The sequence below is a fragment of the Pseudomonas sp. GNP013 genome, assembly GCF_054343995.1.
The window spans coordinates 285807-341186 of sequence record NZ_JBTGUT010000001.1 but is presented as its reverse complement, the minus strand read 5'-3'; the positions used below and the strand labels follow the sequence as shown (position 1 = coordinate 341186).

General features: G+C 62.7%; 57 protein-coding genes (2 of these 57 running past the window's edge). 25 read left to right on the top strand and 32 right to left on the bottom strand.

Annotation, left to right across the window (positions count from 1 at the left end; all coding sequences use genetic code 11):
• From rhlE1 to ACXX81_RS01605, 4 genes are all read right to left on the bottom strand, one after another.
• Positions 1–764, bottom strand: partial view of an RNA helicase RhlE1 gene (gene rhlE1, locus ACXX81_RS01620; protein WP_209985088.1) — the 5' portion only. It extends 574 nt beyond the left edge of the window; the window shows 764 of its 1338 coding nt (coding positions 1–764); its start codon is at positions 762–764; its stop codon lies off the left edge, out of view.
• Positions 765–812: 48 nt separating this feature from the next.
• Positions 813–1709, bottom strand: a complete 897-nt coding sequence (gene yedA, locus ACXX81_RS01615) for a drug/metabolite exporter YedA (protein WP_209985091.1) — start codon at positions 1707–1709, stop codon at positions 813–815.
• A 114-nt stretch (positions 1710–1823) separates the two neighbouring features.
• Positions 1824–2087, bottom strand: a complete 264-nt coding sequence (locus ACXX81_RS01610; RefSeq protein ID WP_209985093.1) for an acyl carrier protein — start codon at positions 2085–2087, stop codon at positions 1824–1826.
• On the bottom strand, positions 2077–2643 hold the full coding sequence (locus tag ACXX81_RS01605; protein WP_209985096.1) for a hypothetical protein: 567 nt from the start codon (positions 2641–2643) through the stop codon (positions 2077–2079). Before ACXX81_RS01605 ends, ACXX81_RS01610 begins: the two co-directional genes overlap by 11 nt.
• A gap of 492 nt (positions 2644–3135) precedes the next feature.
• Here ACXX81_RS01605 and ACXX81_RS01600 point away from each other — a divergent pair, with 492 nt between their 5' ends.
• Entirely contained in the window at positions 3136–3432 is a 297-nt protein-coding gene (locus ACXX81_RS01600; RefSeq protein WP_209985100.1) for a DUF6124 family protein, read from the top strand.
• A 139-nt stretch (positions 3433–3571) separates the two neighbouring features.
• On the opposite strand, the gene ACXX81_RS01595 is transcribed toward ACXX81_RS01600, so the two are convergent.
• The 3 genes from ACXX81_RS01595 to ACXX81_RS01585 all read right to left on the bottom strand — a co-directional run bounded on the left by ACXX81_RS01595 (position 3572) and on the right by ACXX81_RS01585 (position 5531).
• The gene (locus tag ACXX81_RS01595) at positions 3572–4183 is read right to left on the bottom strand and encodes a 3'-5' exonuclease (RefSeq protein WP_231422584.1); all 612 of its coding nucleotides are present in this window, start codon (positions 4181–4183) and stop codon (positions 3572–3574) included.
• A gap of 25 nt (positions 4184–4208) precedes the next feature.
• Complete coding sequence (locus tag ACXX81_RS01590; protein ID WP_003236960.1) at positions 4209–4685, bottom strand: LabA-like NYN domain-containing protein; 477 nt, start codon at positions 4683–4685, stop codon at positions 4209–4211.
• 117 nt (positions 4686–4802) lie between these two features.
• The gene (locus tag ACXX81_RS01585; RefSeq protein WP_458571110.1) at positions 4803–5531 is read right to left on the bottom strand and encodes a DUF2076 domain-containing protein; all 729 of its coding nucleotides are present in this window, start codon (positions 5529–5531) and stop codon (positions 4803–4805) included.
• Positions 5532–5710: 179 nt separating this feature from the next.
• On the opposite strand from ACXX81_RS01585, the gene ACXX81_RS01580 reads away from it, so the two are divergent.
• Both ACXX81_RS01580 and ACXX81_RS01575 read left to right on the top strand, forming a co-directional pair.
• Positions 5711–6370: a DUF7847 domain-containing protein gene (locus tag ACXX81_RS01580; RefSeq protein ID WP_209985110.1), complete on the top strand. Its 660-nt coding sequence runs from the start codon at positions 5711–5713 to the stop codon at positions 6368–6370.
• A 40-nt stretch (positions 6371–6410) separates the two neighbouring features.
• Positions 6411–7499 (top strand): endonuclease/exonuclease/phosphatase family protein, encoded by a 1089-nt coding sequence (locus ACXX81_RS01575; RefSeq protein WP_209985114.1) that lies wholly within the window; start codon positions 6411–6413, stop codon positions 7497–7499.
• Positions 7500–7620: 121 nt separating this feature from the next.
• Here the strand turns inward: ACXX81_RS01575 and hrpB are convergent, their stop codons facing one another.
• Positions 7621–10131: an ATP-dependent helicase HrpB gene (gene hrpB / locus ACXX81_RS01570; protein ID WP_458571109.1), complete on the bottom strand. Its 2511-nt coding sequence runs from the start codon at positions 10129–10131 to the stop codon at positions 7621–7623.
• Between the two features lie 152 nt (positions 10132–10283).
• Here hrpB and pmcY point away from each other — a divergent pair, with 152 nt between their 5' ends.
• Positions 10284–10703: a periplasmic Zn2+ metallochaperone PmcY gene (gene pmcY, locus ACXX81_RS01565; protein WP_057008634.1), complete on the top strand. Its 420-nt coding sequence runs from the start codon at positions 10284–10286 to the stop codon at positions 10701–10703.
• 9 nt (positions 10704–10712) lie between these two features.
• Entirely contained in the window at positions 10713–11606 is an 894-nt protein-coding gene (locus ACXX81_RS01560) for a cation diffusion facilitator family transporter (RefSeq protein WP_231422582.1), read from the top strand.
• Here ACXX81_RS01560 and ACXX81_RS01555 read toward each other — a convergent pair.
• Complete coding sequence (locus tag ACXX81_RS01555) at positions 11603–12616, bottom strand: DUF6515 family protein (RefSeq protein ID WP_458571108.1); 1014 nt, start codon at positions 12614–12616, stop codon at positions 11603–11605. The genes ACXX81_RS01560 and ACXX81_RS01555 overlap by 4 nt on opposite strands.
• Before the next feature lie 426 nt (positions 12617–13042).
• Here ACXX81_RS01555 and ACXX81_RS01550 point away from each other — a divergent pair, with 426 nt between their 5' ends.
• Complete coding sequence (locus ACXX81_RS01550) at positions 13043–13522, top strand: Lrp/AsnC family transcriptional regulator (protein ID WP_003176264.1); 480 nt, start codon at positions 13043–13045, stop codon at positions 13520–13522.
• Between the two features lie 396 nt (positions 13523–13918).
• A complete protein-coding gene (locus ACXX81_RS01545; RefSeq protein ID WP_458571107.1) occupies positions 13919–14137 on the top strand; it encodes a DUF2788 domain-containing protein in 219 nt (72 codons plus the stop codon).
• Here the strand turns inward: ACXX81_RS01545 and ACXX81_RS01540 are convergent.
• From ACXX81_RS01540 to ACXX81_RS01525, 4 genes are all read right to left on the bottom strand, one after another.
• Entirely contained in the window at positions 14132–14767 is a 636-nt protein-coding gene (locus ACXX81_RS01540; RefSeq protein WP_245229025.1) for a pseudouridine synthase, read from the bottom strand. The two genes, ACXX81_RS01545 and ACXX81_RS01540, sit on opposite strands and share 6 nt — an antisense overlap.
• A gap of 71 nt (positions 14768–14838) precedes the next feature.
• On the bottom strand, positions 14839–16311 hold the full coding sequence (gene amn / locus ACXX81_RS01535) for an AMP nucleosidase (protein ID WP_209985129.1): 1473 nt from the start codon (positions 16309–16311) through the stop codon (positions 14839–14841).
• A 181-nt stretch (positions 16312–16492) separates the two neighbouring features.
• Positions 16493–18145, bottom strand: a complete 1653-nt coding sequence (locus tag ACXX81_RS01530; protein ID WP_231422578.1) for an acyl-CoA dehydrogenase family protein — start codon at positions 18143–18145, stop codon at positions 16493–16495.
• A gap of 104 nt (positions 18146–18249) precedes the next feature.
• Positions 18250–20643 (bottom strand): hybrid sensor histidine kinase/response regulator, encoded by a 2394-nt coding sequence (locus ACXX81_RS01525; RefSeq protein ID WP_458571106.1) that lies wholly within the window; start codon positions 20641–20643, stop codon positions 18250–18252.
• 274 nt (positions 20644–20917) lie between these two features.
• On the opposite strand from ACXX81_RS01525, the gene ACXX81_RS01520 reads away from it, so the two are divergent.
• The 4 genes from ACXX81_RS01520 to ACXX81_RS01505 all read left to right on the top strand — a co-directional run bounded on the left by ACXX81_RS01520 (position 20918) and on the right by ACXX81_RS01505 (position 24465).
• A complete protein-coding gene (locus tag ACXX81_RS01520) occupies positions 20918–21715 on the top strand; it encodes a hydroxymethylpyrimidine/phosphomethylpyrimidine kinase (protein ID WP_209985139.1) in 798 nt (265 codons plus the stop codon).
• A 45-nt stretch (positions 21716–21760) separates the two neighbouring features.
• Positions 21761–22384, top strand: coding sequence for a thiamine phosphate synthase (gene thiE / locus ACXX81_RS01515; RefSeq protein WP_458571105.1), 624 nt, complete (start codon positions 21761–21763; stop codon positions 22382–22384).
• A gap of 17 nt (positions 22385–22401) precedes the next feature.
• Positions 22402–23685, top strand: coding sequence for a glutamate-1-semialdehyde 2,1-aminomutase (hemL, locus tag ACXX81_RS01510; protein ID WP_209985144.1), 1284 nt, complete (start codon positions 22402–22404; stop codon positions 23683–23685).
• A 225-nt stretch (positions 23686–23910) separates the two neighbouring features.
• Positions 23911–24465 carry a tetratricopeptide repeat protein gene (locus tag ACXX81_RS01505; RefSeq protein ID WP_209985147.1) on the top strand — a complete coding sequence of 185 codons (555 nt, stop codon included), beginning with the start codon at positions 23911–23913 and terminating at the stop codon, positions 24463–24465.
• A gap of 128 nt (positions 24466–24593) precedes the next feature.
• On the opposite strand, the gene ACXX81_RS01500 is transcribed toward ACXX81_RS01505, so the two are convergent.
• Positions 24594–24920 (bottom strand): DUF1820 family protein, encoded by a 327-nt coding sequence (locus ACXX81_RS01500; protein WP_003194436.1) that lies wholly within the window; start codon positions 24918–24920, stop codon positions 24594–24596.
• A 131-nt stretch (positions 24921–25051) separates the two neighbouring features.
• On the opposite strand from ACXX81_RS01500, the gene miaB reads away from it, so the two are divergent.
• From miaB to lnt, 5 genes are all read left to right on the top strand, one after another.
• Positions 25052–26380, top strand: coding sequence for a tRNA (N6-isopentenyl adenosine(37)-C2)-methylthiotransferase MiaB (gene miaB, locus ACXX81_RS01495; protein ID WP_458571104.1), 1329 nt, complete (start codon positions 25052–25054; stop codon positions 26378–26380).
• 217 nt (positions 26381–26597) lie between these two features.
• The gene (locus ACXX81_RS01490) at positions 26598–27602 is read left to right on the top strand and encodes a PhoH family protein (protein WP_458571103.1); all 1005 of its coding nucleotides are present in this window, start codon (positions 26598–26600) and stop codon (positions 27600–27602) included.
• Positions 27595–28053 (top strand): rRNA maturation RNase YbeY, encoded by a 459-nt coding sequence (gene ybeY, locus ACXX81_RS01485; RefSeq protein WP_209985154.1) that lies wholly within the window; start codon positions 27595–27597, stop codon positions 28051–28053. Before ACXX81_RS01490 ends, ybeY begins: the two co-directional genes overlap by 8 nt.
• 45 nt (positions 28054–28098) lie before the next feature.
• The gene (locus ACXX81_RS01480; RefSeq protein ID WP_015373027.1) at positions 28099–28938 is read left to right on the top strand and encodes a CorC family transporter; all 840 of its coding nucleotides are present in this window, start codon (positions 28099–28101) and stop codon (positions 28936–28938) included.
• A gap of 8 nt (positions 28939–28946) precedes the next feature.
• Positions 28947–30470: an apolipoprotein N-acyltransferase gene (lnt, locus tag ACXX81_RS01475; protein WP_458571102.1), complete on the top strand. Its 1524-nt coding sequence runs from the start codon at positions 28947–28949 to the stop codon at positions 30468–30470.
• Between the two features lie 61 nt (positions 30471–30531).
• Here lnt and ACXX81_RS01470 read toward each other — a convergent pair whose 3' ends face one another.
• Both ACXX81_RS01470 and ACXX81_RS01465 read right to left on the bottom strand, forming a co-directional pair.
• Complete coding sequence (locus tag ACXX81_RS01470) at positions 30532–31293, bottom strand: YdcF family protein (protein ID WP_209985159.1); 762 nt, start codon at positions 31291–31293, stop codon at positions 30532–30534.
• A 72-nt stretch (positions 31294–31365) separates the two neighbouring features.
• The gene (locus ACXX81_RS01465; protein WP_209985163.1) at positions 31366–31683 is read right to left on the bottom strand and encodes a hypothetical protein; all 318 of its coding nucleotides are present in this window, start codon (positions 31681–31683) and stop codon (positions 31366–31368) included.
• Positions 31684–31945: 262 nt separating this feature from the next.
• Between ACXX81_RS01465 and leuS the strand changes: the two genes are divergently transcribed.
• The 5 genes from leuS (at position 31946) to ACXX81_RS01440 (ending at position 37980) form a co-directional block, all read left to right on the top strand.
• The gene (gene leuS / locus ACXX81_RS01460) at positions 31946–34552 is read left to right on the top strand and encodes a leucine--tRNA ligase (protein ID WP_458571101.1); all 2607 of its coding nucleotides are present in this window, start codon (positions 31946–31948) and stop codon (positions 34550–34552) included.
• 90 nt (positions 34553–34642) lie between these two features.
• Positions 34643–35248, top strand: coding sequence for an LPS-assembly lipoprotein LptE (locus tag ACXX81_RS01455; RefSeq protein WP_209985169.1), 606 nt, complete (start codon positions 34643–34645; stop codon positions 35246–35248).
• 39 nt (positions 35249–35287) lie between these two features.
• A complete protein-coding gene (gene holA, locus ACXX81_RS01450) occupies positions 35288–36325 on the top strand; it encodes a DNA polymerase III subunit delta (protein ID WP_003237014.1) in 1038 nt (345 codons plus the stop codon).
• A gap of 103 nt (positions 36326–36428) precedes the next feature.
• Positions 36429–36593: an alternative ribosome rescue factor ArfA gene (gene arfA, locus ACXX81_RS01445; RefSeq protein ID WP_458571100.1), complete on the top strand. Its 165-nt coding sequence runs from the start codon at positions 36429–36431 to the stop codon at positions 36591–36593.
• 61 nt (positions 36594–36654) lie between these two features.
• A complete protein-coding gene (locus tag ACXX81_RS01440; RefSeq protein WP_209985178.1) occupies positions 36655–37980 on the top strand; it encodes a lytic murein transglycosylase in 1326 nt (441 codons plus the stop codon).
• Between the two features lie 114 nt (positions 37981–38094).
• On the opposite strand, the gene ACXX81_RS01435 is transcribed toward ACXX81_RS01440, so the two are convergent.
• The 13 genes from ACXX81_RS01435 to ACXX81_RS01375 form a co-directional block, all read right to left on the bottom strand.
• Positions 38095–39012 carry a S66 peptidase family protein gene (locus ACXX81_RS01435; RefSeq protein WP_322212008.1) on the bottom strand — a complete coding sequence of 306 codons (918 nt, stop codon included), beginning with the start codon at positions 39010–39012 and terminating at the stop codon, positions 38095–38097.
• Between the two features lie 140 nt (positions 39013–39152).
• Positions 39153–40169: a lipoyl synthase gene (lipA, locus tag ACXX81_RS01430; RefSeq protein WP_458572559.1), complete on the bottom strand. Its 1017-nt coding sequence runs from the start codon at positions 40167–40169 to the stop codon at positions 39153–39155.
• Positions 40170–40195: 26 nt separating this feature from the next.
• Positions 40196–40843, bottom strand: coding sequence for a lipoyl(octanoyl) transferase LipB (lipB, locus tag ACXX81_RS01425; protein WP_209985184.1), 648 nt, complete (start codon positions 40841–40843; stop codon positions 40196–40198).
• Positions 40843–41118, bottom strand: coding sequence for a DUF493 domain-containing protein (locus tag ACXX81_RS01420; protein WP_003237028.1), 276 nt, complete (start codon positions 41116–41118; stop codon positions 40843–40845). Before ACXX81_RS01420 ends, lipB begins: the two co-directional genes overlap by 1 nt.
• An 85-nt stretch (positions 41119–41203) precedes the next feature.
• Positions 41204–42361, bottom strand: a complete 1158-nt coding sequence (locus ACXX81_RS01415; protein ID WP_065952059.1) for a D-alanyl-D-alanine carboxypeptidase family protein — start codon at positions 42359–42361, stop codon at positions 41204–41206.
• Positions 42362–42539: 178 nt separating this feature from the next.
• The gene (locus ACXX81_RS01410; protein WP_458571099.1) at positions 42540–43550 is read right to left on the bottom strand and encodes a septal ring lytic transglycosylase RlpA family protein; all 1011 of its coding nucleotides are present in this window, start codon (positions 43548–43550) and stop codon (positions 42540–42542) included.
• Complete coding sequence (gene mltB / locus ACXX81_RS01405) at positions 43550–44560, bottom strand: lytic murein transglycosylase B (RefSeq protein ID WP_209985187.1); 1011 nt, start codon at positions 44558–44560, stop codon at positions 43550–43552. The genes ACXX81_RS01410 and mltB overlap by 1 nt, the downstream gene beginning before the upstream one ends.
• 17 nt (positions 44561–44577) lie before the next feature.
• Positions 44578–45681: a rod shape-determining protein RodA gene (gene rodA / locus ACXX81_RS01400; protein ID WP_057010160.1), complete on the bottom strand. Its 1104-nt coding sequence runs from the start codon at positions 45679–45681 to the stop codon at positions 44578–44580.
• 31 nt (positions 45682–45712) lie between these two features.
• On the bottom strand, positions 45713–47611 hold the full coding sequence (gene mrdA / locus ACXX81_RS01395) for a penicillin-binding protein 2 (RefSeq protein ID WP_209985190.1): 1899 nt from the start codon (positions 47609–47611) through the stop codon (positions 45713–45715).
• 15 nt (positions 47612–47626) lie between these two features.
• Positions 47627–48094, bottom strand: a complete 468-nt coding sequence (gene rlmH / locus ACXX81_RS01390; protein WP_003176297.1) for a 23S rRNA (pseudouridine(1915)-N(3))-methyltransferase RlmH — start codon at positions 48092–48094, stop codon at positions 47627–47629.
• Between the two features lie 9 nt (positions 48095–48103).
• Positions 48104–48598, bottom strand: a complete 495-nt coding sequence (rsfS, locus tag ACXX81_RS01385) for a ribosome silencing factor (RefSeq protein ID WP_003237041.1) — start codon at positions 48596–48598, stop codon at positions 48104–48106.
• A gap of 69 nt (positions 48599–48667) precedes the next feature.
• Complete coding sequence (nadD, locus tag ACXX81_RS01380) at positions 48668–49312, bottom strand: nicotinate-nucleotide adenylyltransferase (RefSeq protein ID WP_003237043.1); 645 nt, start codon at positions 49310–49312, stop codon at positions 48668–48670.
• Positions 49312–50577: a glutamate-5-semialdehyde dehydrogenase gene (locus ACXX81_RS01375; RefSeq protein ID WP_209985192.1), complete on the bottom strand. Its 1266-nt coding sequence runs from the start codon at positions 50575–50577 to the stop codon at positions 49312–49314. Before ACXX81_RS01375 ends, nadD begins: the two co-directional genes overlap by 1 nt.
• Before the next feature lie 175 nt (positions 50578–50752).
• Here ACXX81_RS01375 and ACXX81_RS01370 point away from each other — a divergent pair, with 175 nt between their 5' ends.
• Together ACXX81_RS01370 and ACXX81_RS01365 are read left to right on the top strand one after the other, a co-directional pair.
• Complete coding sequence (locus ACXX81_RS01370; RefSeq protein WP_209985195.1) at positions 50753–51451, top strand: DNA-3-methyladenine glycosylase; 699 nt, start codon at positions 50753–50755, stop codon at positions 51449–51451.
• A 162-nt stretch (positions 51452–51613) separates the two neighbouring features.
• Positions 51614–52930, top strand: a complete 1317-nt coding sequence (locus ACXX81_RS01365; RefSeq protein WP_458571098.1) for a bifunctional DedA family/phosphatase PAP2 family protein — start codon at positions 51614–51616, stop codon at positions 52928–52930.
• Here ACXX81_RS01365 and ACXX81_RS01360 read toward each other — a convergent pair.
• Genes ACXX81_RS01360 through ACXX81_RS01350 form a run of 3 tightly spaced genes read right to left on the bottom strand, consistent with a single transcriptional unit; the run spans position 52924 to position 54607 of the window.
• Positions 52924–53517, bottom strand: a complete 594-nt coding sequence (locus tag ACXX81_RS01360) for an LON peptidase substrate-binding domain-containing protein (protein WP_458571097.1) — start codon at positions 53515–53517, stop codon at positions 52924–52926. The two genes, ACXX81_RS01365 and ACXX81_RS01360, sit on opposite strands and share 7 nt — an antisense overlap.
• Before the next feature lie 23 nt (positions 53518–53540).
• Complete coding sequence (locus ACXX81_RS01355) at positions 53541–54257, bottom strand: LrgB family protein (protein WP_209985213.1); 717 nt, start codon at positions 54255–54257, stop codon at positions 53541–53543.
• Positions 54254–54607 (bottom strand): CidA/LrgA family protein, encoded by a 354-nt coding sequence (locus ACXX81_RS01350; protein ID WP_209985215.1) that lies wholly within the window; start codon positions 54605–54607, stop codon positions 54254–54256. Before ACXX81_RS01350 ends, ACXX81_RS01355 begins: the two co-directional genes overlap by 4 nt.
• A 186-nt stretch (positions 54608–54793) precedes the next feature.
• Between ACXX81_RS01350 and ACXX81_RS01345 the strand changes: the two genes are divergently transcribed.
• A complete protein-coding gene (locus ACXX81_RS01345; RefSeq protein ID WP_209985218.1) occupies positions 54794–55249 on the top strand; it encodes a MaoC family dehydratase in 456 nt (151 codons plus the stop codon).
• 105 nt (positions 55250–55354) lie between these two features.
• A protein-coding gene (locus ACXX81_RS01340) for a C13 family peptidase (protein ID WP_209985221.1) crosses the window boundary here: on the top strand, positions 55355–55380 show its start. It continues 1693 nt past the right edge of the window; only the first 26 of its 1719 coding nucleotides appear in the window; its start codon is at positions 55355–55357; its stop codon lies off the right edge, out of view.

Below are 55380 nucleotides of genomic sequence, written 5' to 3'. Positions count from 1 at the left end.
TTGCGGGTCTTGGCGAACACCAGCACCTGCTTCCAGCGGCCCTTGCGCATCAGGTGCACAAACAGCTCGGCCTTGCGCTTCTTGTCCACCGGCACCACCCACTGCTTCACGGTGTTGGCGGCGACGTTGCGCGGGCTGACTTCAATGCTCAGCGGGTCGTTGAGCATCTGCCCGGCCAGCGTGCGAATCTCATCGGAGAAGGTCGCGGAGAACAGCAGGGTCTGACGCTTTTTCGGCAGCATGCGGTAGATGTTCGCCAGCTCTTCGGAGAAGCCCAGGTCGAGCATGCGGTCGGCTTCATCCAGCACCAGGGTTTGCAACTGGTTGAGTTTCAGCGCGTTCTGGCGGAACAGATCGATCAGGCGGCCGGGCGTGGCGACCAGAATATCGACACCCTTGCGCAGCTTCATCATCTGCGGGTTGATGCTCACGCCGCCATACACCGCGTAGGTGGTGAGCGGCAGGTTCTGCGCGTACTCGGCAACGCTGGCGTGAACCTGCTCGGCCAACTCGCGGGTCGGGCACAGGATCAGCGCGCGCGCCGAGTTGGCGGCGACTTTCGGCCCCTCCATCGTCAGCAATTGCAGCAGAGGCAAGGCGAAACCGGCAGTCTTGCCGGTGCCGGTCTGGGCCGCTGCCATCAGGTCGCGACCGGCCAGCACCGCCGGAATGGCTTGCGCCTGCACTGGCGTCGGGGTCTGGTAGCCAAGCGTCTCAAGGGCGCGCAGCAAGGGTTCGATCAGGCCAAGGGTGGCGAAAGTCATGTGTTTACCGTAGGAAAAATTCAGCGCAAAAGCGTAATGCGCGGCAGTTTACCTTATTTCCGGTTTGGGCTTGCGCCATTGGGGCAGGCTGATCAGCAACACGGCGCTGATGATCACCAGCATCGCGAAGGCCTCCTCCAGGCCGATGGTTTCACCCACGAAGACGATCCCCAGCAAGACGGCGACGGCCGGGTTCACATAGGCATAGCTGGTGGCCGCCGCCGGGCGTACGTTTTTGAGCAGGTACATATAAGCGTTGAACGCGATGATCGAGCCGAATACGGTCAGGTAGGCCAGGGCCAGCCAGCCTTCCAGCGGCGGCAGGGCTTTGAGGTGCTCGCCGGACAGCGCACTGACCAGCAACAGCGCCACACCCGCCACGAGCATTTCCGCCGCACTGGCCATGGCGCCCTGGGGCAGCGACAGTTGCCGGCTCCACACCGAGCCAAACGCCCAGGAGGCCGCTGCTATCAACAGCAGCACTGCGCCCATCGGGCTCGATTGCAGTGTGCTGCCCATGTTGAGCATGGCGATGCCGATAATCCCCAGAATCACCCCCGCCCACTCCAGCCGCGTATTGCGCGCGCCCCAGAAATAGCCGCACAGCAAGGTAAACAGTGGCACCGTCGCCACGGCCAGCGCAGCCACACCGGACGACACACCCATATGCTCGGCCACACTGACGCCGCCATTGCCCACCGTGAGCAGCAAAATACCGATCATGCCGGCGGCCTTCCACTGCGGCCAGGTCGGCGCCGGCACGCCACGCCATCTGAGAAAGCCATACATCAACGCGCCCGCCGTGCAGAACCGAATCCCCGCCAGCAACAACGGCGGCCAGTATTCCACGCCAATGCGAATCACCAGGTAAGTGGAGCCCCAGATGACGTACAGCGCGAAAAAGGCAGCGATCAAGGGCAAGGGAAAGCGACGGGGGCCAGGCATGGGGCGGCTCTATGGCAGGAGAAGAGGGGCTTATTTTAGGAAAGCGGACTGTTAAACATAAGTTACAAAACCTGTTTAAACGGGCCGTACACTTTTCGGAAGGGGGTGGCTGGTCTACTGAATAGACGAGCGCTGAGCGATTAAATCGATAACCTGCCCGATCGTAGTGATGTGATCCCAGTCATCCTGAGTCGCGCGCAGTTTGAACTGCCATTTGATCTGCATGACGAAGCAAGTCAGGTCATCATCAATAATCTTGAAGTCATGGACGAAGTCGGTTTGCTCCGTCACCTGAGTTCGGTCGATGAAGCCAATGATATCGACGAATAACTGAATGACTTTTTCGCTGATATCGGCTCTGGTCAGATCACCTTCCATTTCTTGCCTCATAGGCACACTTGCCAATACTGACTAAATCAAAGATCGCCAGCCCCGCTGCAACGAAGGGAATACCTCGCCCGATAATCCCGAATACCCGAACGGTGCCAAACGTTGCTTTTGCCATTCTGGCCACCGTTGGTTGCCTGATCAATGTACGAGGAAAAAAACGCATTCCAATCAAGCTCGCCAGATTCGTCGTTTTGCTGGAACCGACGTGGACCCAGGCGCCCACGGCAATTTTGCTGATGGGTATACCTGCTGCGCCAGTGATAAGCGTTGCTGCAGTCAAGCCGTAGTGCTGCTGCGTACATTTCCATAGCTCATCAAACGTAGTGCCAGGCGCCGAAGAGTCCGAATGAATGGGCCGCACTAACTGGTAGCTGGCTCCATGGTTCCAGCCCGTTGAATCAGGCAACACCATGACTGCCGGGCAGCTTGTCATCGTGTTCCCCAAATGAAACGCCATGTTTGAGGCTGAGCCGAAATCAATGCCTTTTGATTTGAGTTCAAACATGCCCCGCATGATCGCCGTATGAAGATCGCTTTCCTGCATGACGTAGTCCTTTTACGTAAATGACAGGCGCAATGTTAGGTCGAGGCAAAGGGCGATAAATGGGCGAAGAAAAAAACAGAAAGATCTGACGGTGCGTTAGCTGATCGGCCTACTGACCATTCAGAAAAAGCGGAAAGGGCTCCACAAACAGCTGATAGTTTAGTGGCCAGCAAGACCGATCCCTATCATTTGCGGGACGTTTCCGAGAGAATCCCACAGCCTTGTTTCCGTCGGATCAGGTAGCTAGTCTCGCTCGGTCATTGAGTTTTCGGTGACCGGACGTGCAAGTCCGGCGGCAATAAGAATTACAAATCAACGCAGCTTAGCGCTCAGCTTTTGCTTGGTGCTTGCCAGTTATGGCAGCTGTGCGTGGGAGACCCTCGGGTCTGCTGGGTTTTACTTCTTGCCCCGGTCTTGCACACCTACGCACAGTTGCCACCCTCTTCGCGTGCAAGCGGACGGTGCCAACTTCTTCCAGCAAGGAGTTTCACCATGGTCAAAGTCACCCCCGATCCACCCCGCTTCCCCAGCGAAGACGCCCTGCTCCATCGCCGCGCCACCGACCACTATCTCAAAGCGTCCGCCCCGGATGCGCCCACCTTCATCCTGAATGACAACCTGAGCTTCGAAGACGCCCTGGCCCATGCGGCGGATTTGCTGCAGTGCGCAGTGGAGACAGCGCATTCGTCCAGGGACGCCATGAATGCGCAACAGCGGGCAGTGATGCATTTGGTGGAAATGGCGAGAGGGGTGGTGGATCGGGCGTTGGAGTGTGTGCAACCTGGATGATCACCGCATAACCCATGTGGGAGGGGGCTTGCTCCCGATGGCGGTGGTTCAGTTGCACATCAGTTGCCTGACACACCGCCATCGGGAGCAAGCCCCCTCCCACATTTGGATTTTCAGTATTCTTGAGAGGGTGGCAGGCTCAAAACCCGCGATGTTTCTTCAGGTGCTCATTGATCTTCGCCGCCGGCACTTTCTGCAAGGTGCACAGCAGGTCGTGGGACAGTTCGCGCAAGCCGTGGGTGCGCCGTAACTCCTGGGCCAGATGCGCCGTGAGGTTGGCCGCCATCTCCGCATCCGCCAGCGCCCGGTGGGCCTTGCCGGTATGGGGCAGTTGCGCGTAGCTGTTGAGAGTGCCGAGTTTGTGGTTCGGCGCAGCCGGCATCAGGCGGCGGGCAAGCAGCAGGGAGCAGGCGAATTTTTGCAGGCGGGTGCGGCGGATCAGGCCCAGCTCGAAGTCCCAGAACTTCTGGTCGAACGCGGCGTTATGCGCCAACAGCGGCGTGGTGCCGACGAATTCGTTGACTTCATTCATCACGCGCTCGGCCGGCGGTGCGCTGCGCAACATCGCGTTGCTGATCCCGGTGAGCTGTTCGATAAAGCCGGGCACGCGTACGCCGGCGTTCATCAGGCTCTGATAACGGTCGACGATTTGCCCACGCTCAAGAATGACCACGCCAATTTCCGTCGCGCGGCAGTGGCTGCTCGGCGTGATGCCGGTGGTCTCAAAGTCGATGACCGCTATACGTTCCAAACCTGTTTGCACTCCGTCCAACTATTTATTTGAGCAGCAACGCGCCTTCAATCGGCACGTAGCGGCTGGCGGCGCGTATCAGCGAATTGGCGGTCAGGCCCGGTACGCCGTAGGCCACAGCCTCAACGCCATGTTTATTGATGACGCGGTCGAGCAGCATGTCGAAGTCGCCGTCACCGGAGGCCAGCACGATTTCGTCGACGTGGTCGGCGGCGTCCATGATATCGAGGGTGATGCCCACGTCCCAATCGCCCTTGGCCGAGCCGTCGCTGCGCTGGATGTACGGCTTGAGTTTTACCGTAAAACCCAGGTTGCGCAGGATCTGCTGGAATTGCTGCTGCTTGCTGTCGCCACGGTCGATGGCATACGCATACGCCTCGACGATCTGCCCGCGCGCGCTGATGTCAGCCCACAGCGCGGCATAGTTGAAGTGGCAACCATAGGCCTGGCGCACGGTGTAGTAGAGGTTTTGTACATCGGCGAACACTGCAATTTTCTTCACCGCACTTCCTCATGACAGCCAGGCGCCAGGGCCAGGAAAGGGTGCCAGTATGCCAGCCACAGGAACGTTTCCGGGAAAAATCAGACCGGGACGACAGCGCGCCCCGGTCCCGGTGTGTCAGACGAAGGTATCGTCGTCGCCGAAGGAAGAGGAGTCGTCGACATAATCGTTGTCGGCGAAGCTGTCGGTGTTGTTGCCGCCCCAGCTGTCATTGCCGGCAAATTTCTGGTCGTCGTTGCCCCAGTTGCCTTGATCGCTGGCCGGCGCCGGTTGTTCGATGATTTCCTCCACCACCTGCGGCTGCTGGTTGTGGTGGAACAGGCTGCTGATGCCTTCGGCCAGCAACACACCACCGGCCACGCCAGCGGCAGTTTTCATCGCGCCGCCCAGGAAACCGCTGCCCATGGGTGCTGCAGCCGCCGCCTGGGGTGGTTGCTGGTAGTTCTGCTGCGGCGCAGGCTGGCCGAACGCAGGCCGCGCGGGTTCACGCCAGCCACCGCTGGCATTGGACGGCGCAGGCTGGGTATCGCGCGAGCTGCCGCCAAAGATGCTCGACAGAAAACCACCGCCGCTCGCCGGCGCCGGTTGCGCGGATTTGGCCCGCTGCAACTCGTCCTGCAGTTGCTGGATCTGCTGCGCCTGCTGCTTGTTCTGCGCGTCCAGGCTTTTCAGCGCCTGCTCCTGCACCAGGATCGACTGGGTCATGTAGTACCCGGCGGCCGGTTGGCGAGTCATGTGCTCCTTGATCCGCGCTTCGGCCTGGGCGTCGCGGGGGGCTGAGTCCGTTTCGGCTTGTTGCAACCGTGAAAACAGTCCATCGATCAGGGTTTGCTCTTCGCTGTTCATGGCGACCTCGTTAGATTGCCGGTAGAAATCAGGGTCCTGCCTGTGATCAGGCCAGGTGCATGCTAGTTATGGGGGTGTTACGAGTTGTTTCAATGGTCTTTACGCAAGGTTTACGTTTGCGTCGCTGCGAGTCTGATCGGTTAAAGTGTTCCTTTATTTACAGGCCTGCGATAACCCTGATGAATCCGTTAGACGTACTGCGCGACTCTTTCCGCTTTACCCGGCACAACCTCGGCGCCATCGTGCAATTGTGTTTGCCGCTGGTGATCCTCGAAGCCTTGCTGCAACAGATACTGGACCACACGCTGGGCGCGGACGCGTTTGCCGGTTACAGCGTGGTGGTAGGTTTACTGGTGTACCCGCTGTACACCGGTGCGCTGATCCTGTTTCTCGACGCCCGCACCCGTGGCGAGTCGCCACGCACCCGCGATGTGTGGGCCATGGCCCTGGCCCTGTGGCCACGCTTCGCCCTGCTGACCGCCATGAGCACGCTGCTGATATTGGCGGGGCTGTCGCTGTATTTCCTGCCGGGGCTGTGGCTGATGGTGGTGCTGGCATTCGCCGAATACCTGCTGGTGTTGCGCGGCATGTCGGCCCTGGAGGCGATGAAGGAAAGTCTGCGCCTGACCCGTGGGCATTTCTGGCGAATCCTGGTGTGCCTGCTGTGCGTGATGACGCCGCTGTGGCTGCTCAAGGGCGCGAGCGTGGCGGCCTACCCTGAGCCGGCGCCGCTGCTGGGCCTGGTGATGGACAGCGCGCACAGCTTTCTGCAGCTGTTTACCAGTGTGGTGCTGTTCCGTTTATTCATGTTGATCGGTGGCGATGCCGACGCGCGGTGATATGCTCACGGCCACTTCTGAAACGCCATAAGCCGAGCCGATGACCCGTTTATTGCGCATCACCCTGCTGGGCCTGCTGATCGTTGCCGGCCTGCTTACTGCCCTGATCTACCACCTGACCTGGCGCCCGGCCGCCAGGCAGACCTTGCCCGTCAGTTGCGTCGCGCCCCGTGCGCCGACCCTGCTGCCTGGGCAGGCGCTCAAGGTGATGACCTGGAACGTGCAATACCTGGCCGGCAAGAACTACGTGTTCTGGTACGACCGCAGCGACGGCGGCGGCCCGGACGAACGTCCCACCGTCGAAGACATGGCCTTCAGCCTCGACGAAGTGGCCCGGGTGATCCGCGACGAACAACCCGACCTGCTGCTGTTGCAGGAAATCGACGAAAACGCCAAGCCCTCCCACTACCAGGACCAACTGGCCCTGCTGCAGGAACGCCTGGTCGACCTCTACCCCTGCAGCGCCCAGGCCTTCGACTGGAAGGCCGACTTCGTCCCCAGCCTGCACATCTTCGGCAGCGTCGGCCGCAAGCTCGCAACCCTCAGCCGCTACCAGATCGAACACGCCGAACGCCTGCAACTGCCCACCTCGGACGCCAACTTCATCAGCCGCCAGTTCCAGCCCAGGCCGGCCTTGCTGCTGACCTACCTGCCACTGAGCGACGGCGGCCAACTGGCGGTGCTCAACACCCGCCTGGACGGCGATACCCCTGGGCGCAGTGCGGTGCAGGAGCAGGTCAAGGCCACCGTGAAGCTGCTGGATAAATTCGAAGGCCGGGGCACACCCTGGTTGATCGGCGGGGATTTCAACCTGTTGCCGCTGGGCCAATACCTGCGCCTGGACGCCGACAAACGCGGGCAGTACTCGCCGGACAGCGAGCTGCACCTGCTGTGGGACAAATACCCGATGATCCCGAGCAACAGCGAGTCCAGCGGCATCGACCGTGAAAAATGGCTGACGCATTTCCCCAACGACCCCGGCATCGACGGCCCGGATCGCACACTCGATTACCTGTTCTACAGCCCACGGATCAAGCGAGTGGAGGCAAAGGTGCGACAGGAAGATACGTTGCGTATTTCCAATCATTTGCCGGTGATTGCCCGCTTTCTCCTGCCCGCCGCGCAATAACTGTCAAAAATATCAATGTGGGAGGGGGCTTGCTCCCGATGGCAGTGTGTCAGCTACCCATACACTGACTGAACCACCGCCATCAGGAGCAAGCCCCCTCCCACATTTTTGATCTTCAACATTAAGGCTTGCGAGGCTTGATCCTCGCCGTCGGCTCCGCCACCAACGGGTCATCCGGCCAATAATGCTTGGGATACCGCCCCTTCAAATCCTTCTTCACCTCGGCGTACGTACTGCGCCAGAAGTTCGCCAGGTCCTGGGTCACCTGCACCGGCCGCCGTGCGGGGGACAGCAGGTGCAGCTTGACCGCCTGGCGCCCGCCGGCAATGCGCGGCGTGTCCGCCAGCCCGAACAGTTCCTGCAAACGCACCGCCAGAATCGGCGGCTGTTCGCTGTAGTCCAGGCGCACCGACGACCCCGAGGGCACCTTGATATGCTGCGGCGCCAGTTCGTCCAGGCGTTGCGGCAGCGGCCAGGGCAGCAGGTTGTGCAGGTAGCTGGAAATGTCCAGGTGGGCGAAATGGCTCAGGCGCGAGACTTTGCCCAGGTAGGGCATCAGCCAGTGTTCCAGGCTGGCGAGCAAGGCCTTGTCGCTGATGTCCGGCCATTCGCTGGGCGCGCCCCTATCCAGCTCGCGCAGCAGCATGACGCGGGCCTGCCACTGGCGCAGCTCCGGGGTAAAGGGCAGCAACTCCAGGCCTTTGCGTCGCACCAGGTTGACCAGCGCCTGGCTGCGCGCGCTTTCATCCAGGCCGCTGAGCGGCTCGCGACTGAGCACCAGTTCGCCGACCTTGCGTTGGCGTTCGGCGCGCAGCATGCCTTCGCGTTCGTCCCAGTCCAGTTGATCGACCGTGCGCACCTGCTCGGCAAGCACCGTGTCGAACAGCGCCGGATCGAAATCTGCCGCCAGGTAGATGCGTTCCTCGCGCTGGCCCTGGCGGCTGCCGAGGTCGGCGATCACCAGCCAGGGCTGTTTCATCAGGCTGTCGGCCTCGGCGAACAGCGCGGCACGGCCATTGGCCAGGCGGTATTCGGCGCCACCGGCACGGCGTTGCTGGGCGACGCGGTCCGGGTAGGCCAGCGCCAGCAAGGCGCCGAGCCAGCGCGGGTGGTCGGGGTCGGCCACGGCCTGCGTCGCCTTGCCTCTCAAATAGCCACGATACTGCCGCGCCAGTTGCCGGGCCCGTTGCACACCGCCCTGGGTACCACGGGCGCGCTCTTCGCCGGACAGCAGCGCCAGGCGGCTGTGCAGGTCCGCACCGGCACCCCGCAGGATATCGCGCTCGCCCAACAGCGCTGCGACATGGCAGGCGGTGTCCGCCAGCCCCAGGTCTTGCCCGCGCAACAGCAGATGGGCGATGCGCGGATGGGCCGGCAACTCGGCCATTTTCTGCCCGTGGGCGGTCAATTTATCCTCATTCAATGCACCCAGACGCACCAGCAGGTCCTGGGCCTGGGCGTACGCGGCGCTCGGCGGCACGTCCAGCCACACCAACTGCGCGGGCGTCACGCCCCAGCGCGCCAGTTGCAAGGCCAGGCCGGCGAGGTCGGCGGCGAGGATTTCCGCACTGCCATAGGCCGCGAGGCCTTCATGCTGGTCTTCGGACCACAGTCGGTAACACACGCCAGGCTCGAGGCGCCCTGCCCGGCCGGCACGTTGGGTGGCACTGGCGCGGGAGATACGCTGGGTGTCGAGGCGGGTCATGCCGCTGCCGGGGTCGAAACGCGGCACCCGCGCCAGCCCGGCATCAATCACCACACGCACACCGTTGATGGTCAGGCTGGTCTCGGCGATGTTGGTGGCGAGCACCACTTTGCGCTTGCCGGCAGGTGCCGGGTCGATGGCGGCGCGCTGGGCGTTGAGGTCCAGCTCGCCGTGCAGCGGGCACAGCAGCACCTCGGCGCGATCGCCCAGGGCGTCGGCCAGTTGCTGATGGACCCGGCGAATCTCCGCCTGCCCCGGCAAAAACACCAACACGCTGCCGGTCTCGTCGTGCAGGGCATCGAGCACGGTCTGCACCACTCTCGGCTCGATGAACTCACCAGACTGATACGGCCGCCCCCAGCGCATCTGCACTGGGAACATACGCCCCAGGCTGCGCAAAATCGGTGCGTCGTCCAGCAGGCTGGCCAATCGCTCGCCTTCGAGGGTGGCGGACATCAGCAGGATTTTCAGCGGCTGCTCATCGCGAAACAGCTCGCGCCCGTTGAGGCTCAGGGCCAGAGCCAGGTCGGCATCGAGGCTGCGTTCGTGGAATTCGTCGAAGATCAGCAGCCCCACACCGTCCAGCGCCGGGTCGTCCTGCAAGCGCCTGGTGAGGATGCCTTCGGTGACCACTTCAATACGCGTGTTGGGCCCGACCTTGCTGTCGAGACGGATGCGGTAGCCGACGGTTTCGCCGACTTTTTCACCCAACTCGCTGGCCAGACGTTCGGCCGCCGCACGGGCGGCGAGGCGCCGGGGTTCGAGCATCAGGATGGTTTGCCCGGCCAGCCAGGGCTCGTTCAACAGGGCCAGCGGCACGCGGGTGGTTTTACCGGCGCCGGGCGGCGCTTCCAGCACGGCTTCATGGCGAATCGCCAAGGCGTCACGCAAGGCGGGTAAAACATCATCGATGGGCAACGAATTCATACTGGCTCCAAAGCAGAGCGGCGAGTATAACGGCGAACGGCCCAATGCCGACGCTGGTCTGAGAAACGCCACGGGCCTGCTCCCACCTTTGGGTCGGCGTCGTTCAACAGAATGGGCTTATAGTCACTTTCAACTGTGTTGAGGAGATTTCCATGCGTATTGCTTCCCGTGTCATCGGCGGTGTTTTGGCCGTCACCCTGCTGAGCCAACTCACCGCCTGCGGCTCGATCATGTACCCGGATCGCCGTGGCCAGCTCGACGGCAAGATCGACCCGACCATCGCCGTGCTCGATGCCATCGGCCTGTTGTTCTACGTGATCCCCGGGCTGATCGCCTTTGGTGTCGACTTCGCCACCGGCGCGATCTACTTCGAACCGGGCAAGACCGCCCAGGTCGATCCGCAGAAACTCCACGAAGCCGTTGGCGCCGATGGCAAGGTCGACAACCTCAAGCTGCAATCGATCATTGAGAAGGAAACCGGCCGCAACCTGCCGCTGGATGACCCGCGCCTGATCCAGTTCAAGGGCAGCGTGCAACAACTGGCTTCCCTCGGCCTGCAGCCCGCCGCTTAAGGATCACCCATGACCAGCAGTCCCGAACACGCCAGGCTCCTGCGCCTGGCAACCCGCGCCTCGGTGGCGGTGGCCAGTGCGCTGATCGTCACCAAGGCCATTGCCTGGTGGTTCAGTGGTTCGGTGAGCATGCTCGCAGGGTTGACCGACTCACTGCTTGACGGCGTGACGTCGCTGCTCAATCTGCTCGCGGTGCATTACGCCCTGCGCCCGGCCGATGACGATCACCGTTACGGCCACGGCAAGGCGGAATCGCTGTCGGGCATGGCCCAGGCGCTGTTTATCGCGGGCAGTGCGGTGTTGATTGCCTTCCAGGCCTACCACCGCCTGCACCACCCGGAACCGGTCGGTGCGCCCTGGCTGAGCATCGGCGTGATCGTGTTTTCCCTGGTGCTGACCGTGGCGTTGCTGATGCTGCAACACCGGGTGATCCGCGAAACCGGCTCCAACGCGGTGCGCGCCGATTCACTGCATTACCGCTCCGACTTGATGCTCAACGGCAGCATTCTGGTGGCGCTGGTGTTGGCAGGCATCGGCTTTCATCAGGTGGATGCGTGGTTCGGCCTGGGCATCTCGGCTTATATCCTGTGGAGCGCCATCCAGATCGCCCGGGAAAGCTTTGCGGTGCTGATGGATGAAGAGCTGCCCACCGACGTCAGCCAGCACATGCTCGAGCTGGCTCGCAGCGTGCCGGGTGTGCTGGGTGCCCATGACTTGCGCACGCGGGTGTCGGGTAATCACTGGTTTGTGCAACTGCACCTGGAGTTGCCGGGGGAACTGACCTTGTCGGTGGCCCATGGCATCAGCGACCAGGCCGCCGATGCCATTCACCAGGCCTACCCGCGCGCCGAAGTGCTGGTGCACGCCGACCCGCAGGAAGTGGTCACCGGCGCCAAGGCCTAGTACTGCACCTGATAACCGCGACTGCTCAGGCAGTTGCCCTGGGCCTGACGGTAGGCTTGTACCACCGCAGGGTCCGGGGCGTAGGTGACGGTGCGCGGGTCAAAGCCGCTCTGCTGCACCGCCCAGCGATAGCAGTCGTAACCGTCCTGCTGCACCTGGGCCGGTGACTGGCCGTTGGCGGGGTAGGCCACCACGTCATAGCCCTCGCCCTGCGATGGAGGCGGCGGCGGGGGCGCCTCTGCCGGCGGTTGCACGACCACGTATTGCCGGGTGCTTTCCTCATAGGCGTAATAGGCGCCAGCAGCAAGGAACAACAGCGAACCGCCCACCCGCACTTCGCGCGCGTAGTCCGGCAAATACTGCACACGGATGCCGTACGGCGGCGTCACCACCACGTAATGCGGGCCCTGGGGGCGATACCAGTAGCCGCCAGAGAAGAAATAATCCTGGCCCCGGTACGGCACACGGTAATTGCGGTCGGGGAAGCGGTCGATGACGTAACCCGGACGATGTTGCGGGCCGGGACCCCAACCGTTGCCATGCCGGTCGGGGCGGCCTGGCCAGCGGTTGTCGTCGGGACGGCCGTTGAAGCCGGGACGTGAACCGGGGCCGCCGGCCTCCCAATGCCGGTTGTCGTCATTGCGCCGGGGGATGTCGCGGTAGTAACCCTGACGCGGCTCCTCGGTCTGACGCACGGTATCCGGGCGCCCCTGGATCGGCAGCTTATTGGACGGCGGCGGCGCAGGCCGGCCCGGCTCGTTGCCGGGTGGACGTCCCTGCCCTTGGCTGCCCGCGTTCGGGGCACCACGTTCAACGCGCTGATTTTCCGGGCGCGGCTGATTGTTTTCCGCCCGCCCACCGCCTTCCGGCCCGCGTTCATGCTGCCCGCCGCCCTGAGGCCTCGGCCCGGGACCGGGCCCCGGCGCGCCATCGCGCTCATCGGCCAATGCCTGCGCGCCGACGCTTGCCACCAGCAAACCAACACCTGCCATACGCCAGATGCGCTTCATGCTATTCCTCACTGCGGATTAGGGCTTGAACATGAGACTGGGAAAGCTTCGCCCGGTTCTGGCACAGGTTATCAGTCACAAGAAGTTTCATCGCAGGTAAAACCGGGGCAAAAGAAAAGGGGCGACCCGTCGGCCCCCCCTTGAGAATTTCGTCCTGGCGCAACGCTTTTGACGTTGGCTCACCTCACGCCGTCGTGTCGACAGTGTGCAGCCTGGAGGCCGGCTCAACCCTGCTGGGGTGGCGGCCGCAACGCACCTGATTGGGCGAGCTGCTGTGGACTGTTGTCCAGGCGGTGATTCTGTTGACAACGATACCCGCCCACGCCCGACGGATGATTGCGAAGATTGCGTCAATAAACAGTGCTTGCGCAATTTTTAACCCTTCATGGATAATTCATCGCAATAGTTACGACAAAGGCTAACCCGATGAGCAAGCTTGACCGATACGACTTGAGTATTCTGGCGGAATTGCAGCGCGACGCGAGGATCTCCAACCAGGAGCTGGCCGAGCGTATTGGCCTGTCGCCGTCGCCCTGCTCGCGCCGGGTCAAGCAACTGGAAGACGACGGCTATATCTCCCGCCAGGTCGCCCTGCTCGATCGCAAGATGCTCGGTTTGAGCCTGACCGCCTATGTGCTGATCGGCATGGACCGGCACACCCCCGAGCGCTTCGAGAATTTTGAAGCCGCCATCCGCACCCTGCCCCAGGTGCTGGAATGCAGTCTGGTGACCGGGATGGACGCGGACTATCAGCTCAAAGTGGTGGTGCCGGACATGGATCACTATCAAAAACTGCTGCTGGGCCATCTGACCCGCATCGAAGGCGTGACCAGCGTGCGCTCCAGCTTCGTGCTCAACCAGGTGCTCAACAGCACCGAACTGCCGCTGACGCACTTGCGTACCTGACCTGAAGCACACTGAAGTTCCCCTGTGGGAGTAATGCCGTTCAGTTAAGCCAGCGTGATGCTCGAAGCAATGAGCGATGCGACTTTTCGGTGTACCTATCGGTTTCTGCGGTAACGGCGACTTAGGGGGCCGCCGCGTTGGGGTGCGCAGCGCCCCTAATCAAGGAAAACGCGGTGTACCTGATACTGCTCAGCGCCTGGTTTTGGGGCTGCTACGCAGCCCAACGCAGGACGAGCCTGCTCGCCACAGGGAATCTGCGCTTAACTGAACGGCATTACCCTGTGGGAGGGGGCTTGCTCCCGATAGCGGCGTGTCAGTTTATGAATAAGCTGACGGACACCCGGCTATCGGGAGCAAGCCTCCTGCCACACTTGAATTGGCGCAAGGAAGGCTCCCATGAACACCCTCGACCCCGCTCGGTTCGAAGAATGGATGATGACCGGTCTGGTGACCCTGCTGATCCTCTTCATGGGCTTTATCGTGTGGGACCTGGCGAAAAAATCCAACGCCGGACGCTTTGGCTCGCTCATCCTGTTCCTGGTGCTGGGCCTGGGCATCGCCGCGTTCATCATCAAGAGCGTGGTGATCGGCCTGATCGAGTCCCGCGCCTTATAAACGCGCCGGCACCGCCTTCCACTGGCCCTGATCCAGCCCTTCGATAGACCAATCGCCAATACGCACGCGCACCAGGCGCAAGGTCGGCAAGCCCACCGCCGCGGTCATGCGCCGTACCTGACGGTTACGCCCTTCGCGAATCACCAGTTCCAGCCAGTGTGTGGGCACACTTTTGCGAAAGCGCACCGGCGGGTTACGCGGCCACAGCTCAGGCTCGTCCAACAGCCGGGCTTGGGCGGGCAAGGTCATGCCGTCGTTGAGTTCCACACCGTCGCGCAGGCGTTGCAGTTGCGCGTCAGTCGGCTCGCCTTCCACCTGCACCCAATAGGTTTTCGCCAGCTTGTGCCGTGGGTCGGCGATGCGCGCCTGCAACTGGCCGTCGTTGGTCAGCAGCAGCAGGCCTTCGCTGTCACGGTCCAGGCGGCCCGCCGGGTAGATGCCGGGGATGTCGATAAAATCCTTGAGGGTCGCGCGCCCGCCTTCGTCGCTGAACTGAGTCAGCACATCGAAGGGTTTGTTGAACAGGATCAGCTTCGGCTCGGCCGGCGGCGCCTTGGCGACACGACGGGGGGCAGCCTGCGAAGGTTTCACGCCAGGGCGGCGCGAATCGGGACGGGTGGGACGGGACATGGCAAAGGAACATCTAACGGTCAGGACCGACAATGCTAGTGGCCTGACCGCCAAATGACCATCCCAACCGCTTAGCGGAACGGCGGCTCGTCGAAGCTGCGCAGTTTGCGCGAGTGCAGCGAGTTGAGTTCGGTGCGCAGCAGGTCGACTGCCTCGATGCCGATCTTCAAGTGCTGGCTGACCGCGCGCTCATAGAATGCGTTGGCCGAACCGGGCAATTTGATTTCACTGTGCAACGGCTTGTCCGACACGCACAGCAGGGTGCCGTAGGGCACGCGCAGCCGGTAGCCTTGCGCTGCGATGGTGCCGCTTTCCATGTCCACGGCCACGGCGCGGGACAGGTTGATCAGCGGCCGCTCCTGCGCCCAGCGCAGCTCCCAGTTACGGTCGTCGTAGGTCAGCACGGTGCCGGTGCGCAGGCGTTTTTTCAGCTCTTCGCCTTTTTCGCCGGTGACGCTGGCAGCCGCCTGCTGCAAGGCCATCTGCACTTCGGCCAGCGCCGGAATCGGGATATTCGGCGGTACCACCCGGTCGAGGATCCCGTCGCGGCGCATATAGGCGTGGGCCAGTACATAGTCGCCGATGGTCTGGGATTGGCGCAGGCCGCCGCAGTGGCCGATCATCAGCCAGCAGTGCGGGCGCAGTACCGCCAGGTGGTCGGTGATGTTCTTGGCATTGGACGGGCCGACGCCGATGTTCACCAGGGTCACGCCGTGGCCGTCGGTGGCCTGCAGGTGATAGGCCGGCATCTGGTAGCGGTGCCACACCACGCCTGCGGCAATCGCCGAGGCTTCGCCGTGGTCCATGTTTTTGTCGATGATCACGTTGCCCGGCAGCACCATGCGCACAAAACGCGGGTCGCTGCGCAGTTGTTCCAGGCCATGCAGGATGAACTGGTCGACGTAGCGGTGGTAGTTGGTCAGCAGGATCCACGGCTGCACATGGCGCCAGTCGCTGCCGGTGTAATGCACCAGGCGGCGCAGGGAAAAGTCCACGCGGGCCGCATCGAACAGCGCCAGCGGCAGCGGGTCGGTGTTTTCCCAGTCGTAGAGGCCGTCGGCGATGCCATCGGTGGCGGCCGACAGGTCGGTGCTGGGGAACACGCGCGCCAGGGTCGCGGCGGTCACACCGGAGCCGGCCAGTTCATCGCCCTGCTCCACCACGTACGGGTACGGAATGTTCTGCTGGCTGACGCCCACTTCCACCGTCACGGTGAAGTCGTGCATCAGCGGCACCAGCTGTTCGAGCAGGTATTTACGGAAGGCTGCCGGGTGGGTGACGGTCACGCTGTAGGTGCCGGGCAGCTGCACCTTGGCGTAGGCCCGGGTGGTCTGTGGGACTTCGCCATGGCAGTGGTAGGTCAGGCGCAGTTCCGGGTAGCGAAACAGCGCGCGCTGGTCGGCATCGGGTTCGACGCGGTCCTTGAGGTATTGCTTGAGGGCCTGGTTGAGCGCGCCGGTCGCACGCTCGTGCAGAGCGGCCAGCCGGTCCACGGCTTCTTCGGCGGTTTGAACGACAACAAAAGCTTCGGTCACGGTAAGCATCCTGTGTGCTGACTTGCAGGCCTTTATCTTGCCTGTATCGCGGCTGCACTGAAACACCGGAATTGGAATGCCGTAAATGTGGGAGGGGGCTTGCTCCCGATTGCAGTGTGTCAATCAGCCTGGCTGTAGCTGATGCACCGCTATCGGGAGCAAGTCCCCTCCACATTCTGACCGCTTGCAGTCAGACCGATTGGGGGGTTGAGCGCGCAACAATCGCTTCTACCTCCACCCCACGCGGCAATGTGCCGTAAACGCGCGCGGACGACTCACCCAACCGGCTGGCAATAAACCCCTCACTCACCGCCGCATTCCCCGCCTCCAACAGCAACTTGGCCTGCAATGCCACGGCGATGTCTTCGGTCAATTGCCGCGCGCGGTATTGAATGTCCTGAGTGTCCATAAACGCGGTCTTCAACTGTTGGATATGCCGCGCCAACTGCCTGTCGCCATGCCCATCGCCGAGTTCGACAAACAGCGTCTCCAGCACACCCGGCTCCTTGGACAGCGCGCGCAGCACGTCCAGGCATTGCACGTTGCCGGAACCTTCCCACGTCGAATTCACCGGTGCCTCACGGTACAGGCGCGGCAGGATGCTGTCCTCCACATAGCCTGCACCGCCCATGCACTCAGCCGCTTCGTTGATCATTGCCGGCGCGCGCTTGCAGATCCAATACTTGCCCACCGCCGTTACCAGCCGGGCGAACCGCGCTTCGTGTTCATCGCCCAGGTGATCCAGGGCGCGGCCCATGCGCAGGCTCAACGCTAGGGCCGCCTCGCTTTCCAGGGCCAGGTCGGCCAGCACGTTCTGCATCAAGGGTTGCTCGCTGAGCACGCGACCGCCCACGCGGCGATGGGCGCAATGATGGCTGGCCTGGGTCAGCGCCTGGCGCATCAGGGCGCTGGAGCCGACCATGCAGTCGAAGCGGGTCATGGCAACCATCTCGATAATGGTCGGCACGCCACGCCCCTCTTCGCCGACCATCCACGCCAGCGCGCCGCGAAACTCCACTTCGCTGGAGGCGTTGGAGCAATTGCCCAGTTTGTTTTTCAGGCGCTGGATATAGAACTCATTGCGCGTGTCGTCCGGCCGGTGGCGTGGCAGCAGGAAACAGCTGAGGCCCTTGTCGGTCTGGGCCAGGGTGAGGAAGGCATCGCACATCGGCGCCGAGCAGAACCACTTGTGGCCCACCAGCTCATAGGCTTGCCCGGGCCCGCCGGCGCCCACCGGATAGGCGTGGGTGGTGTTGGCGCGCACGTCGGTGCCGCCCTGCTTTTCGGTCATGGCCATGCCGAGGGTGACGCCGGCCTTGTGGGCCATGCCGACGTTGCGCCCGTCGTAGTCGGTGCTGAGGATTTTCGGCAACCAGGCCTGCGCCAGCTCCGGCTGCAGGCGCAGGGCCGGAACGCTGGCGAAGGTCATGGTCAGCGGGCAACCGGTGCCGGCTTCCGCCTGGGTGTGCAGGTAGGTCATCGCGGCGCGGGCCACGTGAGCGCCGTCTTGCGGGTGAGCCCACGGCAGCGACGGCAGGCCGTGTTCAACGGCGGTGCGCATCAATTGGTGATAGGCCGGATGAAACTCCACCAGGTCGATACGATGGCCATAACGATCATGGCTGCTGAACACCGGCTTGTTCTGGTTCGCCAGGAACCCGGCCTCCATCAACGGACCACCGGCCAGCGCGCCATAGGCATCGATGCGCGGCTGCGCCCAGCCGGCACCAAAGCGGCGTGACCAGTCCTGCAAAGGCAGGTCGATGCGGTACAGGTTGATGCCATCCAGGGACGGCGGCTGATTGGTGACGTCGTGGGTTTCGGCAAACTGATGCAGGTTCATCAAGGCCTCCTGGAAAAAAGGCCCATGTCGATCGCCGCCCTCCGGCAGTTCAAGAGGCAGCTCGATGAGGCCCAATGCTTTTCAGTTAAGCATCGTCACTGTGCTTAAAAAAGTGGCATACCCGCCGATTGCACGGCGCCTTCGCCCTCCTGTGCGCGTAACACGCGGCGTTCCAGTACCGTCTGCAGAACGTCGAAACGCACCGGTTTGACCAGTCGTTCAGTGATACCGACGCCATGACAATGTTCGCGTTCCGGTGCGCTGGATGACCCACCCAGGGCAATCACCGGCAGCTCGCCGCAGCCAGGCAGTGCGCGGATCTGACAGCACAACGAGAAACCGCCTTCAGGCACGTCCAGCAATACCGCGTCAAAACGCTCGGCCTGCAGGGCCGCCAGCGCCATCGGCCCGCTGTCCACGGTTTTCACCCGGTAACCGAGCTTGAGCAACATGCCGCGCACGGCCAATTGGCCAACGCTGTTGTCGTCCACCAGCAGCACCGCGCACTCATTGGCGGAGCGCTCCTTGCCCGAGCGCACGGCGTCGGGGTCTGGCCTCACGCTGTCCAGTTCCACGTCCAGCTGGAAGCGGCTGCCTTTGCGCGGCTCGGAATGATGGGTCAGGCGCCCGCCCTGCAACTCGATCAGTTGCCGGCAGATCGCCAGGCCGATACCCAGGCCGCCGTATTCACGGGTCATCGAGCCGTCGAGCTGGAAGAAGCGTTGGTACAGGGTGGCCTCTTCGAGAAAGGCGAAACCGATGCCGGTGTCGGTGACGATAAAGCTCAGGCGCAGGCGGCCGTCGCCGTGGGGCACGCCCACCACGCGCAGGCGCACGGAGCCGTGATGAGTGAACTTGAACGCGTTGTCCAGCAGGCAATCGAGGCACTGCACCAGTTTGTCGGGGTCGCCGATCAGCCGGTCCGGCAGGTCGTCGGTTACGTCCACGGTAAACGCCAGGCCCCGGCTCTGCGCACTGACGCTGAATTGCTGGCGCAAGGTCTCGAGCGTGCCACGCAGGCTGAATGCGCGGGGCTGCGGGCTGAGGCGCCCGGCCTGCAGTTCGGTGAGGGTGAGGATGCCGTTGACCATGCGCATCATGTCCCGTGCCGATCCGGCGGCAGTCTGATGGTAATGCGCCAGTTCCTCCGTCAGCGGTTGGGTGTGCATCAGCTCCAGTGAGCCGATCACGCCGTTCATCGGGGTGCGCAGTTCGTGGGTCAGGGTGGCGAGGAATTCGTCCTTGAGCAGGTTGCTGCGGGCCAGTTGCTGGTTGAGCCCTTCGAGTGTCTGGCTGGCGTCGAGCAGAATCTGCGCCTGCTGCTCGCGCATGGCGTTGATGCGGTCGGCCAGGGCCAGCGACAGCAATGACACTTCAATGGCCGAACCGATCTGGCTGGCGTACATGGTGAGGAACACATTGGGCAGGTAGCCCAGCACCATCAGCGTATTGACCACCCCGCCCAGCAGGAAGGCCGACCAGGCGATGATGAAATAGCGCGCCACGCGCTGGCCGCAGTACCACGCCTTGATGGCCGCGACAAAGATGGTCACGGTGAACACCAGCGCCAGGCCGGTGGCCAGGCGCAACGCGAGGGCGTAGCTGGTCATCAGCGACAGCAGCATAACCACCGCGCCGCAGCCTACCAGTGTCAGCAGCAGGCGATTGATCCAGCGGCTGTGCTCGGCGGTGCTGAGGAAACTGCGCGTGAACAGGCTGCCGAACAATGCCGCGCAGCCGATCAGAAACGGCGTCGCCGCATTGGCCCACCACGGGCTGTTCGGCCAGAAATATTCGACCGCCGCGCCGTTCACCGACAGTTGGTACATGCCGAACGCGGCGATATAGAGAATGTAATAGAGGTAGCTGGTGTCGCGCACGCTCAGGTAGATGAACAGGTTGTACACCAGCATGCCCAGCAGCACGCCGTAGATCAGGCCCAACACGTACAGGCGCAGTGGCTGTTGTTCGAGGTACGCGGTGCTGGACCACAGCGTCAGCGGCGCCTGGATCGAGCCTTCGCTTTGCAGGCGCAGGTAGACGGTCTTCCGTTCGCCGGGGGCGAAGTCGAGTTTGAACAGGTAGTTGTTCTGGCGAATCTCGCGGTTCGAAAAAGGCAACGCGTCACCGGTGCGGCCGGCCAGGCGATAGTGACCGGTGTGGTCAGGCAGGTAGAGGTCGAGGTGGTCCAGGGGCGGGTAGGCCAGCTCCAGCAGCCAGGTGCGCTGGGCATCGACGAGCCATGGCACATACTGCAAGTCGACCTTGAGCCAGAACACCGAACGCGAATAGCCGGCGTTGAGGGTGTCTTTGTCATGGGGCTTGAACCGCGCGGCCGCGGATGGCGCGATGACATCGGCGATGGTCAGTACGTCGGTGGGGTCTTCGAGCACTTGCATCGCCCTGCCCAGCGGCAGGCTGCGCGTGTCCTGAGTGAACTCGATGGCGCTGGCGAGCATCGGCAGCCCGCATAACAATACAATCAGCAAATAGCGCATAGAGCCCCAGCGTGGCCTGTCCGGTCAGGTCAATAAGCCCCCCATCCTTTTGAGTAGACGCATACCGGCGATACATTAAGTTGTTTGAATCCACTCTAGCATAGCCGCTAAAGGCCATTGGACACTATTGGCACGTTATTCTGAAAGGCTCTGGGACAGGCTTCTCAGCCATTTTTTGGACGCCTTCAAGCGCCAAAAAAACGACGCACTTGCGCAAAATTCAGCCATCGCCCGACGGCCACGCAAAAAGCGTTTGGTGGTAAGCTCGCGCACCATGAATATCTACAGCTCTCGCCCTGTTGTTCTCTGTCTCTCCGGCCATGATCCCAGTGGTGGCGCCGGCCTGCAGGCAGATATCGAAGCCCTGCTCGCCCAGGGTTGCCATGCGGCGCCGGCCGTCACGGCCCTGACCGTGCAGAACACGGTCAATGTCAGCGATTTCCGCGTACTCGACCGCGAGTGGGTATTGGCCCAGGCCAACGCCGTGCTCAGCGACTCCGAAGTGGCGGCGGTCAAGCTGGGCATGCTCGGTTCCACCGCGATGGTCGACACCGTGGTCGAGCTGCTGCAGGCGCACCCGCACCTGCCGGTGGTTTGCGACCCGGTGCTGCGGGCCGGCGGCGGCGGCAGCCTGGGCAAGGACGAAGTCGGTTACGCGATGCGCGAGCGCCTGTTGCCGATCTCGCTGATCGCCACGCCCAACCTGCCCGAAGCGCGCATCCTCGCCGAACTGCCGGACGGCAGCGCCGACGACTGCGCCGAGAAGCTGTTGCCGTTTGTCCGGCATCTGCTGATCACCGGCGGCCATGGCGACGAGCATGAAGTGCATAACCGCCTGTACAGCCGTGACGGCACGCGCCAGACCTTTACCTGCCAGCGCCTGCCCGGCAGCTATCACGGTTCGGGCTGCACGCTGGCCAGTGCGCTCAGTGGCCGGCTGGCCCACGGCGAAGGCCTGGTCAGCGCCGTGCAATCAGCGCTCAACTACACTTGGCGCACCCTGCGTGACGCCGAACAACTCGGCCAGGGCCAGTTCGTACCGCGCCGATTGCCGCTGGATTTCTGTTCGTAATATCAATCTCGCAACATCAATTCGCAACACCGAGAGGCCTGCTCGATGAAACTACGTGGCCTTTACGCCATTACCGACAGCCAATTGCTGGCCGGTAAATTCCTCGCCTACGTCGAAGCGGCGCTGGAGGGCGGTGTGCCCCTGTTGCAGTACCGCGACAAAAGCAGCGACGAGGCCCGGCGCCTGCGCGAAGCGGAGAAACTCCACGAACTCTGCTCGCGCTACAAGACCCGCCTGATCATCAACGACGACGCCGAACTGGCCGCACGCTTGGGCGTCGGTGTGCACCTGGGCCAGACCGACGGTCCTTTGGCCCCGGTGCGCGCCCTGCTCGGCTCCAAAGCGATCATCGGCGCCACCTGCCACAGCCAGATCGAACTGGCCGAGCAGGCCGCCAAGGAAGGCGCCAGCTACGTCGCCTTTGGCCGCTTCTTCAATTCCAGCACCAAGCCCGGCGCCCCGGCCGCCACCGTCGACATGCTCGCCCAGGCGCGCAAGCGTCTGCAGTTGCCGATCTGCGTGATCGGCGGTGTGACCCTCGACAACGCCGAACCGCTGGTGGCCCACGGGGCCGACCTGCTGGCCGTGGTCCATGGTCTGTTTGGTGCCGACAGCACCCAGGAAGTCACGCGCCGCGCCCGTGCCTTCAACGCCCTTCTCAAGATTTGATTGCAGAGAGACTCATCATGTCCCGTTCTGAAACCCTGTTTGCCAATGCCCAGAAACACATCCCCGGCGGCGTGAACTCCCCCGTGCGTGCGTTCAAGAGCGTGGGCGGCACCCCGCTGTTCTTCAAGCACGCCGAAGGTGCCTACGTCACCGACGAAGATGACAAGCGCTACGTCGACTATGTGGGTTCGTGGGGCCCGATGATCCTCGGCCACAGCCACCCCGACGTGCTCGACGCCGTGCGCCAGCAGTTGCAACACGGTTTGTCCTACGGCGCGCCGACCGCCATGGAAACCGAAATGGCAGACCTGGTCTGCTCCATCGTGCCGTCGATGGAGATGGTGCGCATGGTCAGCTCCGGCACCGAAGCCACCATGAGCGCGATCCGCCTGGCCCGTGGTTTCACTGGCCGCGACAGCATCATCAAGTTCGAAGGCTGCTACCACGGCCACTCCGACAGCCTGCTGGTCAAGGCCGGCTCGGGCGCACTGACTCAGGGCGTGCCGAGTTCGGCGGGTGTACCGGCGGCGTTCGCCAAACACACCCTGACCCTGCCGTTCAACGACATCGGCGCGGTCGAGCAGATGCTCAGCGAAGTCGGCCAGGAAGTGGCATGCATCATCGTCGAGCCGGTCGCCGGCAACATGAACTGCGTGCCGCCGGCGCCGGGCTTTCTCGAAGGCCTGCGCGAACAGTGCGACAAGCACGGCGTGGTACTGATTTTCGACGAAGTGATGACCGGTTTCCGTGTGGCCCTCGGCGGCGCCCAGGCCCATTACGGCGTTACGCCGGACCTGAGCACGTTTGGCAAGATCATCGGCGGCGGCATGCCGGTGGGCTGCTTTGGCGGCAAGCGCGCCATCATGCAGCACATTGCGCCGCTGGGCCCGGTGTACCAGGCCGGCACGCTGTCGGGCAACCCGTTGGCCATGGCCGCCGGCCTGACCACGTTGCGCCTGATCAGCCGCCCGGGCTTTCACGCGGAGCTGACCGACTACACCACCCGCCTGCTCGACGGCCTGCAGGTGCGCGCCGATGCCGCTGGCATTCCGTTCGTCACCACCCAGGCCGGCGGCATGTTCGGCCTGTATTTCAGCGGCGCCGACGATATCGTCACCTTTGATGACGTCATGGGCAGCGACGCCGATCTGTTCAAGCGCTTCTTCCACCTGATGCTGGACGGTGGCGTGTACCTGGCGCCGAGTGCCTTCGAAGCGGGCTTCACTTCGATTGCCCACGGTGACGCGGAATTGAAACTCACCCTGGAGGCTGCCGAGCGCGCTTTCGCCGCCCTGAAATAAACCCGCACAGCCGTCTGACGTTGCCTACAGCGGCGTCAGATTGCTACTTTGCCTACAGAGATTTCTTACTTTTTTCGAGATTTAACCTGCAATCCGGCAGATAACTTGCCCAAGCAGCAGAAAAACGAGTAAAGACTTTGTAAGCAGAGGCCTGCTTATTTCATAATGCGCGCTTATTGGATCCCACGAGGGTCCGCGCGCCCCGTCAGAGGTAAGTCGATTCCCATGAAACGCACCGGCCGCACCCTGGTTCTGGGCTGCCTGTTGCTCCTTCAGCCGCTGCTGGCACATGCCCAGGCAGGCGGCAACTCGTTGTTAATTCCAGCGATGGGTCGTTGCACCCTCAATACCCAGCCGGACGGCCAGGCCGAAGCCCTGAGCGCGTGCCAAAAGCAGGCGGATGACGGGGACGCGCAAGCGCAATACGAGTTGGGCGAGTTCTACCACGACAGCAAAAACCCCGCCGTGGACCTCAACAAAGCCTTGAGCTACTTCGAGAAAGCCTCGTTGCAAGGCCATGCCCAGGCGCAGTTTCAGCTCGGCAACATGTTCTTCAAGGGTGAGGGCGTGCCGGCCAATAACATTCAGGCGTATATCGTGCTGAAGATGGCTGCGGTCAACGGCGCCGAAGATGCGCTGGATACCGCCGACGAAGTGGCCGAACACATGCAGCGCGATGAGCTGGAAGTGGCGACCCAGGTGCTGGGGCAGATTTTCCGCAATTATTTGCAGGAATTGCAGAGTGCCGATGGGCGTTCGCCCTTCTCGCCCCTTCCCTGAATCCTCAGCGTTTTTGATGGCCTCTTCGCGAGCAAGCCCGCTCCCCCACTCGACCGAGTTTCAAACTTGAAATGCTGTCGAATGTTGGAGCGGGCTTGCTCGCGAAGGCCGCGCCTCGGTTTAAAGCCCTACTTCTCCGGCATCGGCATCGGAAACGGCATCACATTGCTGGTGCCGCGCGCCTCGCTGATCTTCGGCGTACCCAGGCGCTCGACTTCATCGATGCGCACAATCGAATGCATCGGCACAAAGCTGCGCACCACGCCTTCAAACTGCGCCTTGAGTTTTTCCTCGCCCGGGTCGACGACCAGCTGCGTGCGCTCGCCAAAGACGAACTCTTCCACCTCCAGGAAGCCCCACAGATCACTTTGATAGATCTGCTTGGCGTACATTTCGAACACCTGGCCCTGGTTGAGGAAAATCACCTTGTAGATTGGAGCTTCACGTTTGGTCATGGTGGGCGAGCAACACATCGCGGATATAAAAGAGGGCGCGAACTATAGCATGGCACCCGATGCACAACGCTAGGAACCAATGGGCATGCCCCCTATAATGCGCGGTTCTTTACCACCAGTTGACGATTCCCATGGCCAAGAAGCTCTATATCGAAACCCACGGTTGCCAGATGAACGAGTACGACAGCTCGCGCATGGTCGACCTGCTGGGCGAACACCAGGCCCTGGAAGTCACCGCCCGCGCCGAAGATGCCGACGTGATCCTGCTCAATACCTGCTCGATCCGCGAACGCGCACAGGACCGTGTGTACTCGCAGCTGGGCCGCTGGCGTGAGCTGAAACTGGCCAACCCGGACATGGTGATCGCCGTCGGCGGTTGCGTGGCCAGCCAGGAAGGCGCGGCCATTCGCGACCGCGCGCCCTATGTCGACGTGGTATTCGGCCCACAGACCCTGCACCGCCTGCCGGAAATGATCGACGCCGCGCGCATTACCAAGCTGCCGCAGGTGGACGTGTCGTTCCCCGAGATCGAAAAATTCGACCACCTGCCCGAACCGCGCATCGATGGGCCGAGCGCCTACGTGTCGGTGATGGAAGGCTGCAGCAAATACTGCACCTTCTGCGTGGTGCCCTACACCCGTGGCGAAGAAGTCAGCCGACCGTTTGACGATGTGCTGGCGGAAATCATCCACCTGGCGGAAAACGGCGTGCGTGAAGTGACCCTGCTGGGCCAGAACGTCAACGGCTATCGCGGCCACACCCACGACGGTCTCCTGGCCGACCTCGCCGAGCTGATCCGCGTCGTGGCGGCGGTGGATGGCATCGAGCGCATTCGCTACACCACCTCGCACCCGCTGGAATTTTCCGACAGCCTGATCCAGGCGCATGCCGAGGTGCCGGAACTGGTCAAGCACCTGCACTTGCCAGTGCAATCAGGCTCGGACCGCATCCTGTCGGCGATGAAACGCAACCACACCGCCCTGGAATACAAATCCAAACTGCGCAAACTGCGCGCGGCGGTGCCGGGCATCTGCATCAGCTCGGACTTTATCGTGGGTTTCCCCGGCGAAACCGAGAAAGACTTCCAGCAGACCATGAAGCTGATCGAGGACGTGGGTTTTGACTTTTCCTACTCGTTCGTCTACAGCCAGCGCCCCGGCACACCGGCCGCCGACCTGCTGGACGAAACACCGGAAGCGCTGAAAAAGGAACGGCTGAATGCGCTGCAGCATCGGCTTAACCAGCAGGGTTTCGAGATCAGCCGACAAATGGTCGGCTCCACCCAGCGGATTCTGGTCACCGATTACTCGAAAAAAGACCCGGGCGAATTGCAGGGCCGTACCGAGAACAACCGGATCGTCAACTTCCGTTGCGACAACCCGATGCTGATCGGCCAGTTCGCCGATGTGCACATTGATGCGGCGCAGCCGCACTCGCTGCGCGGGTCGCTGATTCAATAAATAGTCAAATCACCGTTGCTCAAAATGCGGGAGGGGGTTTGCCCCCGATGGCGGTTCATCAGTCTCAAATGTACTGACTGACACTCAGCCATCGGGGGCAAGCCCCCTCCCACATTTGAACCGTGCAACACTCCGACGACGTAAGTGCTTTCGCACACCAGTCACTGGCGCTATCCTCTCCTTCACCTCAACAGCCAAAGGGCGGCTAAAAGCGACCTTGAACGCACCTACAGTAGAACCCCATCGTTTTATCCTCGAGCCGTTTGAGGCTCGCCGCTTCGCCAATCTGTGCGGACAATTCGACGAGCACCTGCGCCTGATCGAACAACGCCTGAGCATCGAGATCCGCAATCGCGGCAATCAGTTCGAGCTCATTGGTGAACCCCAGCACACCACCTCGGCAGAAAACCTGCTGCGCCGGCTCTACCGCGAGACCAAAGGCAGCGAGCTGTCGCCGGAAACCGTGCACCTGTACCTGCAGGAGTCGGCGGTGGAAGACCTGGCCAACAATCCCGTGGCCGAAGCCAGCGTGGCCCTGCGTACCAAAAAAGGCATGATTCGCCCGCGCGGCTTGAATCAGCAGAAGTACGTCAAGGAAATCCTCGGCAACGACATCAACTTCGGCATCGGCCCGGCCGGCACCGGCAAGACTTACCTGGCCGTGGCCTGCGCCGTCGACGCGCTGGAGCGCGAGCAAGTGCGCCGCATCCTGCTGGTGCGCCCGGCGGTCGAGGCCGGCGAAAAGCTCGGCTTCCTGCCCGGCGACCTCGCCCAGAAGATCGACCCCTATCTGCGCCCGCTCTACGACGCGCTGTACGAGATGCTCGGCTTCGAATACGTGGCCAAGCTGATCGAACGCCAGGTGATCGAGATCGCCCCGCTCGCCTACATGCGCGGACGCACTTTGAACAACAGCTTCATCATCCTCGACGAAAGCCAGAACACCACCGTCGAACAGATGAGGATGTTCCTCACCCGTATCGGTTTCGGCTCCACTGCCGTGATCACCGGCGACATCACCCAGGTCGACCTGCCCAAGGGCACCAAGTCAGGCCTGGGCCAGGTGATCGAGGTGCTCAAGGACGTGCCCGGCATCAGCTTTACGCATTTCATGCCCAAGGACGTGGTGCGTCACCCGCTGGTGCAGCGCATCGTCGAAGCCTACGAGCGCTTCGAACACCGCGACGACGGCCTGACCAGGGACACGCGCCGCGATGCTTGAGCTCGACCTGCAGCTGGCGACCGACGCGCCCGCCCCCAGCGAAGCGCAATTTCGCACCTGGTGCGCCCTGGCCCTGCGCCAGCGCAGCGCCGATTCGGAGTTGACCATCCGCCTGGTGGACGAAGCCGAAGGCCGCGAGCTGAATCACACCTGGCGCCACAAGGACTACGCGACCAACGTGCTGTCCTTCCCCGCCGACGTGCCCGACGAGCTGCTGGACATCCCCTTGCTGGGCGACCTGGTGATCTGCGTCGCGGTGGTCGAGCGTGAGGCGCAGGAGCAAGGCAAGGAACTTGAGGCCCACTGGGCCCATCTAGTCATTCATGGCTGCTTGCATCTCTTGGGTTACGACCATATTGACGATGACGAAGCCGAAGAAATGGAAGCACTGGAACGAACGTTGCTTGCAGAATTGGGCCATCCGGACCCGTATGCAGATGACGAAGCTTGAACATCACCTACTAACTGTAACGATAAAGGATTCAGAGTAATCGCTATGAGCGAAGACCGATCGAGCAACGGGCAGAAGTCATGGCTGGGTAAATTGACCCAGGCTTTTGCCCACGAGCCGAAAAACCGCCAGGAGCTGCTGGAGCTGCTGCGCGAGGCCCACCAGAACAAGTTGCTGGACAGCGAAGCGCTGGCCATCGTCGAAGGCGCCATCCAGGTGGCTGACCTGCAGGTCCGCGACATCATGGTGCCGCGCTCGCAGATGATCAGCATCAAGGCGACCCAGACCCCACGGGAGTTCCTCCCGGCCGTGATCGACTCGGCGCACTCGCGCTACCCGGTGATCGGTGAAAGCCATGACGACGTCATGGGTGTCCTGCTGGCCAAGGACCTGCTGCCGCTGATCCTCAAGGAGAACGGCGACAACTTCAATATCAAGGACCTGCTGCGGCCGGCCACCTTCGTGCCTGAATCCAAGCGCCTGAATGTGCTGCTGCGCGAGTTTCGCGCCAACCACAATCACATGGCCATTGTGATCGACGAATACGGCGGCGTTGCGGGCCTGGTGACCATCGAAGACGTGCTCGAGCAGATCGTCGGCGACATCGAAGACGAACACGACGTCGAAGAAGACAGCTACATCAAGCCGCTGCCCAGCGGTGATTTCCTGGTCAAGGCACTGACGCCGATCGAGAACTTCAACGAGTTCTTCGACAGCGAATTCTCCGACGATGAATTCGACACCGTCGGCGGCCTGGTGATGAGTGCGTTCGGGCATCTGCCAAAACGTAACGAAACCACCGAGATTGGCGCGTACCGCTTCCGCATCCTGAATGCCGATAGCCGCCGCATCCACTTGATCCGCCTGACTCCGATTGCCCGCTAAGGACTGACATGCGCCGTTTGATCGCACCCGGCTGGCCCGGTAACCTGCTGGCCGTGGTGGCCGGCGCCATCACTACTCTGGCGCTGGCGCCGTTCGACCTGTGGCCGTTTGCACTGGTGGCGGTCGGCGTGTTCTATGTCGGGCTGCGGGGCCTGAGCCCACGCCAGGCCCTGGGCCGTGGCTGGTGTTTCGGCTTCGGTCTGTTCGGCGCCGGCACCAGCTGGATCTACTACAGCATCCACCACTTCGGCGGCGCTTCGGTGCTGCTGGCGGGTTTCCTGATGCTGCTGTTCACCGCCGCAATCGCCTGGTTCTTCGCCCTGCCCGCCTGGCTGTGGGCGCGCTGGCTGCGCCGCAATGAAGCGCCGCTGGCGGACGCGCTGACCTTTGCCGCATTGTGGGTCGGCCAGGAAGCGTTTCGTGGCTGGTTCCTCACCGGTTTCCCGTGGCTGTACTCCGGCTACAGCCAACTGGACGGCCCGCTCACCGGCCTGGCGCCTATGGGCGGGATGTGGCTGATTTCGTTCGCGCTGGCGCTGACGGCGGCGCTGTTGTGCAACCTGCCGCGCCTGCTGGCGACCAAACGCAATGCCTTCATCGGCGCAGGCCTGGCGTTACTGGTCGCGCCGTGGGCAATCGGCCTGGCACTCAAGCATCACGCCTGGACCACGCCCTCCGGCGCACCGCTGAGCGTGGCCGCGATCCAGGGCAACATCGAACAAAGCATGAAGTGGGACCCGCAACAGCTGACGGCCCAGCTCGCGCTGTACCGCGACATGAGCTTGAGTTCCAGGCCGGTTGACCTGCTGGTATGGCCGGAAACGGCAGTGCCGGTGCTCAAGGAATCCGTCGAAGATTACCTGGGCATGATGGGCAAGTTTGCCGCCGACCGGCATACCGCGCTGATCACCGGGGTACCGATCCGCCAGGAGGTGCGCCACGAAAAGCGCTATTTCAATGGCATCACCGTGGTGGGCGAAGGCGACGGCACCTACCTCAAGCAGAAGCTGGTGCCCTTCGGCGAGTACGTGCCGCTGCAGGACATGCTGCGCGGCCTGATTGCCTTCTTCGACCTGCCGATGTCGGACTTCGCCCGTGGCCCGGCCGACCAACCGCTGTTGCAGGCCAAGGGCTACCAGATTGCACCGTTCATTTGCTACGAAGTGGTGTACCCGGAATTTGCCGCCGGCCTTTCGGCCCGCAGCGACTTGCTGCTGACCATCAGCAATGACACCTGGTTTGGCCGCTCCATCGGCCCGTTGCAGCACCTGCAAATGGCGCAGATGCGTGCTCTGGAGGCAGGTCGCTGGATGATCCGCGCCACCAACAACGGCGTGACCGCGCTGATCAATCCGTTCGGGCAGATCACCGCGCAGATTCCACAGTTCGAGCGTGGCATTCTCTATGGCGAAGTGGTGCCGATGCACCAGCTCACGCCCTATCTGCAATGGCGCTCGTGGCCGTTGATCATTGTGTGCCTGGCGCTGTTTGGCTGGGCGTTGCTGGCAGGCCGAATGTCCAAAGCCGTCTAGCCGACCCACCCAAAACCAATGTGGGAGGGAGCAACCCCCTCCCACATTCAGATCGGTGGTGTCACTTGTAAAACAACCGGTACCCCACCTGCCCCACCGCCTCATTCAACAAATACCCGCTCTGCCATATCGACTTGAACTCCGGCATCCAGCCACCCAGTGGCCGCGCATTGTCCACGCCAAGAAAACCCACCGGCGCCGGCACCACGGTAAAGCCCGCCTTTTCAAAGCTCCACACCGAGCGCGGCATGTGCCAGGCTTGAGTGACCACCACCACGCGCTTGATGCCTTGGGGCAACAGGATCGCGGCGCTCATCTGCGCGTTTTCCCAGGTGGTTCGGCTGCGTTCCTCCTTCCAGCGCACCGTGACGCCAAAATCATCCTGCATTGAAACCGCCATCAATTCCGCCTCGCTGGGCGGCGTGTCGTAGTGCAGGCCACCGGTGGTCAGCACAGGCAGGCCGGATGCCTTGGCCAATCGCGCCGCATAACGCTGACGCTCCAGGCCAATACCCGTCGGCTGGTCCGAACCCCACGCAGGGTCACCGCGTTCGCGTCCAGAACCGAGGATCACAATGGCATCTGCCCGTTGAGCCAGGGTAGACCAGTCCTCACGGGCCAAAGGTGGCACGGTCTCCAGCGCCCGTGCGCTCCACTCCACCACCACCGGCAGGCTCATCAGCCACAGCCCGCCCAACCCCAGGGCAAAACAGCAGCCGGCAAGGCGCGGGCGTGTGCGTCGCAACCACCAGCCAAGGGCCAGCAGCAGCAAGAGAATGCCAGGCGGCAGCAACAGTTGTTTAATGAAATAGCGAATAGGCATCGAGCATCTCCATGGATGCCCGAAGCCTAAGGTGTATCAGGGTTCAGCGCAAAGCTTCACATGGGGGGTGCATCACTTGAACCGGTCGGCCCGATGGGTTGCCGGACCGCGCTCGCGCGCTGCATCCTTGAGCCACACCACCTTCGCCGACTGTGTCGGCGCGCTCGGTGGCGGGGAAGCCACACGGCCAGGCGTCGAGCGTTCGTTTTTTTCCAGGTAAGCCTTGATCAGTTCCAGCTCTGCGCGGCTCAGGCCACGCAGCTCCAGCTCGACGGGGCGTTCATCACGCAATCGACCCGCGGTGCTGGCGGCATCCAACGCACGACCCAAGCGGTCGATCAGTCCTTGGTAGACATCCGGTTTGGTTAACATTCGCTGCGATTTGACCATCCCCTCACCTCATTGAAGATAAGACTCGCTCCCCACTCAACAGCGTAGACCCAGTGGCCGGGCCTGCCTGGCGCCGCGACAGACGGCCTGGCGTGCGCAATCAGGGTTTCCCTCGATAGAGTGGGGTCATGTATGCTACGGCGCTTCCTGTAACTCCACTTCCCGCAGGGTTTGGGCATGCACGCGCCGCGCATCGGTGTCGCTCAGCCCTAACGCTGCACCGAAGAGGATTAGGCCACCCCTATTCAGTTCAAAAGTAGCCATGCACGAACATTACCAGCCCCGTGAAATAGAAAATGCCGCACAAACCTTCTGGGACGCGCAAAAGTCCTTTGAAGTCAGCGAACAGCCAGGCAAGGAGACTTACTATTGCCTGTCGATGTTCCCTTACCCCAGCGGCAAGCTACATATGGGGCACGTGCGTAACTACACCATCGGCGACGTGATCTCGCGCTATCAGCGCATGCTCGGCAAGAACGTCCTGCAACCCATGGGTTGGGACGCCTTCGGCATGCCGGCGGAAAACGCCGCGATGAAGAACAACGTGGCGCCCGCCAAGTGGACCTACGAAAACATCGCCTACATGAAGACCCAGCTGCGCAGCCTGGGCCTGGCGGTGGACTGGTCCCGCGAAGTGACCACCTGCAAGCCGGACTACTACCGCTGGGAACAATGGCTGTTCACCCGCCTGTTCGAAAAAGGCGTGATCTACCGCAAGAACGGCACCGTGAACTGGGACCCGGTCGACCAGACCGTACTGGCCAACGAGCAGGTGATCGACGGTCGCGGCTGGCGTTCCGGCGCGGTCATCGAAAAGCGCCAGATCCCGATGTACTACTTCAAGATCACCGCCTACGCCGATGAGTTGCTGTCGAGCCTCGACGACCTGCCGGGCTGGCCTGAACAGGTCAAGACCATGCAGCGCAACTGGATCGGCAAATCCAAGGGCATGGAAGTGCAGTTCCCGTATCACGTCGAGTCCATCGGCGAAGCGGGCGCACTCAAGGTCTTCACCACCCGCCCCGACACCCTGATGGGCGCGACCTACGTCGCCGTGGCCGCCGAACACCCGCTGGCCACCCAGGCCGCACAGAACAATCCCGAGCTTGCGGCGTTCATCGCCGAGTGCAAGGGCGGCAGCGTGGCCGAAGCCGACGTCGCCACCCAGGAGAAAAAAGGCCTGCCGACCGGGCTGTTCGTCGAGCATCCGCTGACCGGCGAAAAACTGCCAGTGTGGGTCGCCAACTATGTGCTGATGCACTACGGCGATGGCGCTGTAATGGCAGTGCCGGCGCACGACGAGCGTGATTTCGAATTCGCCACCAAGTACAACCTGCCGATCAAGTCAGTAGTGCGTACCAGCTCCGGCGATACCAACCCGGCCCCGTGGCAAGACGCCTATGGCGAACACGGCACCCTGATCAACTCCGGCGAATTCGACGGCCTGGACTTCGCCGGCGCCTTCGACGCCATTGAAGTGGCGCTGATCAAGAAAAACCTCGGCGCCTCACGCACCCAGTTCCGCCTGCGCGACTGGGGCATCAGCCGCCAGCGCTACTGGGGCTGCCCGATCCCGATCATCCACTGCGACACCTGCGGCGATGTGCCGGTGCCGGAAGACCAGTTGCCGGTCGTGCTGCCTGAAGACGTAGTGCCCGATGGCGCCGGTTCCCCGCTGGCCCGCATGCCCGAGTTCTACGAGTGCGCCTGCCCCAAATGCGGCGCGCCGGCCAAGCGTGAAACCGACACCATGGACACCTTCGTCGAGTCCTCGTGGTACTACGCCCGCTACGCCTCGCCGCACTATGAAGGCGGCCTGGTGGAAAAATCCGCAGCCGACCATTGGTTGCCGGTGGACCAGTACATCGGCGGTATCGAACACGCCATCCTGCACCTGCTCTACGCGCGCTTCTTCCACAAGCTGATGCGTGACGAAGGCCTGGTGAGTTCCGATGAGCCGTTCAAGAACCTGCTCACCCAGGGCATGGTGATCGCCGAGACCTACTATCGCCGCGAAGCCAATGGTGCCTACACCTGGTTCAACCCGGCGGACGTGGAACTGGAGCGTGACAGCAAGGCCAAGGTGATCAGCGCCAAACTGAAATCCGACGGCCTGCCGGTGGAAATCGGCGGCACCGAGAAAATGGCCAAGTCCAAGAACAACGGCGTCGACCCGCAGTCGATGATCGATCAGTTCGGCGCCGACACCTGCCGCCTGTTCATGATGTTCGCATCGCCACCGGACATGAGCGCCGAATGGTCCGACTCCGGCGTCGAAGGCTCGCACCGCTTCCTCAAACGCGTCTGGCGCCTGGCCCACGCCCATGTCAGCCAGGGCCTGCCCGGCAAACTGGACGTGGCCGCGCTGAGCGACGAGCAGAAAGCCATTCGCCGCAGCACCCACTTGGCCATCAAGCAAGCCGGCCAGGACGTGGGCCAGAACCACAAGTTCAACACCGCCATCGCTCAGGTGATGACACTGATGAACGTGCTGGAAAAAGCCCCGCAAACCACCGAGCAGGATCGCGCACTGATTCAGGAGGGCCTGGAAACGGTTACCCTGTTGCTCGCCCCGATCACACCGCACATCAGCCATGAGTTGTGGAGCCGGTTGGGCCACAACGAGGCAGTCATCGATGCGCGGTGGCCGGTGCAGGATGACAGCGCGCTGGTGCAGGACACGTTGCAACTGGTGATCCAGGTCAATGGCAAACTGCGCGGGCAGATCGACATGCCCGCCAGTGCGAGTCGCGAAGAGGTTGAAGCGGCGGCGCGGGTCAACGAGAACGTGCTGCGCTTTACCGAAGGCCTGACGATCCGCAAAGTGATCGTGGTGCCGGGCAAACTGGTCAATATCGTCGCCAGCTAAATCGGATCGGGCGCAAGGCTTGAGCCTTGCGCCGAACTAAACCTTCAGGGCCTCGATAAGGCCCGCCTGGTTTCAAGGGGAGCAACAAAAATGATCAAACGCAATTTGCTGGTGATGGGCCTTGCCGTGCTGCTGAGCGCATGCGGCTTCCAGTTGCGCGGCACCGGCACCAATGAACTGGCGATCAAGGAATGGGACGTCAGCGCCCGCAACGCCTACGGCGAAACCGTGACGCAATTGCGTCAGGTCATGGAAAGCAGCGGCGTGCACATCTACACCGGCGCGCCCTACAAGCTGTTCCTGGCCGACGAGCGAGACACCCAGCGCAACCTGAGCTACGCCAGCGCCGGCCGTGCCTCGGACATCGAGCTGAGCACCGAGCTGACCTTCGAGATCCAGGGCCGTGACAAGCTGCCATTGATGGGTGACAAGATCCAGGTACAGAAGGTCGTCAGCCACGACGGCAATAACCTGGTAGGTTCTGACTCGCAAATCATTCAGGTGCGCAAGGAAATGCGGCGTGATCTGGTCCAGCGCATGGTCCTGCGCCTTTCGCTGCTGACCCCGCAACAACTTGAGACATTGCAGCAACGCGCTGACGACAAGGCCAAGGCTGACGCCGATGCCTTGAAAGCTGCGCAAGAGTACGAAAACAACACGCCGAAACAATCGCCTGTTGAAGTCCCTGTCGAGTAAGCCAGACGGGGCGCCCCAGGCGCCCCGTTCGCCCCGCCTATGAAACTTGCCCCCGCCCAACTCGCCAAACACCTGCAAGGTGGCCTTGCGCCTGTGTACATCGTCAGCGGCGATGACCCGCTGCTGTGCCAGGAAGCGGCAGACGCCATTCGCAGCGCCGCGCGCCAGCAAGGTTTCGACGAACGCCAGGTGTTCAGCGCCGACGCCAGTTTCGACTGGGGTACGTTGCTGCAAGCCGGCGCCAGCATGTCGTTGTTTGCCGAAAAGCGCCTGCTGGAACTGCGCCTGCCCTCGGGCAAGCCCGGTGACAAGGGCGCGGCGGCGCTGATGGAATACTGCGCACGGCCGGCCGAGGACACGGTCCTGCTGATCAGCCTGCCCAAGCTCGACGGCAGTGCGCAGAAAACCAAGTGGGGCAAGGCGCTGGTGGAAGGCGCGCAGACGCAGTTCATCCAGATCTGGCCGGTGGACAGCAACCAGTTGCCGCAGTGGATTCGTCAACGCCTTTCCCAGTCAGGGTTGTCGGCGACACAAGACGCTGTGGAGCTGATTGCCGCGCGGGTCGAGGGCAACCTGCTGGCCGCCGCTCAGGAGATCGAAAAGCTCAAGTTGATGGCTGAAGACGGACAGATCACCGTCGAAACCGTGCAAGGTGCGGTGGCCGACAGTGCGCGCTTTGACGTGTTCGGGCTGGTGGACGCTATCCTCAACGGTGAGCCGGCCCATGCCCTGCGCATGCTCGAAGGCTTGCGCGGCGAAGGGGTGGAGCCGCCGGTGATTCTATGGGCCCTGGCCCGCGAGCTGCGGGTACTGGCCAATATCGCACTGCAATACAGCCAGGGCACGCCACTGGACAAATGCTTCAGCCAGGCCCGCCCACCGGTGTGGGACAAGCGCAAGCCGCTGATGAGCAAAGCCCTGCAACGGCACACGGCGCAACGCTGGGCGCAATTGTTGCTGGAGGCGCAGCGTATCGATGCACAGATCAAGGGCCAGGCGGCGGGCTCGCCGTGGATGAGTCTGAGCCGTTTGTCGCTATTGATGGCCGGCCAGCGCCTCACACTGCCCGCCGAATAACCCCGCCGCATTTTGATCTGTATTTACAATTCTCAGGCTTTACAGCCCCGCCGATTCGGCCGATTATTTGCGCCGTTCCACTCATCCATCAAGAGTACTCATCATGAGCAAAAAGCCATCCAGGAATGGCCCCAACAAGGCCAAATCCATCATCGCCCAGCCACTGTTCCGCAGCCGCCAGGAACGCGCCAGCAAGGGCAAAGGCAGCTACCGCCGCGAAGCCTTCCAGTCTGACAGCTGGGAGGCTTCTTACTTTCTGGCTGCCTGAAGGCAAGCGCCCCTCCGGCATGATAAGGTCTGCACTTGATTTGTAACCCCTGGACCTGTGCATGCCCTCTAGTCTTTCCCGTCGTTGGCACCTGCGCCAATTGATTGCTGCCTCCAGCCTTATTCTGCTTGTCGCCTGCGCCGAGAAACCCACCGCCGCCGACGCCCAGCCTCTGCCGAAAATCCAGACCGTGCCGGCCGTAGCGCCTGCCGTGGTTGCACCTTTGGCGGTGGACAATCTTGATATCCAGCCCACCCAGACTTTTGCCGAATGGCAGGCCGGGTTCCGCGTGGACGCGCTGAAAGCCGGGATCACACCCGCCGTCTTTGATAACGCCTTCGCCAACGTCACCCCCGACATGGCGGTGATTCGCGCCGACCGCAGCCAGCCGGAGTTTTCCCGCCCGGTGTGGGAGTACCTCGACGGTGCCCTGTCGGCGGTGCGCGTGCGCAATGGCCAGGCGCTGCTGATCAAGTACGCCGATACCCTGCAGAGCATCGAGCAACGCTATGGCGTCGACCGCCAGGCGCTGGTCTCGGTGTGGGGAATGGAAAGTAATTTTGGCGCGTTCCAGGGCAATAACTCGGTCATCCGCTCTCTGGCCACCCTGGCCTATGAGGGCCGCCGCCCGGCATTTGCCCAGGCGCAATTGCTCGCCGCGCTGCAGATCATCCAGCATGGCGATATCCAGGCCGACCAGATGAAAGGCTCGTGGGCCGGCGCCATGGGTCAGACCCAATTTATCCCGACCACCTACAACACCCACGCCGTGGACTTCGATGGCGACGGCCGCCGCGATATCTGGAACAGCCCGGCCGACGCCCTCGCCTCCACCGCGCATTACCTGCAAAGCTCCGGCTGGCAGAAAGGCCAGCCGTGGGGCTTCGAGGTGAAACAACTGCCGACCCACTTCGATTACGCCCTGGCCGACGGCAGCGTGCGCAAGAGCGTGGCCGAGTGGCTGAAACTCGGCATTCAGCTGCCACCGGGGGCAAGCATGCCGCCCAACGTCGACCAACTGTCCGCCGCCCTGCTGCTGCCAGCCGGTTACCGTGGCCCGGCGTTCCTGGTGCTGGATAACTTCCGCGCGATCCTCAAGTACAACAACTCCTCTTCCTACGCACTGGCGGTTGGCCTGCTGTCGGAGCGGTTTGGTGGCGGGGGTGTGATTCGTGGAGACTGGCCCAAGGATGAATTGCCGCTGAGCCGCTCCCAACGCATCGACCTGCAGGCAGCGCTGACCGCCAAGGGCTATGACGCGGGCAACCCGGACGGGATTATCGGCGCGAATACGCGCAAGGCGATTCGCGCGGCGCAGCAGGCGCTGGGCTGGCCGGCGGACGGGTATGCGACGGTGAAGTTGCTGGAGTCTCTGCAGAACCGCTAGATTCGCTTATGGCGACTACCGTCATCGGGAGCAAGCACCTCCCACCTTTGAACTGTGAATACATTCAACGTGTGGGAGGGGGCTTGCTCCCGATGACGGCATGCCAGGCAACCATTATTTAAAGACCACATCCTGCTCCAGCACCACCCGCTGCTCCCCCGCATCCAGGCGAACCACTGCGCCCAGCGGCAACGTCAGGTTGGGATCGCAGTGCCCGCTGCGCCAGCCGGCCAGTACCGGAATGCCGAGCGGTTCGAAGGTCTGCTTCAATAGCCGTTCCAACGCCATGCCGTCCACCCCTGCTACATCCCCCACCAACACACCGGCGACCTGCGCCAGCTTGCCGGCCAGGCGCAAGTGCGTGAGCAGACGGTCGATGCGGTAGATCGGCTCGTTGATGTCCTCGATAAACAGGATGATGCCTTGCGCGTCGATTTCAAACGGCGTGCCCATCACTGCGGCGATCATCGACAGGTTTCCACCCTGCAAGCGCCCACGGGCGATGCCCGGCTCAAGGGTGGTCAGCGGGAAGGCGACAGGGTGCGCCAACTCGCTGCCAGTGCCCAGTTGGCCACGCAGCAGGCTGAACAACGAGGACTCGGTGGGTGGCTGCTTGTCGCCCAGCAGATCGGCGTTGAGCATCGGCCCGTGGAAGGTCACAAAGCCCGCATAGCGGTTGATCGCCAGGTGCAAGGCGGTGATGTCGCTGTAGCCGACAAAGGGTTTGGGGTTGGCGCGCAGCAGGCCGAAATCCAGGCTGTCGAGCAGACGTGGCGTGCCGTAGCCGCCGCGCAGGCAGAAGATGGCATCGATATCGGGATCAGCGAAGGCGGCATGGAGGTCGGCGAGGCGGGTTTTATCGCTGCCGGCAAGGTAGCCGTCGCGTTCATACACACCGGGGTAGATGCGCAGGTCGTAGCCGCGATTGCGCATCCATTGCTCGGCTTTTTCCAGGTCCAGCGCGGCGGGGCCGGCCGGGGCGATCAGGGCGATGGTGCCTTCGGGGCGCAATGCGGGTACGGCGGCGTTCATCCATGTTCTCCATGCAAAAAGTGGGAGGGGGCTTGCTCCCGATGGCGGTGTGACAGTCAATACATCAGGTGACTGAAACACCGCTATCGGGAGCAAGCCCCCTCCCACATTGGCCCTTCCTGCACTTCAGGCCTGCGGTGTTACTCAGCGCTCAAGGCGGAAACCAGGCTGGCCTTGACCAGTTTGGCCTGCTCGTCGGCGTGGTACGACGAACGTACCAACGGGCCCGACGCCACGTTCTTGAAGCCCATCTTGTAGCCTTCCTCGGCGAACCAGGCGAAGACGTCCGGGTGCACGAAACGCTGCACCGGCAAGTGGCTGCGCGACGGTTGCAGGTATTGGCCGAGGGTCAGCATGTCGATGTCGTGTTCGCGCATGCGCTTCATGACGTCGATCACTTCTTCGTCGGTTTCGCCCAGGCCCAGCATCAGGCCGGATTTGGTCGGGATGTGCGGCATCATCTGCTTGAATTTCTGCAGCAGGGTCAGCGACCACTGGTAGTCCGAACCCGGACGCGCGGCCTTGTACAGGCGCGGCACGGTTTCCAGGTTGTGGTTGAACACATCCGGCGGCTCGGCAGCGGTGATTTCCAGCGCCACGTCCATGCGGCCACGGTAGTCCGGCACCAGGGTTTCAAGCATCACGTTCGGCGACAGCTTGCGGATTTCGCGGATGCAGTCGGCAAAGTGCTGGGCACCGCCGTCACGCAGGTCGTCGCGGTCCACCGAGGTGATCACCACGTATTTGAGTTTGAGGTCGGCGATGGCGATGGCCAGGCTTTGCGGCTCGTTCACGTCCAGCGGCTTCGGACGGCCATGGCCGACGTCGCAGAACGGACAGCGACGGGTGCAGATGTCACCCATGATCATGAAGGTGGCGGTGCCGCCGGAGAAGCACTCGCCCAGGTTCGGGCAGGACGCCTCTTCGCACACGCTGTGCAGCTTGTGTTTGCGCAGCAGGGCCTTGATACGGTCGACTTCCGGCGAAACCGGGATGCGCACGCGGATCCAGTCGGGTTTCTTCGGCAGTTCGGTGGTGGGAATGATCTTGACCGGGATGCGTGCAACCTTCTCGGCGCCACGCAGCTTGACGCCGGCTTCCACCTTGGCACGCGGGGCCGGGGCCGGACGCTCGGTGATGTCCAGCGTCGGGATCATGGTTTGCACTGCATCAGTAGTCATAATCAGTCGATTCCGCCCGTGAGGGTCGTCTGCTCAGCATAGTCGAGGTGTTTGACGAGCTGCGCGCGCAGCCGGGCACTTACCTCGGCAAATTTAATCGGTGTGGCGTGTTCGCTCAGTTGCGTCATCGCAAGCCCCGCATAACCACAGGGGTTGATGCGACGAAATGGCGCCAGGTCCATGTCCACATTCAGGGCCAGGCCATGAAAGGAACAGCCATGGCGGATGCGCAACCCCAGCGAGGCGATTTTCGCACCGTCCACGTACACGCCGGGTGCATCGGGCTTGGCTGCGGCGCTCACGCCATAACTGGCCAGCAGCTCGATCAGGCACGCCTCCATGCGGCTCACCAGGTCGCGCACGCCAAACCCCAGCTTGCGCACATCCAGCAGCAGGTAAGCCACCAGTTGGCCGGGACCATGGTAAGTCACTTGGCCACCTCGGTCGACCTGCACCACTGGAATATCACCCGGCACCAGCAGGTGCTCGGCTTTGCCGGCCTGGCCCTGGGTGAACACCGGCGGATGCTCCACCAGCCAGATTTCATCCGGGGCCGAAGTGCCGCGCTCGTTGGTGAAGCGCTGCATGGCATGCCACACGGGCTCATAGGCCATCTGGCCAAGCTCGCGAAAGCCCAGGACTGAGGGCATCACAACACCATGTGCACGAAGCCGGTGGCCCGCAGTTCACTGTTGATGTCGTAGAGCTGTTCCTGACCGGTCGCAACGATGTGCAACTGGATCGTGGTGTATTTACCGTTGGTGCTCGAACGCTCGTCCACCCGGTTGTCGTTGATCGTCGCGTGTTTACGCACGATCTCGAGGATCTTGTCCTTGTTGCCTGCACCGGTATCGCTGATCACCTTGACGGGATAGTCCGTCACCGGGAACTCGATCTTTGGCGCCTTCACTTCTTTATCGGTCATGGCAGAACAGCCTCGTAAGCGGTAAGCCGTGGCGACGGGCAAAGCCCCGCGTCGGATCAACGCGGGGTTTTGCAGGTGCACACAATCAGTTGAACAAGCCGTAGAAGAACAGACGGATGCTATCCCACACGCGGCGGAAGATACCACCTTCGTCGACGGCGTCGAGCGCGATCAGGTCGGCGCTGTGCACCACCTTGTCGTCCAGCTTCACTTCGACTTTACCGATCACATCGCCCTTGGCGATAGGCGCAACCAGTTGCGGGTTCAGGGTCATGCTGGCAGCCAGCTTCTTCAGTTGGCCTTTAGGCATGGTCAGGGTCAGATCGTCGGCCAGGCCGGCCTTGACCTGGGAGGTCGCGCCCTTCCACACCGGTGCGGTCGCAAGCTCGGTGCCCTTCTGATAGAAGGTCTGGGTTTCGAAGAAACGGAAGCCGTAGGTCAGCAGCTTTTGCGTCTCGGCCGCACGGGCCTGCTCGCTGTTGGTGCCGAATACCACGGCGATCAGGCGCTGGCCATCACGTACAGCGGACGACACCATGCAGTAACCGGCTTCGTCGGTGTGGCCGGTTTTCAGGCCATCGACAGTCTTGTCACGCCACAGCAACAGGTTGCGGTTGGGCTGCTTGATGTTGTTCCAGAAGAATTCCTTCTGGGAGTAGATCGCATAGTGCACCGGGTCGACGCGGATGATCGCGCGGGCCAGGATCGCCATGTCGTGAGCCGACGAATAGTGCTCAGGGTTCGGCAGGCCGGTCGGGTTCATGAAGTGGCTGTTGGTCATGCCCAGGTCGCCGGCGGTCTTGTTCATCATGTCGGCGAACGCGTCTTCGCTGCCGGCGATGTGTTCGGCCAGGGCCACGCTGGCGTCGTTACCCGACTGGATGATGATGCCGTGCAGCAGGTCGCTCACGGTGACCTGCGAGCCGACCTTGATGAACATCCGCGAACCGCCGGTACGCCAGGCGTTTTCGCTGACGGTGACCGGATCGTTCTCGCCGATCTGGCCGCGACGGATTTCCAGGGTCGCGATGTAGGCGGTCATCAGCTTGGTCAGGCTGGCGGGCGGCAGGCGCACGTCACCGCCGTTCTCGACCAGCACGTTGCCGCTGGCGGCATCCATGAGGACCCAGGCCTTGGCGGCCAGTTGCGGGGAAGCCGGCACCATTTCAACCGCCCAGGCGGCCGGGGTGATGATCAGCGAGATAAGCAGGCACGTGCGTTTGGCTAAGGTGGTGATGTTCATCCGTCTCTCGAAATTGCGTATGGAAACTTGCCCTCGCGGGCAAAACTTATTCAGACAGTCCGTTGCCAGACTGTCGCGTGTTCGATTGCCCGCTCACCCCTTGCCCCCGGGTTTTTGTTGTTCAACGAGCCAGCAACCAGGGTTCGAGCCCCGCAGGAGCCTGAACCTTCAATCGGGTTTATTCGGCGGTGACCAGCTTGGGCTGCCCCAGGTTGGCCAGGCGTACGCTGTTCTGCACCTGCGCGACCTCGCTCGGCGAGCCGATCGGGCCCATGCGTACACGGTGCAGGGTCTGCTGGTTACGCACGATGGAGCTGATGAATACCGGCGCGTTGACCATGCCGCTGAGTTTGGACCTTAACAGTTCTGCCGCATCCGGGTTGGCGAAAGCGCCCACCTGCAGGAATTGCCCGCCGGCCATGGACGCGCCAGGTGCGGCCTGGGGCACGACCACGGTGTCCGGGGCGTGCTGCGCAGGCGGTGGTGTCCATTGTTCGATCTTGCCGGTGGAGGCGGTCACTTGCGGCTGCACGGTGCGCGGCTCGTTGAGCATCAACGGTGCCGGTTTGCCACGCTGGGCCCAGTATTGGGCCGGGTCGATGCCTTCGACCTTGACCCGCGCGGTGCCGGTTTCGGCATAGCCGAGTTTCTTCGCGGCGGCATAGGACAAGTCGATGATACGGTCGGAATAGAACGGCCCACGGTCGTTGACCCGCAGGATCACCGTGCGGTTGTTGTCCAGGTTGGTCACCCGCACATAGCTGGGCAGCGGCAATGTCTTGTGGGCCGCGCTCATGCCGTACAGGTCATAGACCTCGCCATTGGCGGTGTTCTGACCGTGGAACTTGGTGCCGTACCAGGACGCCGTGCCCGACTGGACGTAGGTTTTGGAGTCCTGCAGCGGGAAGTAATTCTTGCCCAGCACGGTGTAGGGGTTGGCCTTGTAGGGGCCGGTGTGCAGGGTCGGCGTGGCATCCGGGATCTTCGACACATCCACGTCCCACCACGGCGCGCCGTCCTTGTGCGCGCGGTTGATGTCCAGGCCCGGCTGGGCACGGACGATTGCGCCACCGGCCTTGGGCACCGGCCCACGGCTGGTGGGAGTGGACGTGGAACAACTGACAACCAGCAAGGACAACGCGGCAAACGCCACCAGCTTGAGCGGTTTATGGAACGGCGATGCCCGCATTACTTGGTGCCCCGTGCTTGGACCAGCATGTCTGACAGCTGATGCACGGCCATGGCGTACATCACACTGCGGTTATAACGCGTGATTGCGTAAAAATTCTGCAGGCCCATCCAGTATTCAGGACCCTTTTCGCCTTCAAGGCGGAACGCCGTCACCGGCAGATCGTCGCCGGGCGCATTCTGACTCGACCAGCCCAGCGCCCGCAACTCCCCAACGGTCTTGACCGGTTCGATGCCTTGAGTCAAACCTTCGTCGGCGCGTTCGCCGCTGACGTCGGCGCGCACCACCACCGGTTCGCCAGCCACCCAGCCATGGCGCTTGAAGTAGCTGGCAACGCTGCCAATGGCGTCGTCCGGGTTGCTCCAGATATTGATGTGGCCGTCGCCGTCAAAATCCACCGCATAGGCGCGAAAGCTGCTCGGCATGAATTGCGGCAGGCCCATGGCACCGGCATAGGAGCCCTTGAGGGTCAGCGGGTCGACCTGCTCTTCGCGGGCCAGCAGGAGAAATTCGCGCAGCTCCTTGCGGAAGAAATCGGCGCGCGGCGGGTAATCGAAGCCCAGGGTCGACAAGGCATCGATCACCCGATAATTGCCGGTATTGCGCCCGTAGAAGGTTTCGATGCCGATGATCGAAACAATCACCTGGGCCGGCACGCCGTACTCCTGCTCGGCGCGGGCCAGCACCGCCTCGTGCTGACGCCAGAAGTCCACGCCCCGGGCCACGCGGGCATCGGTGAGGAACATCGGGCGATATTCCTTCCACTGCTTCACGCGTTCGGCCGGGCGCGAGATGGCGTCGAGGATCGCCTGCTTCTTCTGCGCCTCCCGGAACACGCCCATCAGCTGTTCACCGGCGAAACCGTAGTCGCGGGTCATTTCGCCGACAAATTCGGCGACCTGGGGAGAGCCATCGTAGTCACCGGCCTGCGTCTCCTGCGATGCACCGAGCAGCCCGATCAGGCCCATCCAGGATGCATGCCGAGTCGCCCAGCCGCGCATTACTTGCATTGACATCTTCACCTTATTCAAACCTGTGCGATCCATTTGCGATGCGTATGAATCGACATCAAAACCCCAAACGCTGACAGCAATGTCACCAGCGAAGTTCCGCCGTAGCTAATGAACGGCAACGGCACCCCTACCACCGGCAGCAGGCCACTGACCATACCGATGTTGACGAAAACGTAAACAAAAAAAGTCATGGTCAAGGCGCCGGCGAGCAATTTGCCGAACAGCGTCTGCGCCTGCGCGGTGATCACCAGGCCCCGCCCGATCAGCAGCAAATAGATCAGCAGCAGCGCACAGATGCCCACCAGGCCGAACTCTTCGCCCAGCACCGCGATAATGAAGTCGGTGTGGCTTTCGGGCAAAAAGTCCAGATGCGACTGGGTGCCCAGCAACCAGCCCTTGCCGAACACACCACCGGAACCGATCGCGGCCTTCGACTGGATAATGTTCCAGCCGGTGCCCAGCGGATCGCTTTCGGGGTCGAGGAACGTGAGGATCCGCTGCTTCTGATAGTCGTGCATAAAGAAGAACCACATCGCCACCGCCACCGGCACCGCAGCCGCCAGCACGCTGAGGATCCAGCGCCAGCGCAGGCCACCCATGAACAGCACGAAGGCGCCGCCGGCGAGGATCAGCAACGAGGTGCCGAGGTCGGGCTGGCGCACGATCAGGATGAACGGGATGCCGATCAGGATCAGGCTGATACCCACGTGCTTGAGCTGCGGCGGCAAGGTGCGTTTGGACAGGTACCAGGCAATGGTGGCCGGCATCAGGATCTTCATGAATTCCGACGGCTGGAAGCGAATCACCCCGGGAATGTTGATCCAGCGTGTCGCGCCCATGGCGTTGTGGCCCATCACATCCACCACCACCAGCAGCAACACCCCGGCGACATACCCCAGCGGCACCCAGCGCGCCATGAAGCGTGGCTCCAACTGCGCGATCACCACCATCGACAACAGGCCCAGGCCGAACGACGACGCCTGCTTGATCAGCAGGTCCCAGTCCTTGCCGCTGGCCGAATACAGCACAAACAGGCTGCCGGCCGCCAGGGTCAGCAGCAGGATCAGCAGCGGGCCATCAATGTGCATGCGCTGCAGCAACGTCGCGCGACGACGCATCACGTCCTCGCTGGAGAGGATGCGGTCAAAATTACTCTTCACGGGCCGTCACCTCGGGGGTTGAAGGGGGGCCGCCATACTCGGGCTTGAGCCTGCCGTCGTCGGCCAGCAGCCAGGCGTCCATGATCTGGCGCACCACCGGCGCAGCCACACCGGAGCCGGATTCGCCGTTCTCGACCATCACCGCCACCACGATTTTTGGCGCGTCGGCCGGGGCAAAGCCGACAAACAAGGCGTGGTCACGGTGACGCTCCTGAACCTTGCTGCGGTCATACTTTTCGCCCTGCTTGATCGCCACCACCTGCGCCGTACCGCTCTTGCCGGCAATGCGGTACTGCGCGCCAAGCGCGGCCTTGCGCGCGGTGCCCCGGGCGCCGTGCATCACCTGCTGCATGCCGTGATTGACCTTGGCCCAGTCGGACGGGTCGCGCAGCACGATGTCGGGAATCGGGTTTTCATCCACCGGTTTTTCGCCTTCGATGGTCCGGGCCAGGTGCGGGCGGTTCCAGATGCCTTTGTTGGCCACCAACGCGGTGGCCTGGGCCAGTTGCAGCGGGGTGGCCTGCATGTAGCCCTGGCCGATGCCGAGAATCAGGGTTTCACCCGGGAACCACGCCTGGCGACGGGTCGCGCGCTTCCATTCACGTGATGGCATCAGACCGGGGGATTCTTCGAACATGTCCAGGGAGACTTTCTGACCGAGGCCGAACTTGCCCATGTAGGCCGCCAGACGGTCGATCCCCAGCTTGTGGGCCAGGTCGTAAAAATAGGTGTCATTGGAGCGCATGATCGCGGTGTCCAGGTCGACATAGCCGTCACCGGTGCGGTTCCAGTTGCGGTATTTGTGGTCGTAGTTGGGCAGCATGTAGTAGCCCGGGTCGTACACACGGCTGGAAGCGGTGACCACGCCCGCGTCCAGGCCGGCAATCGCCACCGCCGGCTTGATGGTCGAGCCAGGCGGGTACAGGCCGCGCAGCACGCGGTTGAACAGCGGTCGGTCGATGGAATCACGCAACTCGGCGTAGGCCTTGAAGCTGATGCCGGTCACGAACAGGTTGGGGTCGAAGCTCGGCTGGCTGACCATCGCCAGCACCTCGCCAGTGTTCGGGTCGAGGGCCACTACCGCGCCGCGCCGACCGCCCAGGGCCATTTCGGCGGCTTCCTGCAGCTTGATGTCCAGGCTCAGCACGATGTCCTTGCCGGGCACCGGGTCGGTGCGCTTGAGCACGCGCAGCACGCGGCCTCGCGCGTTGGTTTCGACTTCTTCGTAACCCACCTGGCCGTGCAGCTCGGGCTCGTAGAAGCGCTCGATGCCGGTTTTGCCGATGTGATGGGTGCCGCTGTAATTGACCGGATCGAGGCTTTTGAGCTCTTTCTCGTTGATGCGCCCCATATAGCCGACCGAGTGGGCAAAGTGCGGCCCCTGCGGGTAATGACGCACCAACTGCGCCACCACTTCCACGCCGGGCAGGCGGAACTGGTTCACCGCGATGCGCGCGATCTGCTCTTCGGTCAGCTCGAACAGAATCGGCACCGGCTCGAACGGCCGGCGCCCCTGCCTCATGCGTTTTTCGAAGATCACCCGGTCTTCCGGCGTCAGTTGCAGCACCTCGACGATCACATCGAGCACCTGCTGCCAGTCGCCGGAGCGTTCGCGGGTCATGCTCAGGCTGAAGCTGGGGCGGTTATCGGCAACCACCACGCCGTTGCGGTCGAAAATCAGCCCACGGGTCGGCGGGATCGGCTGCACGTGCACGCGGTTGTTTTCCGACAGCGTGGAGTGATAGTCGTACTGGATCACCTGCAGGAAATACAGGCGCGCGACCAGCACGCCGATCAGCCCCACCACCAGGAAAGCACCAAACACGACCCGAGCGCGTACCAGACGTGCGTCTTTCTCGTGGTCCTTGATGCGGATCGGCTGAGTCATCGGGCGCGGCGCAGATTATTTGTGGTAAGGGTGCCCGGACAGGACTGTCCAGGCGCGATACAGCTGTTCACCGATCAGAATCCTTACCAACGGGTGCGGCAACGTCAGCGCCGACAGCGACCAGCGCTGATCGGCCCGCGCACAGACTTCCGGCGCCAGCCCTTCAGGGCCACCGACCATGAAGTTGACCGTGCGCGAATCCAGACGCCAGCGGTCCAGTTCCACCGCCAGTTGCTCGGTACTCCAGGGCTTGCCGTGCACTTCGAGGGTGACGATGCGCTCGTTGGGGCCGACCTTGGCCAGCATGGCCTCGCCTTCCTGACGGATAAAGCGCGCCACGTCGGCATTCTTGCCCCGGGTGTTGAGCGGGATTTCCACCAGCTCAAGCGACAGCTCGGCCGGCAGACGCTTGGCATACTCATGCCAGCCTTCTTCCACCCACTTGGGCATGCGTGAACCGACAGCGATCAGACGCAGGCGCACAGCCGTTCCTTATTCCTGGTCTTTGTTGAGCTTGTCGAAGTGCGCGTGGCCCACTTCCGGGCTGTGGTGCTTGCCATCGGCGGCACGGCTCTGCTCGGCGCCTTTCCACAGGCGCTCCAGGTCGTAGAACTGACGGGCGTTGCTGGTCATCATGTGAACGATCACGTCGTCCATGTCCAGCAGCACCCAGTCGCTGTCGCCCTTGCCTTCTTCACCCAATGGCTTGACGCCCTGGGCTTTGACGGCTTCGCGGACCTTGTCGAGCATCGCGCCGATCTGGCGGTTGGAGGTACCGGTGGCGATGATCATGTAGTCGGTGATGCTCTGCTTGTCGCGCACGTCAAGCACCTGGATATCCTGGGCCTTCACGTCTTCAAGCGCGGCAACCGCGACTTTCACCAGCTCTTCGCCAGCCAGCTCCGGGCCAACGTGGGCTTCAACCGGCAGCGGGGCGCTTTTGAAGGTGCCTTTACGCTTAACTTTGCTTACGTCTTTGTTCGTCATAAAAAACTCGTTTTGCTCATATGTTCGGGCGCTTGCTGCACGACGGTTCGTGCGGTCAAGCGCGCCTTTTCAGTTCGACGCACGGTAAAGCCCGTGCGCATCGATGTAGGCCAGGACCGCGTCAGGCACCAGGAAACGTACCGACTTCCCGCTGGCCAGCAGTTGACGGATCTGGGTGGCAGACACCGCAAGCGGGGTCTGCCAGACGAATGCAATATTCCCGTTCGGCCCGGTCAGGGCCAAGGGGTCACTTACCGACCGCGCGGCCAGCAGGTTGCGCAGGGCATCCGGCGGTTCGCTGTCGGCATCCGGGCGTTGCAGCACCAGGATGTGGCAATGCTGGAGGAGTTCCTCCCAGCGATGCCAAGAGGGCAGGCCGCAAAATGCGTCCCAGCCCAAAAGCAGAAACAACTGGTCATCAGCGGCCAGCTCGGCGCGCATCAGCTCCAGGGTGTCGACAGTGTAGGACGGTTTATCGCGCTTGAGTTCGCGGTCGTCCACCACCAGCGGTGCGATGCCCTCCACTGCCACGCGCACCATTTCCAGACGCTGCTGCGGCGACACCTGCGGCATGTCGCGATGGGGCGGCCGCGCGTTGGGCATCACCCGCATCTCGTCCAGCCCGAGCGCATCGGCAACCTCAAGTGCACTGCGCAAATGGCCGATGTGCACGGGGTCGAAGGTGCCACCGAGCAGCCCGATGCGTTTAGCCATCAAGTGCGCACGTGACCGTCGCCGAACACTACGTACTTCTCGCTGGTCAGGCCTTCCAGGCCGACCGGGCCGCGTGCGTGGAGTTTGTCGGTGGAGATGCCGATCTCCGCGCCCAGGCCATATTCGAAGCCGTCGGCAAAGCGCGTCGAGGCGTTGATCATCACCGACGCGGAATCCACTTCGGTGAGGAAACGCCGGGCATCGCTGAAATGCTCGGAGACAATCGCGTCGGTGTGCTTGGAGCCGTATTTATTGATGTGTTCGATGGCCTGGTCCAGGTCGTCGACGATGCGGATCGACAGGATGGGCGCCGTGTACTCGGTGTACCAATCTTCTTCGGTGGCCTCGATCACGTCCGCGCCCAGCAGCGCACGGGTGCGCTCGCAACCGCGCAGCTCCACGCCCTTGTCGCGGTAGATGGCAGCCAGCGGCGGCAGCACGCGCTCGGCAATGCCGGCGTGCACCAGCAGCGTCTCCATGGTGTTGCACGGGGCGTAGCGATGGGTCTTGGCGTTGTCGGCGATGCGGATCGCCTTGTCGAGGTCGGCGGCCACGTCGATGAACACGTGGCACACGCCGTCCAGGTGCTTGATCACCGGCACCTTGGCCTCGCGGCTGACGCGCTCGATCAGGCTCTTGCCACCGCGTGGCACGATCACGTCGACAAACTCCGGCATGGTGATCAACGCGCCGACGGCCGCGCGGTCGGTGGTTTCCACCACCTGCACCACTTCGGCGGGCAGCTCGGCCACGGCCAGGCCCTGCTGGATGCACGCGGCAATGGCACGGTTGGAATGGATCGCCTCGGAACCGCCACGCAGAATGGTGGCGTTGCCGGACTTGAGGCACAGGCTCGCGGCGTCAATGGTCACGTTCGGGCGCGACTCGTAGATGATGCCGATCACGCCCAGGGGCACGCGCATCTTGCCAACCTGGATGCCGGACGGCAGGTAGCGCATATCGCGGATTTCACCGATGGGGTCAGGCAGCTTCGCCACCTGACGCAGGCCTTCGATCATGTCGTCGATACGTGCCGGGGTCAGCGCCAGGCGGTCCAGCAGGGCCGGTTCCAGGCCATTGGCGCGGCCGTTGGCCAAATCCTGTGCATTGGCGGCGGCAAGTTCTGCGCGCGCGGCATCCAGCGCATCGGCGGCGGCCAGCAGGGCACGGTTCTTCTGCGCAGTGCTCGCACGGGCGATCAACCGCGAGGCCTGGCGGGCTGCGCGACCCAGGCGGGTCATGTAGTCGAGAACGGACTCAGTCATGGTCAGAGAGACTTGGCCAAAGAGGAAAGCGGCAGATTATAGCTGTGACGCCGCCCGACTGACAGCGGTGAGGGGCGGATGGTCGAAATGAACTGTAAAAAACGGGTGTTCAGCGGTAATTAAGCGGGGAGTTGTTATTATTCGGTCACATTTACCTGCACTCCCCTGATCTCCTATGCCCAGTGTGACCCCGCAACTCCCCGCCAGCGCCCTGCCCGACCGCTTCTTCGACCGTGACGCGCAAGTGCTCGCACGGGATCTGCTCGGAAAAGTCATACGCCATCGCGTGGGTGATCTCTGGCTTTCTGCGCGAATTATTGAAACCGAAGCCTATTACGTGGCCGAAAAAGGCAGTCACGCGTCACTTGGCTACACAGAAAAGCGTAAGGCTTTGTTTCTGGATGGTGGCCATATCTACATGTATTACGCCCGGGGCGGCGATTCGCTGAACTTCAGCGCCCATGGCCCGGGCAACGCGGTGCTGATCAAGTCGGCCTATCCGTGGGTGGATGAAATCTCCGGCCCCGCCAGCCTGGCGCAAATGCTGCTCAACAACCCGAACCCCGACGGCAGCCCACGCGCCTCGCAAAAACTCTGCGCCGGCCAAACGCTGCTGTGCAAAGCCCTGGGGCTGAAGGTGCCGATGTGGGACGCCAAGCGGTTCGACCAGGAATTGCTCTATGTGCAGGACGTGGGGCAGACGCCCACGCAGATTATCCAGACCACCCGCCTGGGCATCCCGAGCGGGCGCGATGAGCACTTGATGTACCGTTTCGTCGATGCAGGCTATGCGCCTTATTGCACGCGGAACCCGCTGCGACGTGGCCAAGTCGAAGGCCGGGATTATTTTTTGATTCGAGCCGACCGGGCATGAGCGCTTATATCGCCGCAGCCCTTTGTGGGAGCTGGCTTGCCTGCGAAGGCGGTACCCAGCAAACATTGCTGTTGACTGACCCACCGCTTTCGCGGGCAAGCCCGCTCCCACAGTTGACCTTCAGTGTTCCGGATTACGTAGTGCAGAGAGGGAGTGGAGTGTATGGGCCAATGGCTCGATAGTATTACCGGCTGGCTGACCGTGAACCCGCAGTGGCTGGCCGTGGCGGTGTTTATCGTCGCGTGTGTGGAGTGCCTGGCGATTGCCGGGCTGATCGTGCCGGGCACGGTATTGCTGTTCGCCATTGCCGCGCTGGCCGGCAGCGGCGCGCTGTCGCTGAGCGAGACGTTGTTACTGGGCTTCCTCGGCGGGCTGCTGGGCGACGGCGTCTCCTACTTTCTGGGCCGACATTTCCACCAGAACATCCGGCGCCTGCCCGGCTTGCGTCACCACCCGGAATGGATGAACGGCGCCGAAACCTACTTCCACAAATACGGTATCGCCAGCCTGCTGGTCGGACGTTTCATCGGCCCATTGCGCCCGATGCTGCCAATGGTCGCCGGCATGTGCGACATGCCCTTCCCGCGCTTCGCCGCCGTGAGTGTTGTCGCGGCGGCCGGCTGGTCGGTGGCCTACCTGCTGCCGGGCTGGGCGACCGGTGCCGCATTCCGTCTGCCACTGCCGGAAGGCTTCTGGCCGGAGGCGGCAGTCGTGGCCGGGTGCCTGGCCGTTTTGCTGGGCCTGAGCTTGAACAGCAGCCTGCGCGGCCATCGTCGCGCAACGCTGTGGATCGGCTGCGCGAGCCTGGTGCTGCTGATCGCAGTGTTTATCGGTTACCCACACCTCAATCACTTCGATCAGGGCCTGAGCGCGCTGGTGCAGGAGCATCGCAGCGCCTGGCTGGACGAGGTAATGGTGCGGGTCACGCAGTTGGGCGAGTTCAAAAAGATGTTCGTCGCCAGCGCCGTGTTCACCGGCCTGCTGTTGCTGCTGCGGCAGTGGCGCCATGCGCTGTTTGTCGGCGCCACACTGGCCGGCGCGGCGGTGATCAATACCGGCACCAAACTGTTTTTCGCCCGTGGCCGCCCGGAAATTCTCACCGACCCGCTCACCAGCTTCAGCATGCCCAGCGGCCATGCGTCCGGCGCCTTCGCGTTTTTCCTCGCGCTGGCGGTGTTGGCAGGGCGCGGCCAGCCAACGCGGCTGCGCCTCACCTGGATGCTGATGGGCTGCATTCCGGCCGCCTTCATCGCGCTGTCACGGGTATACCTTGGCGCTCACTGGCCCTCGGACATCCTCGCCGGCACGCTGCTGGCCATGACCGTCTGCGCATTCAGCCTCACGGCCTGCGAATACCGCAGCCCGCTGCCGGCCATGTCGCGCAGGACCTGGTGGCTGCTGCTGCCGGCGCTGGTGGCGGTGATGGGCTTTATCGCCCTCACCGGCACGTCCCACGCCTTGCTGCGCTATGCCTATTGAGTGAACAGTTCGCCCTGCAACTCGTCGAGCAGTATCTGGATCGCATCCAGGCGCTGTTGCGGGTCGTCGATTTGCAGCAGGTCGATCTTGTCCGCTTCGGTGAACGGCAATAAATACGCGAGCTGATTACCCAGTGCCTGCTGGCCCTCGGCATTGCCGCCCATGTCCAGGGAGGCGACCATCGGGTGCTCGGCCAGGGCCTGGAGCAGGGCCAGCAGGTCGGCGTCCTCTTCTTCGAGCGGCAGGTCCGGTTGCTCGTCCAGCCATTGCACGTCGGCCACCAGCAACTGGTCTTTCTGTACGCCCGCTTCACGTACGCGAAACCTGCGCCCGCCTTCGACGCGAATCCCCAGCAGGCCGTTGTCCTGCTGCTTGAAGTCGCGAATCAACGCCTCGCAGCCGATCAGCGCGTAGCCGTCCGGCGCCATGCCGACTTCCCGGCCGTCGAGGATGCACACCACGCCGAAGCTTTCGCCCTTTTTCATGCAGCGGCTGATCATGTCCAGGTAGCGCGCCTCGAACAGTTGCAGGTCGAGGGTGCAGCCGGGGAACAGCACGGTGTTGAGCGGGAACAGCGCCAGACTCATAAAGGTTTCCTTCATACCTGGGTTTAAACAATCACCGACACGGCCAACGGCAAAAACACCGCCGTGGCCACGCCCATCAGACTCATGGCCAGCGCCGCAAACGCGCCACACTCTTCGCTTTCCTGCAAGGCCACCGACGTGCCCACGGCGTGGGCGGTCATGCCCAGCGCCATGCCGCGCGCTTCGGGACTGTGCACACCCAGGCGCGTCAGGTAGGCCGGGCCGATCATGGCGCCGACCACGCCGGTAATCAGCACAAACACTGCCGCCAGCGCCGCCACGCCGCCGATCTGCTCGGCCACCAGCATGGCAATCGGCGAGGTCACCGACTTGGGCGCCATGGTCATCAGCATCCGGTGTTCGGCACCGAACCACTCGCCCAGCAACAGACACAGGCCGGTGACCAGCACCCCGCCCAACACCAGCACCGTAACAATCGGCCAGAACAATTGGCGAATGCGGCGCAGGTTAAGGTAGAGCGGCACCGCCAGGGCTACCGTTGCCGGGCCCAGCAGGATGCCCATGATCTCGGTGCTCTTGCGGTATTCGGCGTAGCTGAGGCCACAGGTGAGCAGCACGCCGATCACCAGCAGCATGGAGACCAGCACCGGTTGCAGAAAGATCCAGCGGGTTTTCTCGAACCCGGCCAGCACCAGTTGATAAGCGCCCAAGGTAATGCCGATGCCGAACAGCGGGTGATGGATGACGGACGTCCATGCGCCGTGCCAGTCGACAGTCATTGACCCTTCTCCTTGCGCTTGACCATCTGCTGCATCAACACCCCGACAAAGCCCATGGCGATCACCAGCGACAACACCAGCGCGCCGATGATGGCCCAGAAGTCGGCGGCAATCTCCCCGGCGTACACCATCACGCCCACGGCGGGCGGCACCAGCAGCAGCGGCAGGTAGCGCAACAGGCTGCTGGCCGCCAGGTTCAAGGGCTCGCCGACTTCGCCGCGCCAGATCAGGAAGCCCAGCATCAGCAACAGGCCAATAATCGGCCCCGGCAATACCGGCAACAGCAAATGATTGAGCGCGGTGCCGATCAATTGGAACAGCACCAGCCAGGTCAGGCCCCGTAACAACATCCACTTTCTCCCCCGTCAAAGCTCGCCCGCATTATAAGCACGTCAGGTCTATACACCGGCATTCGCCATAAGCATGGTGGATTGACCGGGCGCAAGGGCCGTGATGATCTACATTGGTTGTCTGCAATCCGCAAAAAAGCCCCGATTACCGGGCGGATAAAAACTGCTGAACCAAGGAGAGACGCAATGCCCTATGTACCTGTAGCGCAGCTCAATGATCATGTCGGCAAGGAACTGGGACGTTCCGAATGGCTCACCATCGACCAGGCACGCATCAACCTGTTCGCAGAGGCCACGGGCGATCATCAGTTCATCCACGTCGACCCGGTCAAGGCCGCGCAGACCCCGTTCGGCAGCACCATCGCCCACGGCTTTCTGTCGTTGTCGCTGATTCCCAAACTGATCGAAGACATCCTGATCGTGCCCGAAGGCCTGAAAATGGCGGTCAATTATGGCCTGGACAGCGTGCGCTTCATCCAGCCGGTGAAGGTCGACTCCAGGGTGCGCCTGGCGGTCACCCTGACCGATGTCACCGAGAAAAAGCCCGGCCAGTGGCTGCTCAAGGCCACCTGCACCCTGGAAATCGATGGCCAGGAAAAACCTGCCTACATTGCCGAGTCGCTGTCGCTCTGCTTCGTGTAAGGCCCTGCCTGTGGTGAGGCGCTAAACCTTTCCACAGCGTATGTAAATTTATGTATCAAACTCTCGGCTGCGGCATACTCGGCGCTCAATTATCCGGATCCCGCTATGCGCCCACTCGCCCCCCTTGCCCT

Bases quoted from the DNA above. Each gene is read 5' to 3' on its own strand.
- ACXX81_RS01605 (WP_209985096.1), bottom strand. From the start codon at position 2,643: ATGCAGGAAAGCGATCTTCATACGGCGATCATGCGGGGCATGTTTGAA.
- yedA (WP_209985091.1), bottom strand. From the start codon at position 1,709: ATGCCTGGCCCCCGTCGCTTTCCCTTGCCCTTGATCGCTGCCTTTTTC.
- lipA (WP_458572559.1), bottom strand. From the start codon at position 40,169: ATGATCCCGACGCTGGACATCACCGAGCGTCCGGCCCCGGCCCCGCGT.
- hrpB (WP_458571109.1), bottom strand. From the start codon at position 10,131: ATGAATTCGTTGCCCATCGATGATGTTTTACCCGCCTTGCGTGACGCC.
- ACXX81_RS01465 (WP_209985163.1), bottom strand. From the start codon at position 31,683: ATGGTCAAATCGCAGCGAATGTTAACCAAACCGGATGTCTACCAAGGA.
- mltB (WP_209985187.1), bottom strand. From the start codon at position 44,560: ATGCAAGTAATGCGCGGCTGGGCGACTCGGCATGCATCCTGGATGGGC.
- leuS (WP_458571101.1), top strand. From the start codon at position 31,946: ATGCACGAACATTACCAGCCCCGTGAAATAGAAAATGCCGCACAAACC.
- hemL (WP_209985144.1), top strand. From the start codon at position 22,402: ATGTCCCGTTCTGAAACCCTGTTTGCCAATGCCCAGAAACACATCCCC.
- ACXX81_RS01560 (WP_231422582.1), top strand. From the start codon at position 10,713: ATGACCAGCAGTCCCGAACACGCCAGGCTCCTGCGCCTGGCAACCCGC.
- ACXX81_RS01355 (WP_209985213.1), bottom strand. From the start codon at position 54,257: ATGACTGTCGACTGGCACGGCGCATGGACGTCCGTCATCCATCACCCG.
- ACXX81_RS01440 (WP_209985178.1), top strand. From the start codon at position 36,655: ATGCCCTCTAGTCTTTCCCGTCGTTGGCACCTGCGCCAATTGATTGCT.
- ACXX81_RS01345 (WP_209985218.1), top strand. From the start codon at position 54,794: ATGCCCTATGTACCTGTAGCGCAGCTCAATGATCATGTCGGCAAGGAA.
- thiE (WP_458571105.1), top strand. From the start codon at position 21,761: ATGAAACTACGTGGCCTTTACGCCATTACCGACAGCCAATTGCTGGCC.
- holA (WP_003237014.1), top strand. From the start codon at position 35,288: ATGAAACTTGCCCCCGCCCAACTCGCCAAACACCTGCAAGGTGGCCTT.
- lnt (WP_458571102.1), top strand. From the start codon at position 28,947: ATGCGCCGTTTGATCGCACCCGGCTGGCCCGGTAACCTGCTGGCCGTG.
- ACXX81_RS01350 (WP_209985215.1), bottom strand. From the start codon at position 54,607: ATGTTGTTACGGGGCCTGACCTGGCTGGTGCTGTTCCAATTGATCGGC.
- mrdA (WP_209985190.1), bottom strand. From the start codon at position 47,611: ATGACTCAGCCGATCCGCATCAAGGACCACGAGAAAGACGCACGTCTG.
- ACXX81_RS01435 (WP_322212008.1), bottom strand. From the start codon at position 39,012: ATGAACGCCGCCGTACCCGCATTGCGCCCCGAAGGCACCATCGCCCTG.
- ACXX81_RS01545 (WP_458571107.1), top strand. From the start codon at position 13,919: ATGAACACCCTCGACCCCGCTCGGTTCGAAGAATGGATGATGACCGGT.
- ACXX81_RS01365 (WP_458571098.1), top strand. From the start codon at position 51,614: ATGGGCCAATGGCTCGATAGTATTACCGGCTGGCTGACCGTGAACCCG.
- miaB (WP_458571104.1), top strand. From the start codon at position 25,052: ATGGCCAAGAAGCTCTATATCGAAACCCACGGTTGCCAGATGAACGAG.
- arfA (WP_458571100.1), top strand. From the start codon at position 36,429: ATGAGCAAAAAGCCATCCAGGAATGGCCCCAACAAGGCCAAATCCATC.
- ACXX81_RS01520 (WP_209985139.1), top strand. From the start codon at position 20,918: ATGAATATCTACAGCTCTCGCCCTGTTGTTCTCTGTCTCTCCGGCCAT.
- nadD (WP_003237043.1), bottom strand. From the start codon at position 49,312: ATGGCTAAACGCATCGGGCTGCTCGGTGGCACCTTCGACCCCGTGCAC.
- ACXX81_RS01500 (WP_003194436.1), bottom strand. From the start codon at position 24,920: ATGACCAAACGTGAAGCTCCAATCTACAAGGTGATTTTCCTCAACCAG.
- ACXX81_RS01410 (WP_458571099.1), bottom strand. From the start codon at position 43,550: ATGCGGGCATCGCCGTTCCATAAACCGCTCAAGCTGGTGGCGTTTGCC.
- ACXX81_RS01470 (WP_209985159.1), bottom strand. From the start codon at position 31,293: ATGCCTATTCGCTATTTCATTAAACAACTGTTGCTGCCGCCTGGCATT.
- ACXX81_RS01585 (WP_458571110.1), bottom strand. From the start codon at position 5,531: ATGAACAGCGAAGAGCAAACCCTGATCGATGGACTGTTTTCACGGTTG.
- ACXX81_RS01370 (WP_209985195.1), top strand. From the start codon at position 50,753: ATGCCCAGTGTGACCCCGCAACTCCCCGCCAGCGCCCTGCCCGACCGC.
- ACXX81_RS01455 (WP_209985169.1), top strand. From the start codon at position 34,643: ATGATCAAACGCAATTTGCTGGTGATGGGCCTTGCCGTGCTGCTGAGC.
- ACXX81_RS01415 (WP_065952059.1), bottom strand. From the start codon at position 42,361: ATGAACATCACCACCTTAGCCAAACGCACGTGCCTGCTTATCTCGCTG.
- ACXX81_RS01580 (WP_209985110.1), top strand. From the start codon at position 5,711: ATGAATCCGTTAGACGTACTGCGCGACTCTTTCCGCTTTACCCGGCAC.
- amn (WP_209985129.1), bottom strand. From the start codon at position 16,311: ATGCTTACCGTGACCGAAGCTTTTGTTGTCGTTCAAACCGCCGAAGAA.
- ACXX81_RS01550 (WP_003176264.1), top strand. From the start codon at position 13,043: ATGAGCAAGCTTGACCGATACGACTTGAGTATTCTGGCGGAATTGCAG.
- ACXX81_RS01420 (WP_003237028.1), bottom strand. From the start codon at position 41,118: ATGACCGATAAAGAAGTGAAGGCGCCAAAGATCGAGTTCCCGGTGACG.
- ACXX81_RS01540 (WP_245229025.1), bottom strand. From the start codon at position 14,767: ATGTCCCGTCCCACCCGTCCCGATTCGCGCCGCCCTGGCGTGAAACCT.
- pmcY (WP_057008634.1), top strand. From the start codon at position 10,284: ATGCGTATTGCTTCCCGTGTCATCGGCGGTGTTTTGGCCGTCACCCTG.
- ACXX81_RS01575 (WP_209985114.1), top strand. From the start codon at position 6,411: ATGACCCGTTTATTGCGCATCACCCTGCTGGGCCTGCTGATCGTTGCC.
- rsfS (WP_003237041.1), bottom strand. From the start codon at position 48,598: ATGACGAACAAAGACGTAAGCAAAGTTAAGCGTAAAGGCACCTTCAAA.
- rodA (WP_057010160.1), bottom strand. From the start codon at position 45,681: ATGCGTCGTCGCGCGACGTTGCTGCAGCGCATGCACATTGATGGCCCG.
- ACXX81_RS01480 (WP_015373027.1), top strand. From the start codon at position 28,099: ATGAGCGAAGACCGATCGAGCAACGGGCAGAAGTCATGGCTGGGTAAA.
- ACXX81_RS01610 (WP_209985093.1), bottom strand. From the start codon at position 2,087: ATGGAAGGTGATCTGACCAGAGCCGATATCAGCGAAAAAGTCATTCAG.
- ACXX81_RS01360 (WP_458571097.1), bottom strand. From the start codon at position 53,517: ATGAGTCTGGCGCTGTTCCCGCTCAACACCGTGCTGTTCCCCGGCTGC.
- ACXX81_RS01555 (WP_458571108.1), bottom strand. From the start codon at position 12,616: ATGAAGCGCATCTGGCGTATGGCAGGTGTTGGTTTGCTGGTGGCAAGC.
- ACXX81_RS01600 (WP_209985100.1), top strand. From the start codon at position 3,136: ATGGTCAAAGTCACCCCCGATCCACCCCGCTTCCCCAGCGAAGACGCC.
- ybeY (WP_209985154.1), top strand. From the start codon at position 27,595: ATGCTTGAGCTCGACCTGCAGCTGGCGACCGACGCGCCCGCCCCCAGC.
- lipB (WP_209985184.1), bottom strand. From the start codon at position 40,843: ATGCCCTCAGTCCTGGGCTTTCGCGAGCTTGGCCAGATGGCCTATGAG.
- ACXX81_RS01375 (WP_209985192.1), bottom strand. From the start codon at position 50,577: ATGACTGAGTCCGTTCTCGACTACATGACCCGCCTGGGTCGCGCAGCC.
- ACXX81_RS01530 (WP_231422578.1), bottom strand. From the start codon at position 18,145: ATGAACCTGCATCAGTTTGCCGAAACCCACGACGTCACCAATCAGCCG.
- ACXX81_RS01505 (WP_209985147.1), top strand. From the start codon at position 23,911: ATGAAACGCACCGGCCGCACCCTGGTTCTGGGCTGCCTGTTGCTCCTT.
- ACXX81_RS01525 (WP_458571106.1), bottom strand. From the start codon at position 20,643: ATGCGCTATTTGCTGATTGTATTGTTATGCGGGCTGCCGATGCTCGCC.